Origin of the sequence: Hominisplanchenecus murintestinalis (genome assembly GCF_943193015.1) — a bacterium.
Lineage (GTDB): Bacteria > Bacillota > Clostridia > Lachnospirales > Lachnospiraceae > Hominisplanchenecus_A > Hominisplanchenecus_A murintestinalis.
Map to the genome: position 1 here is coordinate 57,672 of NZ_CALPCM010000002.1, position 57,671 is coordinate 115,342.

A 57,671-nucleotide genomic window follows, 5' to 3' on the forward strand; every position below is an offset into this window, starting at 1 on the left:
CAGAAAACAGCCAGACCGGATTTCATATAATGCAATTGCTCCGCGTTCGGTGTCGCGCCCCAGGCTTCCGGGGCTTCCACTTCCACATTCTGAAGATCCCCGTCTCTTACCATCCTGACGCCGGCTGCTTCTGCTTTCTGCAGATTGCCCATGCCGGAAACTGCCAACATTGCAGATAATGCCAGCGCCGCATACCGCCTTGCTCCTTTCTTCATAAATGTCCTCCTTCTTTTTATATAGTGCGGCAGACCGATACCTTTCCCTTGGACAGCCTGCCGCATTATTTATTTTACTATTTCACTTTAAGAGTCTTTGCTTTGGAAGCTTTTCCATACACAAATGTTTTTCCGTTTTTGATAAATGCTTTTACCTGGAAGCTGTATTTTTTGCCCTTTTTCAGCTTTTTCACAACGAATGTTGTTTTCTTTGTTACGCCAACCCTCTTATAGCTGCCTTTCCCTGCCTTGCAGAAAACCGCATAGCCTTTGGCTTTCTTTACTTTTTTAAACGTCACTTTCGCTTTCTTTGGCTGCGTCTGCTTAACAGTAGTAATCTTTGTTTTCTTAGGACATGTCCCTGTCTTGACAAGCGCTGAATCCGCTCCCTGTCCCGCTTTATTTACAGCCGCTACTTTAACAGAATACGGCGTCAGCTTTTTCAGCTTACTGATTTTCAGGCTGTTTCCGGTAACCGGATAACTCTTTAAAAGCTTTTTCCCCTGATAAACCGTCACAATATAACTATCAGCCTTCTCCACTTTATTCCATGAAACTTTAATAGACGAAATATCCGGCGCTGTCTTAACTCCTGTAACTGCCCCCGGCTTTCCGTTCTGGTCTTTTCCCGGATTACCGCTATTTCCCGGCGGGTTCTTACCCGGCTCATCCGAGGCGTTCAATTTTACAGTAACCTTACACCTCGCCTGCTTTCTATCATAGACGGCCGTTGCCGTAATGACAGCCTCCCCGTCTGACACCGCCGTTACCAGTCCGTTCTCATCTACAGATGCTACAGATGGGTTTGAACTTTCGAAGCTTACATCCTTATACATTGCATCTGAAGGAGTAATTACTGCCTTTAGCTGAAGCTTTGGATTTTGTTTCGTAAGCGTAGCCTCTTTCACATTCAGTGCAAGTTCCGTTACCTCTTTCCAACGGACGCCTTTTACCGTCAACGGAATCTGTACTTTCTGTAAACCGTCCTCTGTTCTCACGGTTATTACCACACTCCCGTCTGCAGATGCCGTTACCAGCCCATCTTCCGTAACTTCAGCCACTGCCGGATCTGAACTTTCAAAAATAATTTTTCCGGTCGCATTATATGGCTCTAACTGCGGAACCAGCAACAGATATGGCATATCGGCCGTCAGTTCTGTTTCCTGCATTCCTTCAAAGGAAATTCCCGTCACCGGTATCTCTTCAACCGTTTTATCTACACATTCAAATTGAAATTTATCCATCGTGGGTCCTTCCGGATTTGTACCGGAATCCGGTACCGTGAGTACCAGTCTGCCCGCTCCTTCCTGCATTACCTCAATATTAAATTCTTCTGTTTTGTATGTGTCTGCATTTGGCCCAAAAACTTCCACCGTTCCGGTATTTACATTTGTTCCTCCCCAACTAAGCGCATTTTTATTGTCCTGTGCCCTTCCGCTCTGATACGTCATTGTTACCTTATATATTCCTGCCTTAGGCGCATCAAATGGCAAAATAACCTCATTTCCGCGCGCAAACCAACTTACCTTTTTCCCATTGCTCGCTGTTGTATCATCCGTAATACGTATATGCTTCCCAGATGGTGCATTGGAAGCGTCCAAAATCCACGCCTCTGCTTCCGCTGTCTTCACCTCTTCACCTGTCGGAAGAATAAAAGGTTCTTCCTCTGTATAGGCTTCCCGCATGATCAGCTTTGCCCTTGCCTCTTCTAGCCGGTTCGCCGTCTCAACAACAGCATGGACGGGAACTTTATCTCCTGCGTTTATATATGCCTTCAATCTCTGGATAATCTTCTGCACTTCCTCTATGATATCCTGTGTGCTCTCCTGTTCAACTGCACTGACATACTGTCCATAATCGGTTCCCAAAGCCTCTTCCAGAATATCTTTTGCTTTTTCCAGTCTTTGCGGATCATCTGCATCATGAATAGTAATTTTCATAGATGTATTAAACCCTAATGCCGCACCCTCTGTTTCCGTCAGGTCTACCGTAAAATAAAGGTCTCCCGTAACACTTTTATCACGTGTAGTCCTTACAGGAAATGATTTTTCTTTTTCTCCGTCTGCAAAAACGAGTGTTCCGCTTATGCCATTGACATCATAATGACCTTGAACTGCAGAACCCGGATTGTTCTCATAAACCACCGAAACCGTTCCCCGGCTTCCCCCGATACGTTTTACAACAATATCTGTAACCGTATCTTCTTCCACCTCATATGTTCTCGTCTCAAACTGCAGCATTCCCTTTCCGCCGTTATTCAGCACTACCGCCGCATCCAGTCCGACTGTGCCTGTATTGGTAATCTTGAGCGTATGGGAACCATCTTCTAAATCCTCAGACTCGTAAATCATCTGACCTGTTGACCTGCTGCCTGCTGCCGTATTCATAACAGCTACCTGTTCTCCGTCAATTTCAATATTTGCAGCGCCGTGTCCGGAATCCTTTGTTCCATACAGCCACACCTTACTCCCGGTAAAGTTCAGGGTCGCCTCCTTTCCCGCGCCCGCATACATGCTGTTTCCACCAAGAAAATGGCTTCCTGTCTCTGCCGTCCAGCCTGAATAAGTAAATCCTGCTCCATCGCTTATATCTGTATCCGTAACACTAATCACATCCAGTTCATCCGGAATCCCTGTCCCTAATGCAAACGCTTCCGACGCCTGGTAAATGCCTACTTCGCTAATCAGAGGCACCGCCTCAGCAGCTGCAGTTCCCGTAATGTTTATCCTGATTTTATTTGCTTTTACTTCCCGGTTCCTGCAGATTCTCTTCGCCCCAATAGTAGTTCCGGATGCAAATTCCTGCCATTCACTGCTGCCTTCTGTCTGGTATTCCACCGTAAAACTGTTGATTCTCTGGCCAAGCTGAATAGCTTCTTCAATCGTTACCAGATCAAACCGCTTTGTTCCTCCCAAATCCAACGTCAGGCTTCCCGTGGTGCTTCCGTCATTCATAGTCCAGTAAGTATCATCATCTCCATCTATGACGTTTGCTGGGGAAAATTTAACATCATTTCCTCTGACCTCTGTTGCCGTTACCGCAGCTCCCTCCGCCAGATTATTATCAAAGCTCTCTTTAATATTCTCTCCAAACTCTGCCACCCTGTCAAGAATCGCCTGATCAACTTTTCCTTCCGGATTTGGAGGGATATTTAACAGCAGCGTTGCATTGTGCCCTACCGAATTAAAATACATGTTCGAAAGTTCACTGAGGGATTTCGGGGTCTTTTTATTATCTCCCCAGAACCATCCGCTTGTAATACGTGCATCTGCCTCCGGTACAGTCCACTGGTTTCCATCTGAAAAGCCTTTTGTATAGCCGCCGCTTGAACCGTTGTCTATCGTTCCTCCGGTGCTGTTAGCATTTTTATCTGCACGGGATTTTGACCAGGTTTCTTCATTTGCCAGCCCTAATTCATTACCAATCCAACGTACTGTCGTATATGCCTGTGCACCAAATAAAAGACAATCGTCCTCATAACCTGCCGCCTTGCCCTGGCACTCCTGAATTGTGGTAAACCACTTTACGAAATCATATTCCTGATACTTGGATCTGTCTCCTTTCGCTCCGTCCATCCAGACTTCCACAAAACGTCCATTATTTCCATACTTAGGGTTGCTGAGGATTTCCCGAAGCTGATTATCATAATATACATTATAGTCTTCCGCGTCAGCTGCCTCCATCTCCTCCCAGCTCATTCCGTTCTTCGGTGTTCCTTTTCCACTTCCATTCCAATCACAAAGGCTGTTTCCATCTGCATCAAAATATCCATAACTCGGCGACGCCACATCCCACGGAGAGAGGTACAGTCCCATATTCATATCGTATTTTGTACATGCCGCCGAAATCTCAGCCAAAATGTCCCCTTCTCCATCTTTATAGTTTGTGCTTGCCATATCATAATCTGTCCACTGGCTGTTCCAGATACAGAATCCGTCATGGTGCTTTGCCGTCACAATCAGCTTCTTAAATCCTGCCTCCTGCAGCGTTTTTACCAGCGTTTCCGCATCAAAGTCATTTTCCAGCGGCAGAAGTTCCGCGGGTTCAATTCCTTCATACAGCCACGTCTGCGTTCCCTGATTAAACCCCCACTCATACCCTGAATACGTATTCGGGCCAAAATGGCAAAATGCCGCCAGTTCTTCTTTCTGGTACTCATACTGGTTCTGGCTAGGCAGCGCTCCCCAGGGCTCCGGTGCAGCCGTATTTCCATCCACCAGTTCTGCTGTCCCTGTGTCTGCCGACTGGACTGCCAAAAGTTCTCCTTTTGTCCCGAACATGACGGAAGCCGCCAGCAAAAGAATTCCTGCTTTCTTTAATCTTACCTTCATAAAATCCTCCTTTATCCCTCAATATTAAGGTTGCATAAAAAGTACGTCAAAATTTTGCATATCTATTATAACTTTATCACAAACTTTTATTTTAGTAAATACTGCTTTCTGTGTTTTTACACAATCTTTTGTCAGTTTCTTGGGGTTTTTCACGAAGTTCCTCCATAATAAACTTTTAACCAGGCCGATTCCAAATAACTGCGCATCTGTCATATAACAAAAAAGTGATGGAACATCATTACTGAATGTCCCATCACTTTTTTGTTTGGATTTCTACTGTGTCCATTGGACTGAGCCTCCTTTTATTTACTATTTATATCTTCAACAAAACTTTTCCTTAATTTTTTCTTTTCCAAAAGATTTCTCGTCTCTTTTGAGTGATATTTACTTTTTAAGTACTTGTTTTGTTGTTGTACTTATCATATCACCCCTGCCCTTGTTTGTCAATACTATTTTTATATTTTTTCAAAAATATTTTTATATCAATATTTTATCTTTTGTATTAATCGCTTAATTTTACATTCTATTCATACTTTTTCAACAATTTACTTTTTCCCCGCTATCCTCTATACTTATCCTATGACAAAAAATTGTAAAAGGAAATCTTCCCTGGAAAGGAACTCCTATGAACCGTATTATTTTTCATGTTGATGTGAACAGCGCTTATCTCAGCTGGACTTCTGTTGAAAACCTGCGGACAGGCTCAGGCTCTGACCTGCGGGATATTCCCGCCGTCATCGGCGGGGATGAACGCTGCCGCCGCGGAGTTGTTCTCGCAAAGTCTATTCCCGCAAAGGCTTTCGGCATACGCACTGGAGAGCCTGTCATGTCCGCCCGCAAAAAATGCCCGGAGCTTACCATAGTCCCTCCAAACCATCAATTGTATTCAGAGTACAGCCGCCGGCTTATGGACTTCCTGCACTCCCTGACTCCTGATATTGAGCAGGTCAGTATTGACGAATGCTATCTGGACTTTACAGGAATTTCCCACCTCTATCCCTCCCCCGCAGCTGCCGCAGAAGAATTTAAGAACGAAATATACCGGCGCCTTGGCTTTACTGTGAACATCGGCATATCCTCCAATAAACTTCTCGCAAAAATGGCCTCTGACTTTGAAAAACCCAACAAAGCACATACGCTCTTTCCGGAAGAAATCTCCCGAAAAATGTGGCCGCTTCCTGTAGACGAGCTGTTTATGGCCGGGCGCTCCTCTGTAGACACGCTGCATAAGCTGGGCATACGCACCATCGGCGAACTGGCAGCTGCCGACGTCCTGCTGCTGGAGTCCCATCTGAAAAGCCACGGACGCATTCTCTGGGAATATGCTAACGGTTTAGATGAAACCCCTGTAAATCCTCTTCCAGCCGAAGCAAAAGGCATAGGAAACTCTACCACTCTTCCTCAGGATGCCGTCACTGCCGCAGAAGCCTACGCTGTACTTCTGGAACTGTCCGAAAGTGTCTCCTCACGCCTGCGCAAAGCCAGACAGCTCGCCGGAAATATATGTGTAGAAATCAAATACAGCACGTTCCAGAGAGTCTCCCACCAGATGCCCGCTGATTCCCCCATAAACACCTGCGAAGGCATTTACCGTATCTCCCGCCGCCTGTTTGACAGCCTCTGGGACGGCGCCCCCATCCGGCTGCTTGGAATCCGCGCGTCAAAATTAATTCCCGACGACACGCCCATACAGCTTTCCATTTTTGATTTAGAAAACCCGAAAACAGAAAAAGAAAAACGGCTGGACGCCGCTCTTGACTCCATCCGGCAAAAATTCGGCAAGGACGCAGTGATGCGGGGAAGCTCCCTGAAGCCTCCCCGCACCTGATATATTCTTTCCTGCCTTACGCATACCTTTCCCGCAGGGCAGACCGTCACCTCCGGGACTTGCGGCTATTTTTCTTCACCGAATAGCCAAATGTCCCTATCTTTTTCCCAAGTTCCAGATATTCCCCATGAGAATACGCCATCAGCCCCGTCCGGTTCAGCCCAAACTTGCCTTTCTCATCCATATACGAAGAATCCACATGCACACACAGCACCTCCGCCAGAAACATATGATGAGAGCCGAGTTCTTTCACTTCTGTCACACGGCACTCGATATTTACCGGGCTTTCCCCAATCAGCGGGGCTGCCAGGTGTTCTGCAGGCGCCGGGGTCAGATGCATCTCCTGAAATTTATCCACATCCCTTCCGGAACGGACGCCGCAATAGTCGGCAGCCCTCGCCAGCTTCCCGGTCGTCAGGTTTATCACAAACTCCCCCGTCTCTCGGATAATATCATAAGAATATCTCTCCGGGCGCACGGAAATATACACCATAGCAGGATTCGTACACACCGTACCCGTCCATGCTACAGTCAGGATATTGGGACGCTCCCCCCGCCTGCCGCAGCTTACCATTACCGCCGGAAGCGGATAAACCATATTTCCTGCCTTCCAGGTTTCCTTCTTCATTGTTAACCTCCTGTTATCTTTCCGCGGATACGCTGCCTTTTACTGCTGGAGCACATCCATAAACGCCGGAATCAGCTGTTTCTTCCTGGACACTACTCCCGGCAGCGTCACCGAGCCGTTCACAGGCTCTCTTCCAAATGCTTCCCTCACAAGTTTCTCACTGTCCCCTCCATAGCATAAAAGTTCCGTGCTTTCATGAATGATATCCGTCAGCATAAAGAACAGCATAGACTCGCCGTGCCTTCCCAGAGTTTTCTCCATAAAGGCAAGAAGCTGCGTCTTAATCTCCGCCAGTTCCCCCGGACTCATTGAGGTAATCTGTCCTACCCCAAAATCCGCATCATGCAAATCAAACCTTTTAAAGTCCCTGTAAAAAATTTCTTCCGGCTGCTTTCCTTTCAGTTTGCTTCCCGCCGCAAACATCTCTGCCGCAAATTCTTCACAGTTAATTCCGGCAATCTCTGCCAGCCTCTCTGCCGCATTCTTATCCACCGCTGTACAGGTTGGCGATCGGAACATCAGTGTATCAGAAATAATCGCCGCGCATAAAAGCCCTGCGATATTCGGTGGGATTTCCAGCCCTTTTTCCTGATAAATCTGATATATGATGGTTGCCGTACATCCCACCGGCTGATTCCTGAAATACACCGGAGCCATAGTTTCCAGAGAACCCAGCCTGTGGTGGTCGATAATCTCCAGAATGTCCGCGCTCTCAATATTGTCCACTGCCTGGGACACCTCATTATGGTCAACCAGTATAATCTCCCGGCGCTTGATTCCCAGCAAATTCCGGCGGGATACCATGCCCACATATTTCCCATTCTCATCCAGAATCGGGAAATCCCTGTTTCTTTTCTTCGCCATAACCTCTTTGATAACATCGGTGTAATCATCCAGTTCAAAAAAGGACAAATCTTTCCGTTTCATAAAATATTTTACAGGCATACTCTGGTTCACCAGCCTTGCCGCCGTATACGTATCGTGAGGCGTGCTGATAATCGTACATCCCTTATCGCCTGCCAGTCTCCGGATAGTTTTCGATACGGGAGCGCCCTCACATACAATGATGCATGCCGCCTGCATTTCTATCGCACAGAGCTGAGACTCGTAGCGGTTTCCCAAAATCACCAAATCATCCTGCTCAATGTAATTCTCCATCAAATCCGGGTTCGCCGCTGCCACCAACACCTTCCCTTTCAAAAAATATGCATGTTCATTCCCGGTCACCAGGCTTCCGTCCAGCGTTTCTATAATATTTTTATACTGTGTCTTAGCCGTAGACAGAATGGAACTGTCATACACATCCATGTAAGATTCCGCAATCGTGCTGATTGTAATCAAACCTTCCAGGCTGTCGTCCTCTGTAGTAATCGGCAGCGTATTCACATTCTCATTCCGCATCAGCGTCCACGCTTTTTTCAGGGAAATATTTCCGTCTACCCCCTGTATCCGGCGGATATCCATGTCGCTCACTCTGGAGCCCACATTCGCTACATATCCGGGAACCTCCATTCCAAAGCGATTCAGTACGTACTGCGTCTCGTCGCTGATGACTCCCGCGCGCTTCGCCACGAACATCCTCTCCTCCGTCCGGTTCTTAAAGTCTGCATAGGCAATCGCGGAACAGATAGAATCTGTATCGGGATTTTTATGCCCCATCACATAAATCTTTTTGTCCTGCATATAAACTTCCTTCCTGCTTTTATCAAAATCTCGCAATCTTTTCTTTTTCCACCCTCGCAAAAATCAATGGTTCCCGTTCCGGTTTCTGCCCGGAAAATTCCAACGCCCCCATAAATACTTTTTCTGACTCGCCAAACAGTGTCTTCTCCGATGCCAAAAGTACTGCCAGCGCTTCGCCCTCCCGGACATAATCCCCTGTCTTTTTCTTCAATATGATACCCGCGCTGTAATCAACACTATCCTCTTTCGCTGTACGCCCCGCTCCCAGAAGCGCAGACGAAATCCCCACCACCTCTGTATCCATACGCGTAATCCAGCCCTCGCATGAAGCGCGTACCTGATACTCATAAGGCGCCCGGGGGAAAAGAGAGGTATCGCGAATTACACGGCCGTCTCCTCCCTGTGCTTCTGCCATCTCCACCAGCTTCTCCAGAGCAGAACCATCCCGGAGCGCCGCCTGTACCTGCGCCATGCACTCTCCCATACTTCCCCTTCCTGCCAGATAAAGCATATTTGCCGCCAGGCTCAGGCACACTTCCGTCAAGTCCTCCGGCCCCTTTCCCTTCAGTGTTTCCGCCGCTTCAATAACTTCCAGGGAATTTCCGATATAATTCCCCAACGGGATATCCATATTCGTGATAAGCGCGGCCGTCTTTCTCCCTGCGTGCTCGCCGATGGCTACCATTTTTTCCGCCAGGGCTATGGAATCTTCCAGGCTCTTCATAAAAGCGCCGCTCCCCGTTTTTACATCCAGCAGGATACAGTCGCTGCCCGCCGCCAGTTTTTTACTCATAATGGACGACGCAATCAGGGGAATGCTGTCCACTGTCGCCGTCACATCCCGCAGCGCGTACAGCTTTTTATCAGCAGGCGCCAAGTTTCCCGACTGCCCAGCCACGCAAATGCCCGTCCGGTTCACGATATCAAAAAATTCCTGCTGCCCAAATGCCGTGCGCAGCCCGGGAATCGACTCCAGCTTATCTACAGTCCCCCCGGTATGCCCCAGCCCCCGGCCCGACATCTTTGCTACCTTCACCCCGCAGGCTGCCGCCAGAGGAGCCACCACCAGAGTCGTCTTATCCCCCACGCCCCCGGTAGAATGCTTATCCACTTTAACGCCCTCAATCGGCGACAAATCCACCATATCCCCCGACTTCGCCATAGCGTCCGTCAAAACAGCCGTTTCCGTATCATTCATTCCCTGAAACCAGACAGCCATCAGCAATGCGGAAATCTGGTAATCCGGAATTTCCCCAGACACATATCCGTTCACTGCAAAGCGCAGCTCCTCTTCCGTCAAGACACCGCCATTGCGTTTTTTCATGATAATATCATACATTCTCATAAACCTGCAGCCCCCTACTGTCAAATACCCTTTTTCTTATTGTAATAAACACTTCCCTTTAAAGTCAAGCCTTTCTCATATACCCCTGACCCTCAGGACTTATCATCCATACAATCAAGAAAGAATTTCCTGAACCATTTGGGGAAGTTCTTCACGGGTCGTCCAAATCGGAATAATATTGTAACGCTCCCAGTATAGATACTGCGCATATAACTTTTTAACAATCAACATTCTTTCATAAATCATACTCTCGTCATGCAATATTTCCCTTAACGTATTATCATACTCTTTTTTCTCAATATGGCTTAAAAATTCTTCACGTTCCTTTTCTGTTCTTGCTGTATCTCCAAGAAGTTTTTTGTTAACCACATCATGAAACATCTTTTTTACAAATGACTGTATCGACAAAAACAAATAGTGCTTAATATCCTGCCGTTCGCCATCCCTCTCCATATTTTTAATAATACGCCTGAAATTATAGTCTTCACCTGAAAAGCCTAAAAAAACACATGACTTATCATGAAGTACTTTTGCCTGTATGGAATTTTCCCAAAGATATGCTTTTTGTTCCAAACGCTCATAGTTACTTTCGGCCAGCACAAGCTTTTGTGATTCCTCTGACAACGAATTCGGAATTACCGAAACTGTTCCGTGTGGATGATAAATATGTACTCCCTTTTTCCCTTCCAGAACATTCTTTGTTCCGGGATTCTTAATATGACATTTTTCTTGTTCTAATCCCACTCTTTCTAAAGCAAACTCCAAAAGATCGTCAAAATTATAGCTAATAACGGTAACTTCCCTATTCTTTTTTATCTGCCCCATAAAATAAGCCGCCAAAACCCCCAAAACCTGATCCTTCATTTTTTCCCAAATTTCATCGGGAGTTTTATCAATCTTCAAAGAATCTTTTACTAAACCGGCAAAAGCCAAATCCTGTAAATACTCTTTCCCATGATTTCCCCAACTAATTGTTTCTGCCACAAAGTTTTGAATATACTCTGCCGCTTCCAACGTACTAACTCCCGTTAATATCTGATTACTACTTGTCCCTATAATCGTTTGATTAATTTTTTCAAGAAATATTTCCGGATGTTTCATCTCTTTTTTTATCTCTTCTAAAGTGCTCCGAAACTCTTTTCCTATGGACGGATCACTGTCAAAATTTCTTTCCAGAAACAAGGTTCTTGCCCACATCCGCAACAGACACTCTCCCCAAAGCGGAACCCCTGCGCTTTTACTAATTCCAGCGCCTAACACCCAGTTGACTTTATCAAAACCAACCCGTTCTTTCAGTTTTTCTAAATTCTCTTTATTCATCTCAGCAATCTTTTTTCCAAAAATCTCTTCTGTCTTAAGCATATCTCCCCCTATGATTCTTTCGCATAAGCAGTCCAGTTATCGGCAGTATAATGCAAAAAATCGTATATATTCTCCGGCGTTTCCATATTAGAATAGGTATTTAACCGTTTCAGCTCCTGAAGATTTTCCATTACACCAATTTCGTCCCATTTTACTCTGCACTCCTCCAAATACTCCAGAACCGGATTTACAAGTGCAAATATCCGTTCCTCTTTTCCTTTTATATTAATAATTTTTTGCATCCAATCAACCGTTTTATTAATTTCAATATAGCCCTCTCTCTGCATTGCTGATTTCTTAGCATATAAATCTAACCGCTGTCTTACACACTCCGGTATACTGTTTTCAATAGCATATAAATACTTAAAATCTATTATCATGCGCAAACTGTTTAAAGTGCCCGTCGGAAAAGCATCTCTTTCATTTCGCGCTTCTGTCAGGAAACTAAATATAAATTGCTCCTCTGGCGCAGACAAGATTTTCCCCGACATACAGTCAGCATAGCATTCTTTAAAAAGGTAACGCAAAACTTCCAACAAGTCGCTGAGATTAATATTCTCATCTTCTTCATCAATAAAAATTCCACTTCCTGCATTTCGAACATCTCTGCCAAAATATAAATTAATGACAGAACGAACCATACCCATATCCAGATCTACATTGAAGCCTCTTTCTTTCTGAATCTTCGTTCCATCTTCTTTTGCCTCTCTAACAATAAGTTTAACATTTGAATACAAAATATTATATTTTCTCAACAAACAATGTATCTCTTCCACCAATTCTGACCTATAGTCAACAAAGTACGCATAAATATCATACTCTAACCTTTCTTTCTTCACCTCAGGATAAAATATCTCTTTCTCTAAAATCTCATATAAATTTGCATAAACATTTCTCCCATAATAAAAGGCATAATTGTCACTTTTATTTTTCAGGCATTCATATATACGCTTCTGTATCAATCTCTGTAATTTCTCTTTTAGGCCATTTGTTTTGATACTAAAAACAGTCGACAATTCTCTCGCTAACACTTCTCGTGTTTTTAAATTCATATATGGCTTTAGACCAGACAAGATACAATTAAAAAACATTATTTGATTACGTTCAAAAAAGTCGCCAAAAGCAACTGCTGTATATTCACAAACGGCTTTGACAACAAATTGAAATCGTTTTTCCCTTTCACGTTCTCCGCAAAAATGTAATGTCTCATGCAATACATTAAATAAGCTGCTCTTTACATCATACAGGCTGGACTCTGGCACTGTCATCAATATAACAAAATGTGTATTTTCAACCGTTGGATCCAAGTGCGAAAACAAATCTATCGCCTGCGTCTGATCCGTTCCTCCACTTGTAACTACAAAACTATATTTATCTGTTTCTAATGGACATAAATACTCTTTTACCCTATCTATAAAACCATTATAAAAAAACAGCAATTTTGTTGCCGAACCTATAGATGGGTGCGAAAGAGAGCGCCCTTCCAAAAACAGGCTGTCCGATCTCTGCATATCTGCCAAATAATCGCCAATCTTTTCCCTGAACATGTTCATTGCTTCGAGCATTTCCTGTATATTGGAATGTTTCTCATCGTCATCCAATATATTAATTTCGCCTATATTCTGCTCTATACATTTTTCAAAATTTCTAAAAGCCCTTCCAACAATACTTTCCATGTCGAAGCAATGTCTTGATTGTATGAGCTGTAAAAAACGCTTCATAATAATCTGAAGGCTATAGACAATTCTGCCCGGGATTCGGTTTTCCAACATAAAATAACTAAGTTCATCTACGAGTTTAAGGAACTCTTCTCTATATTCCTCAATGTTCTTATCTTCTCTGCCTTTATACAGAGCATCGTCATCTAAATATCCACTGGGGACATGGGCTCGTATCTCTGACTGCATACTGCGGATATAATATTTAAAAATATCATGAGACGGGTGAAATACCCCCGGTTCCTCATCATCAAAATATAACGGTAATGCCTGTTTAAGCTCCATATTAGACACAATCATAAAATCTGCGTCACCTAATACTCCATAGTTTTTCTCCACTTTATCTTTCATGAGCGATTCAAAATATGCATTAAAATATTTACAGGAAACCCCATCCTTCAATCCGAAACGAATAGCAAGCTTAATTCCGCCAACTGCTTCTTCTGTCAGCTTTTCCATTCCCCTGTTACGAAATCCAATCATAGTGTATGCATTTGAAAGGCACGGAATCTTCCCAACCTTTTTCTGCTTCAATATCTCAATAATATCCAATACCGCATTCAATTCTGCTGTTTTGAACATCAAAACAAAATCTGAAAAACCAATTGTAGGAAAAAAAGCACAATGCATATCACTCCATCGGTTTTCAAGATTTCCTTCTTCCACACATTCCAAAATAAGCCTTGAAAATGCATTACAGATACGTTCTTCATTTTTCATAATATTTCTGGCATACTCATCTGAAATATTGATCACAGATGTCACAACAAAAGGATAGTCCTTATTATGGGGATTCCAGACTTCATAGTCAAACCCCTGACTCTGATATGCGTTCCTTTTTGCAAATTCCGGAAAATACGCTTTTATGTTATATTTATCCACATATTCATCTTTTAAAGAAATTGTTTCTGTATGGTAAGGCGCCCATTTTAACCATGTATCAATGTACTTAAGCGTCATCTCATCAAAATGCCCCCATACCAAATACTGCTCATCAAGAGCATCTGACAAATGGCTTAAATCCCCTTTATTAATACTTAATTTCCTTTTCTTCAGCGTGATTGTCAACCCTTTAAACGTATTTTCTTTTCCGCCCATACGAACATCCTCCTCAAAATAGCACTGAAAAAGCCGAAAAGATTCTGCATATACTATATCGTATACGCAGAATCTCTTTTATCTCGCAAACCTGTCATCCCACTAACATGTCAAACAACGAACTCCTAAATTTTGTCTTTTCACTACATTTATTTAATGAAAGTTTTAAGTCTCTTTTCGGGTCAATTAAATTTGCCACATTACAAGCCTTTACTTTCCTATTTTTAATCGCTGGCTCTTTTTTTGCCATCGTACACCTCCTATATTTCTGCCCCTAATTATTATATAAAAAAAAGCTGTCCTTATACTCTGATAGCTCAGTAAATCTATTTCTGTTTTTCAGTATAGCACAACCCTTCTTTTCTTACAACGATAAACGTCAAAATTTTACACAAAATTTCAATAAGAGTCATCTCCCTTATCAAAAAAATATAAAAGTATTAGAGCCAGAAAGTACTGTTATAAGGCAAAAAGGGGGTGCTTACCGATTTCACGGTTATACGCATCCCCATTTTCCTCATGAATTACATAAACTTCGCCGTATTTAATTTGATGCCAGGTCCCATTGTCGGAGCGATAGTCACGCTCTTCAGATACTGGCCTTTCAAAGCGCTCGGCTTAGCCTTTACGATAGCGCCCATAAGCGTCTGGAAGTTGTCCGCTAACTGCTCCTCTGTGAAAGAAGCTTTTCCGATTGGCACGTGAATGATATTTGTTTTGTCCAAACGATACTCAATCTTACCGGCTTTGATATCCTGAACTGCCTTTGTCACATCCATAGTAACCGTTCCGGCTTTCGGGTTCGGCATTAAACCTTTCGGTCCGAGTACACGTCCCAGACGTCCTACAACACCCATCATATCCGGTGTAGCTACTACAACGTCAAACTCAAACCAGTTTTCGTTCTGAATCTTCGGAATCAGTTCCTCTCCGCCTACGTACTCTGCGCCTGCTGCAAGAGCCTCGTCAGCCTTTGCATTCTTTGCGAATACCAGGACGCGGACTTTTTTACCTGTTCCGTGCGGAAGCACTACCGCACCACGAATCTGCTGGTCTGCGTGACGTCCGTCACAGCCTGTTCTGATATGAGCTTCGATTGTCTCATCAAATTTCGCTACTGCTACCTTCTTCGCTAAAGCAATAGCTTCTGCTGGATCATAGAGCGCTGTGCGGTCAATCGCTTTTGCAGCCTCTACATATTTCTTTCCTCTTTTCATATTAAATAACCTCCTGGTGGTGTTTGCGGGAATGACCCTCCCACTTTATCTCCGTTTACTCTTCAACAACGATACCCATGCTTCTTGCAGTACCTGCAATCATGCTCATAGCCGCTTCAACGCTTCCAGCGTTCAAATCCGGCATCTTCATTTCAGCGATTTCTCTAATCTTGTCTTTCGAAATCGTAGCTACTTTTGTCTTATTCGGAACGCCTGAACCTGATTTCAGGTTGCACGCCTTCTTCAGCAGGACTGCTGCAGGCGGAGTCTTTGTGATAAAGCTGAAGCTCCTGTCTGCGTAAACAGTAATAACTACCGGGATAATCAAATCGCCCTTATCAGCGGTTCTTGCATTGAACTCCTTGGTAAACTGGACGATATTCACACCATGCTGTCCAAGAGCCGGACCAACTGGCGGAGCTGGTGTAGCCTTACCAGCAGGAATCTGTAATTTAATATAACCTGTTACTTTTTTTGCCATTTTAGGCACCTCCTATGTGGTATTGTCGGGGGTTTCCCTCCCACGCTCCGATAAGCCGCGAATTCACTTACCGGAATTTAAATAGTTACATCTTTTTAACTTCCGTGAATCCGATTTCCACCGGGGTTTCACGACCAAACAGCTCCACATTAATCGTAACGATCTGCTTGCTGTCATTCATAGCACAAATGACGCCTACCGTGTCTTTCCAGACACCTCCGGTAATCATCACAGTGTCGCCCTCTGCGAAATCCACATGCAGTTCTGCATCCTGGATACCGAGGGGCTTCATTTCCTCTTCGGTAAGTGGCACCGGCTTAGATCCAGGTCCAACAAATCCGGTAACGCCTCTGGTATTCCTTACGACGTACCAGGTGTCGTCATTCATAATCATATTTAGAAGCACGTAACCCGGAAACATTTTCTTCTGAACCTGCTTCTTGGCGCCGTTTTTCACTTCTATGACTTCCTGCATCGGAACCCTGACTTCCAGAATCTGATCTTCCAGATGCCTGTTCTCAATGGTCTTCTCAATGTTGGCCTTCACCTTGTTCTCATACCCTGAATAGGTATGGACAACATACCAGTTTGCTTCTGACATATAATCACCCTTGCCCTTACTTAACAATGAAATCTACACCATACTGTACCAGAAAATCCACAATCGTGATAATGACGCCAAGTACAACTGAAAGCACAACTACGGATACTGTCTGCTTTCCAAGTGATTTCTGATCCGGCCATACAATTTTGTCGAACTCGGCCTTGAGGCCTTCGGACCAGCTTTTCTTAGGGGCTTTGTCTGTCTTTACAGTCTCTCCCATCTCGTCACTTTCCTTTCCGTCGACTTATTTCGTCTCCTTGTGCATTGTGTGTTTCCTGCAGAATCTGCAATATTTCTTAGTTTCCATTCTGTCCGGATGATTCTTCTTATCCTTCGTCGTGTTGTAATTACGCTGTTTACATTCCGTACATGCCAATGTGATTCTAGTGCGCACAACTTCCACCTCTCTCTCGTTGTATTTTGCCGGCGGCCTGGCAGGCCGTCGATTTTAGGCATAAAAAAAAGACCTACTTCCATTCGCCTTCTCAGTGTACCATAGGCAAACAGGGGAAGTCAAGCCTTTTTTCCGCAGTTTCCCGGCGTTTTGTAACAGTTCAGCCTTCGGCTTCACCGTTACGTAATCCAGCCCATTTAAAGTTTGCTGTTCGCAAAGGGCCGGATTCTCTGGCTGAATTTACGCATTCTCACGGACTTTGCATCAAGCGCAAAGTCCTGGGCTGAACTGTTACGGCGCTTTCACCTCACCTGCGCAGCTACATACCCATGCAGTTTCCGGTAGAGCGTATCGGTATAGTGTAACCCATCAATAGTCCCGTATCCTCCCGGCTGTTCCCGCAGGTATCCTTTCTCCAAAAGCCAGTGGTAACTGTCTATGTAACGCCCTCCAAAAACCTGCTCCATTCTCTGATTAAACCCTTCTATCACGGCATTCTCTCTCTGGCTAAAGCCGCTTTCATGGAGAAACCCCTCCTCCACCGGGTTCACCGACATAAAATAAAACCTTGCCTTCGGATACTGCCGTATCAGCCTTTCATATATACCCACGTACAGCTCTGCGTTTTTTAAATCATTCACACCCAGGTTAAAAATAACGGCTGAATAGGGGCTTTTATCCAATACTCTTTGTAACTTCCGTACTCCGGCGTCCGCGAACCACTCATAACCTTTTCCCCACTGTGCGATATAAGTATCTCTGTTATTCACTGCGTCCCGCATACCGGCAGTACGGGAATCGCCTACAAATATCCTCTTCGCGTCCCGGCAGCGTCCCCCGGCGTCCACATACCGGCTGCCAACCCAGGTATTTTTCTGAAGGATTCCTTTCTCGGAAAAATAATATTTATTTTTGCCTATTTCCTTCCAGCCTGTCAGCATCGCTCCTGTTTTCCTGGAAAAATAGTATTTTTCCCCGCCAATCCTCTGCCATCCCAGAGCCAGGTATCCCCTGGCATCCAGATAATAGGTTTTCTGCCTGTATTTTTTAAACCCTGTCGCACGAAAGCCTGCCCGATCCACAAAAGAAATTTTTGTGCCTGTTCTTATCCAGGTATTTTTAGCATATTTTTTCGATACGGTATAGCGGAATCGGTATCCTGACCCGGCTTTCACCCATCTGCCCGCAGGAGCAGGCTGCTCCATAACAGTCTTTATCAAGTTAAATCCCCCTGCCTGCGCCCTCGCTCCGGCTCCTGCCAGAAGAAAAAGCGCCAGCAGAAGAAAAATCCTTCGTATGCGTTTATTCATTACACACTCCTATCTTATCTTCCACCCTGCTCTTCGAGCCGATTCTCCAGCCGTCTCTTCCAGACGCCAATCAGCATCAGGATGATAAAGTCTGAGACTCCCTGATATATCAGGACAACGCCGATAAACATAACCGTAACCTGAGCCGCCGCAAAAGGATTTAAAAACATTACCAGTCCCAGCAGGATCATCAGCGCCGCTACAACCATCGCCGCCCACCAGCGTGAAAACTCCAGCTCCTTCATCTCAAAGGAGCGGCGTACGTTCACCCCGCCGTCTATCACAATATAAATTCCCAAAATCATAGGAATCACCATCGTTACGATTTCCGGCTGAATCAGCATAAAAGTTCCTACGGCGCAAAGTATAATACCGGCCGCCAGCTCATACCTCAGGAAAAATTCTCCCTCCTGCCTGGTAAAGTAGCGCACCAGGTCAAGCATCCCGTGAAACAAAAGCACAGCGCCCACGCCATAACACAGTACTGTACTGGTCGTATCCGGGTAAAGGAGCAGCACTACACCCAACGCTACAGTAATAATAGACGAAAACACCCAGCTCCTTCTCATAGTTTCCACAAAGCGTCTCATAAATCCCATTCCTCCTTCATACCAAGGCTGCACAGCATCCCAAAAGCCCCGCAGCTCCCAGCCTGTACTAAAATCCCAAAATATCCTGTAGGAAACGGACAAAATCATCCTTCGCTTCTGTCAATTCCCTGTCATTATCATAACAGTAATCATAGGCATATTTTTCTACATTATCGTCGGATGCGTTACCCCAGCTCTGCTGCGCGCTTCCCCGCCGTATCAGCAGCGTGATGCATGGAATATCCACATGCCGCTTGAATTTGTCTATCTCTTCTCCCTCCCTGATGTGCACAAACAAAAGCTGTGCATCGCTCTCCAGAAATTTCCGGTATTCTTCTTCCAGATATCTGCATGGCAAATCATTGTACTCACTAAACACCCTCTTTAAATCTGCCAGAAATCTCCTCGACCTGGAATCCTTCTCACCCCGCCATCCATACCTGGAGGCAATCTCTTTAATCGGGGTAACCGAAGAAATATTTTGTGTCCGGTAAGCCGCGCCTGCAAATTCGCACAACGTATCTTTGCCTACCCCTCCGTTTCCGTTAATGATTATTACTGCTTTCCGCATGGCTCCCCCCTTTTATCAATATTTACCGCATCTCTCCTGCTGTCATCTGGATTATAACACAAGAAACGGCATCTCCGCTACCCCGGAGATGCTATTCCTTCACAAACCGTTTTCACCAGCCATCGTGAAACCAACAAATCTGCGCCCAGATTGGCATTGGTAAAACAAAAGCTCTATATATAGAAAAGAATACATGAGGCAAAATCACCTCATGTATCCTTTCGATACTTTCTTCTTTTCTGCTTCAAATATCAATCATTCAGAATCATACCCATTTTTACGGTAGACAACTTGAAAAATTCCCATAGCCAGCAAGATTTCCCCCACCAGGATAACAAGACTGCTCACCGATACAGGATTCCTGCTTCCATCTACAATATTCTCTACCGTGTGCATCATGATTCCCGTAAAAAGGAAATCGGTGATCGTCCCCAGCATTTCATTTAACCGGGAAAACATCGGAACCATCATAAGCACCATAATAATCGGCGTCGTCACAGTGCTGGCAGTCACCTGATTTTTCGCAAAAATGCCAAAAATCATACCTATCACCGCCCCTGCAATAGCTGCCAGGAGAGAAATACCCAGATATATCGCCCAGCCCGCCGCATCCATAGTAACACCTGCGAGCGGCACCAGCAGCGCATTTACTGCTTCCACCATCAAGATTACAGGAATCAGGCTTCCCAAGAAGAATTCCGTCCCATTTACGGAAGATGTCATCAGTACACGGAGCGTATGCTTCTCCTTCTCCTCTGCCAGCGCCGCGCTTACACAGTAAACTCCGGTCATACAAATATTCATCAGCGCTCCATATGCCAGTGCATAAGCCTTCCCAAATATACCCGCTTCCCCTTCCAGCACAGTACCGTAAACCAGTTTCATCACAAACGTAAGCCCGATTGCAAAAACCGGCATAATGATAAAGTTTTTGGAGAACAGCGCCTTCAGCTTCATTTCCGTCACAGCTGCCAGTTTATTTCCATGTATCGCTTTCATCGTAATTCCCTCCCTGTCACTGTCAAAAATACATTTTCCAGGGTCGGCTCGCAGGAATGGACTGCCGCCGCCTGGTTCCCCAGCAGCCACCCAGACAGCCGCTCAATATCCTCCGCTGTCTGCTTTAGCACATGTTCTTCGCCATTTTCCAACAGCACTTTATAGCACTTTTCTTTGTTGTAACGCAGACACAGCTCACGGGGCGTACCATACTCCACAATCTCTCCGTCATTCAAAAGCGCTACATGGTCACAAAGCTTTTCTGCCTCCTCCATATTATGGGTAGTCAGAAATATTGCCATCCCCTCTTCCTTCATCTCCACCAACAGCCGATGGATATCTAAAGCTGTGGAAGGATCCAGCCCACTGGTCGGCTCATCCAAAAAAAGCACACGCGGTTTGTGCAGCACTGCCCGTGCCAGTACCAGACGCTGTGCCTGGCCTTTCGAGAGTTTGCCTGCCGGCTTTTTCTTATGCTTCTCCAGCCCTACCCGTTCCAGCAATTCATCAATCCGTTTTCCGTCAGCTTTTAAAATCCGGGCAAAATATTTCATATTCTCATATATGGTCATCCGTTCATAAATTCCTGACTGGTCTGTAACAATCCCAATCTGTTCATAGATTGTCTCATCAATATTTTTCACATGAATGCCCAGCACATATGCTTCGCCCGACGTAGGCTTTAACTGCCCGGTGAGAATCTTAATCGTAGTAGTCTTTCCCGCGCCGCTCGGCCCTAAAAAGCCTAAAATTTCCCCTTTCTGTAAAACAGCGTTCAAATCCTTCAGCACCGGGGTTTTGTCATATCTTTTGCAGATATGTTCCATTCGGATATACTCTTTATCCATCCCTTATCAGCTCCTTTCGCAGCTATCTTAATCCCGAAAAGAACTGAAAATCAACAATTTTTCCTAAACGGCACGATTTTCTTCCCAAATGGCCATATTAATATACAAAATCCTCTTATGCCTTTACATTTTCACCCTCTCCATCAACGCCGACTTCATTTTCCGCGAAACCAGACATTCCTGTTTTCCAGCCTTCACCTTATTATGCTTCAAGTCAATCTCTGTAATCTTTTCCACTGCCACCAGATACGATCGGTGGGTACGGATAAACCTCTCCCCCATCTGTCCCTCTATCTCATTTAAGTTTCCCACAAAATCCATCCTGCTGCACTCTGTATGCAGGATTACATGATGGCCTTTCTGGGAAGTTTCAAAAAACAAGATATCCTGTACCGGGACATTCTTAAAAGTATCCCCCACTTTCACAGAATAAATTTCGTCCACATCCTTTTGCGCCTCCTGTTTCAGCCGCAGATGCAGCGCCTCCAAACAGCGGTCAATGGACTCCCTCTGGCCTCCGCCGCATTTCACAATATAATCAAACGCTTCCAGGTGATACTGAAACGTCCTGTATGCAAGATTCTGGAAGCTGGTAATATACACCAGCATACCGCGGGGGTCCAGCATGCGGATTTCTTTTCCCAACAGGAACCCATCGTATTTTGTATCATGAAGTTCCACATCCAGAAAGTACACATTCCGCTTCTGGAGTGCGCCCCGCACCGTCTCCAGAAAGCTGCGCGGTTCACCCCCGTCAAAAACCACCCGCATATCATAATCTTCAATCAGCAGCTTCTTCTCTATCTCTTCCCGAATCTGCTTTCTTGCCGTCTCATTATCGTCACATATGTAAATTTCTATCATAATCCGCTCTCCCATCGTCCTGCTCTGGCAGGCTGCTTTACCTGCCGCGCCCCTGTCCCCACATTGTAACCGGAACCTCTGCTGACAGCATTTACAGGGTAAGCTCCTGCACAAATGTCTTGTTTTCACAGCTTGTAACCAGCACGGCTCCCGGATACTTCTCCAAAATCTTTCGGCAGCTCGAAAGCCCCAGTCCCCGCTCTCCGCCTTTCGTGGAGTATCCCTCTTCCCAAATACGGGTTATATCTATCTCGCCTTCCCACGGATTTGCCACACGGACTGTCAGGAAACCTCCCTGGCTCATCAGAAGCAGTTCCACACCGGGCTGTCCGCTTTCCTGCGCCGCTTCTATGGCATTGTCCAGTAAAATCCCCAGACAGCGGTTAAAATCCCAGATATCCATCCCTATTTCCACAATTGGATAAAACGCCTCCAGCCTGCATGGAATCCCCAGTTCATTCATTTTTACCAGCTTGGACATCACCAGCCCTTTCACTTCCGGTATCCGGATATTTCCCATCTGCGTAGTAGCATAAATCTTCTCTCCAATTTTCTGGTCAAAATCCATTTCCAGCTTTTCCAGGGTTTTCTGTATTTTCCCTACTTCCCCTTCCTGCGCATAGAGATACATCCCGGACAGCATATTTTTATAATCATGCCGGAAAATGCGCATTTCCCGCTGCATCTCTTCCAAGTTTTCCACATACATCTGCTGCTGCAGAATCATAGATTCCTGCAGCTGGATTTTCCGGGTACTCTCCTCCCGCCGAGCCAGATACATAATCAGGCAGAGCAGCAAAAGCGTCAGGATAATAACGGCCGCATTATAAGTAAACAGCAGCTTATTATTTAACATCATACGCTGTGTAAAAAATACTTCCACCGTAATCTCAAGAAGAAGTACAACAACTGCCGTCCGGCGGATATGCCGCCCATCCTCCAATAAGTACTGGATAGGCCGTCCAAAATGAAGTTTCTTCAGCAGACTGCTGATCCCCCAGGCTGTCAGAGGATACAGTAAAAACATCTGCTGTGCAAAAAGCAAAAAGTCTGCCAGCTGCTCCAGCGTAATGCTCTGCACAATGGATCCGACAACTGCAGCATTCGATACCTGAAGAATCGCACTAATCCCAACCAGGCAGAATGCCCTCCATAAATCCCGGTTCCACAGCCGGGATACCACAAACGTCGCTATAGAAAAAACAATCACTGTAGAAAGCACATAAAAAAGCAGCACCTGCCCCGGCATAAAGAGTCCACCCAAGCCTCCAAAGATTCCCGGAAAGCTTCCTGCAAGCAGAACAAATTTTCCCATCTTCTTCCAGCACAGCTTCTCGTCCAGCACAGCAAAAAGATAAAATCCCAGTACCATATGGGAACAAAGGGAATCCATCATATACAATGCACACACCCATAACATCTGTGACATAGAATACCCCATAGCATTTCCCTCCATCCGCTAAGTCAAATCCCCCGCAGTAAGCTACGGGGCGTGACCCAGCTTGTTCTTTCCGCCCCAAGGGGCGGGGTATTTGACCCTCGCGGCATTCGCCAAATATCCACGCAAGCACGGCTGCTTGGCTCATTGCTCTCGGGAATAAAAATTTTATGCATTATGCCGCTATCTTTTATATCTTATCACTTATCCTGATACTTTGCAAAAAAAGCTGTGTCATGTATACTATTTAAGAAACACGATGATATGAAAGATTGACTATAGAAAGGACTTTCCTACACATGAATATATATGGATTTAACACCCTGACACTTCTGGATTACCCTGGAAAAGTGGGCGCTTCCCTTTTCCTGGGCGGCTGCAACTTCCGCTGCCCCTTCTGCCAGAACGGAAATCTGGTTCTCCATCCCGAACAGGAATCCGCCATTCCCGAGGCAGAAGTGCTCGCATACCTGACAAAGCGGCGGGGGGTTCTGGACGGGGTATGTATCAGCGGCGGGGAGCCTACGCTCCATGCTGAGCTGCCCGCACTCATCCAAAAAATAAAAGACCTGGGATATCTTGTAAAATTAGATACCAACGGCACCCGCCCGCAGGTTGTCCGGTATCTTTATGAAAATCACCTGATTGATTATGTAGCTATGGACATCAAAACTTCCCGCGCCCGCTATCCGGAAGCTGCCGGAATCAGCCGGGTAGACCTCTCTCTTATTGAAGAATCCGTGGAATATCTGAAATCTCATGTTTCCGATTATGAATTCCGCACGACCGTGACTCGTGAACTGCATACCTCCAAAGATTTTGAGGATATCGCCGATTGGCTGGAAGGATGCCGCGCCTATTACCTCCAGGCTTACCGGGAATCTGCCAGCGTCATCCACCCTGTTTTCTCCAGTTATACGAAGGAAGAACTCGAAGGCTTCTGTGCCATCCTGCGCAAAAAAATCCCCCTGGCCGAAGTCAGGGGAATTGATTAATATAGACCGCGGGCGGCTCCCATATTCCCGAACTACGGCAGGCGGCGGCACCAGTACCCGAATCTCCCGCCCTGATTCTGCGATACTGCTTCTTTAAATATGGGAAAACCAAACATATTTGCCATATACTGTTCCTGGCTTTCAAACACTCCCGGAATTCCCAAAATGTATCCTCCGTCCCGGCATTTACCGAACAGCAGATGCCTGTAATGACAGAACCCATGCATCAGGAAACTATTGTTTCCGGCACGGAAATTTCCCTGCTGGATAACGCGCAACTCCCTCGGGGTAATCTGGATACAATCAGCCACTTCATCATCCGCAAAAGGCTGAAAATGCGGGCATCTGCCGCCCATGCACTGCCATTTGCGATCCAGCCCCTGAAGCTGGGGCGGACGGCTTCCTCCGCCTGAAGGAGAAACCGGGCGGACGCCGCCGTTGGCAGCATGATCCTGCTGCGGGGTTCCCATATCCTCCTCAAGCCGGAGCGCTGCTTCCTGGGCATGGACATGTCTCGGACTCTCCTTATGTATTTCCTGTTCCGAAACCTCCGGCTCTCCTTCTGCTTCAAACTGTTCCGGCGTTTCTTCTCCAAAAACTAAATTTCCTGATGTTTTTCCTTTCTCCGGTTCTTCCTTCTGCTCTAATCCTTCCGTCAGGATTTCCGGCTCGCTTTCACCGTCTCTCCCTTCAGATACTTCCTCCGGGACTTCTTCTGTCTCTACTTTTTCAGAGAGTTCTTCCGTTTCTGTCTCCGCGATGGACTCTTCCAAAACCTCCTCACTCTCTGCTTCTGCAACAGGTTCTTCCAAAATCTCTTCACTCTCTGCTTCTACAAGAAACTCTTCCTCAGTTTCCCTGTTTTCTGTTTCTTGAATGGATTCCCCCGGGGCTTGCCTTTCCTTTTCTCCTGCCCGATACTCCTTTAGTTCCTTCTCCTGCTCCTTTACCTGGTTTTTCCTCCAGTTCTCTATCTGCTCTATCGCCTCTTTATCCCGCTGTTCCGTCTCCCGTCTGTCCGTCTGCCCCCCGATTGGCTGCACTTCCTCAACTTCTGCCTTTCCCGGAAGTGACGTTACCAGACGTCCCGTATCTATCCCCTCGTCATCAAATACGGTCAGATATTTTTGTCCCTGGCTTCCTTCTATCCAGATTCCTGCAATCTGCCGCAGTGCATACGCGCTTCCTCCGATATTCTGGGACGGCGTTTGTATACGGGCGTCCCCGCATGCGCCCTGTATGCATATTTTTCCAAGAGAAATCCCCAGGAGCCAGCCGCCCTCGCGAACAAATCCATAAATGTTCAGGGCTTCTTTCTCCTGGGGAACCTTCTGCAGATGTACCTGCATCCGGCAAATCCCATTTCGGGATTCCACCTTGGCAAAACCTGTATTTTTATTTTTCTTTCCGTTCGTATATTCATAGATATAAGCAACAAAACGTCGATATTCTGACAAAGCTTTCGCTCCCTGCTTTTCTTAACGCTAATATATGCTTATTATCTGATTTTCATTCCAACATAGCAGAGTTCAGCGAATCCAAAAAGACTGCCCCGGCGCCGTGATATCACAGATTCTGTTCCTGTATGGCGCTGACTCCGGCAGGTTCTTATACCTTGAAATAATGCTGTAGTCATCCCAGCAATGCATAGGAAAGACAGCTGCTGCCTCCACATGCTGCAAAAACCAGGTAATTCCTTTGGCAAACTCCATCTCCTGCCTTGGATCAAGCACTACAAACGCCGCATGGAGCCGCTTCCTGGCAAGCTTCGCAATCTCTTTCCGATAGTTCTTCCTCATCCACGCATTCGTGTCCTCCGGCTCATTCACCCAGCTCCAGTCATTGAGGTCGCCTGCATGGTAAATCGCTTTCCCGTCAATCTCTATCAAAAACGCCACGCCGTCGTCCGTAGACTGCAGCGTTTCAATCATCAGCGAGGAATCCCCTATCCGCTCATCCGGTCCTATAAAAATCGTCCGTTCCAATAACTCTTCCGGAACCCGTTTCTCCCAGATATCTTTCGACATGAAATAATACACATACGGATACTTTTTCGCCAGATTGAAAATGCTGGCTGAAAAATGATCCCCATGCCCATGACTCACAAATACATACAACGGCTTATAGGGAGACAGCTCAGGCAAATCCCCTTTAAAATAGTCAAACAGCAGATAACCGGACATCGTCTCTACCAGGAATGAACTATGATAAATGTAAGTTACGTTCATACTTATACCTCGTTTTAAACGCGTTATTTACTGCCCGCTTCCTTCACAGTAACCGCGCAAGTCCTGTTATCTTATATTTTCCAGAACTTTCAGTAAATATTTCCACATCCGTTCCGTGGAAGAAATCGAAAGCGTTTCTTCTGTCGTGTGTATACCGGACATCGACGGCCCGAAAGACACACAGTCCAGATTCGGAATCTTTTCATAAAAAATACCGCATTCCAATCCCGCATGGATTGCTTTAATTTCCGGCCTTTCCCCAAACATGTCCTCATACGTATCGGCCATAATTTCCCGCAGCGCCGAATCCTTCCTGTATTCCCACGCCGGATACGCGCCCTCCGGCGTATAGCTTCCGCCCAGGAATTCAGTAAGATACTGTATCTGCATGGACAAAGCCTTTTTCGCACTGCCCACAGAGCTGCGCAGGCTCGCCGTCATCCGGCACGCATTCCCATCCATGCACAAAATTCCCGGATTGACGGAGGTTTCTACCAGCCCCGCAATTTCTCCGCTCATTTTCTGGACGCCATACGGAAACTGCATAAGGAAAAATAAAACCTTCTGCTGCGCAGACATTGTCAAAGCGCTTCCCTCCGTCTCACCCTCCGTCCGCACGTTTACAGAAATCCCATCATCTGTGCCGCTGTACTCGGCTCTTAAGTTTTTCCCGAACTCTGCCGCAGCCTCTGCAATCTCTTTCTCTGCACAGGCATCCGCCAGAAAAACCGCCCGGGCGCTTCTCGGAATCGCATTGTCCTTTTGCCCTCCGGCAAGCTCTGTAAGAAAAAATTCCACCTGCCCCGAAAGTTCAAACAAAAAGCGTCCTAACAGCTTAATGGCATTCGCACGGATTTTATCAATTTCAGCTCCTGAATGCCCTCCGGCAAGCCCCTCTATCATTACCTCGTATCTCACGCCCTGCGTTTCCCTGTACTCCACCGGAATCTCACAGACAGCTGAAAGCCCTCCGGCACAGCTAATCCAAAGTTTCCCCTCTTCCTCGGAGTCTATGTTCAGCATGTAAGTCCCTTTCAAATCCGAGGTATCAAGCGCCATAGCCCCCAGCATCCCCACTTCCTCATCTGTGGTAATCACAACTTCCAGTGACGGATGTTTCAGGGAATCATCCTCGAGAACAGCCAGCGCATATGCCACAGCGATTCCGTCGTCTCCTCCCAGCGTAGTGCCCCTGGCGCTAAGCAAATCCCCTTCTACTGCCAGCTCCAGGCCGTCTTTCTCAAAATCATGGGCATATCCGGGCTTTTTCTCACACACCATATCACAGTGCCCCTGCAGAATAACCGCAGGGGCGTCCTCATAGCCCTTCGACGCCGTTTTCTTTATTACCACATTTCCGCTCTCATCCTGCCGATACTCCAGACCGTGTACTTTGGCAAATTCCACCAGGTAACTACTGATTTTTTCCGTATGGAAAGAACCACGGGGAATTTTACAGATTTCTTCAAAATAGTAAAAGACTCTCTCCGGTTTCAGACCGCTTAACACTGACATACTGCTGCCTCCAGGTTTCTTTTATATTCAGGGTAGTTTATGCCTCGGCAATACATTCAATCTCCACCAGCCCGCCAAGCGGCAGCTTTGCCACCTGTACACAGGAACGAGCAGGAAATTCTCCGTCAAAATAAGATTTATAGACCTCATTCACCACTGCAAAATCATCCATATCCGCCAGGAAAATCGAAGTCTTTATCACCTTGCCGTAACTGCTCCCCGCTTCCTTCAAAACCGCTCCCAGATTTTTCAGCGACTGATGCGCCTGCGCTTCTACACCTTCGCAAAGCTTACCATTCTCCGGGTTCAGCCCCAGCTGCCCGGAGCAATAAATAACGCCGCCCGTTTTTACTGCCTGCACATAAGGCCCTACCGCCTTGGGTGCATCATCTGTATGAATAATCTCTTTTGCCATAGCATTTACCCTCTTTCTTAACTTTTTCCAATCTAAATATTAATATCTTCTTAATTATACCACAGATTTTCTATTCATTCCAGCCTTTACATACATCAATCCACTGACTGCTGCCCGAATATTTCTCCAAATCCGCCATCGTCATCTGAATCGCGCTGTTTCCGCTCCCTGCCGCCGGGTACACCGACTCAAAACGCCTGAGGGATTCGTCCAGATAAACTTCCACTCCTTCATTTACCGCAAACGGGCAGACTCCGCCCACCGCATGTCCAATCAGAGCCGTCACCTCATCCTTCCCCAGCATCTTTGCCTTTGTGCGGAACTGCGCTTTATATTTGGGATTGTCCACCTTAGCGTCGCCCGCCGCTACGATAAGAATCGGTGTCTCCCCCACTTTGAACGACAGCGTTTTTGCAATCCGCGCAGGCTCGCAGCCTACAGCCTCTGCCGCCAGCTCCACCGTGGCGCTCGACATCTCGAATTCCATAATCTTATCTTCCATGCCATACTGTCTGAAATATTCTTTCACCCGTTCAATTGACATCACTCATCTTCCTTTCCATTTACCTAACATATAATGTAACCACTTTTTGTCAAATTGTCAACGCAAAGAAAACAGCAGCATCCATCTAAACTCCCTGTAAACACAAGAAAAAACACCGCCCCCGACGCTTTCCGTCAAAAACAGTGCTTTGATGCGCGATCAGGGGTTCGAACCCTGGACACCCTGATTAAGAGTCAGGTGCTCTGCCAGCTGAGCTAATCGCGCTCTTCTTATTCAGTTATTTCTCTTTGACACGAGAGATATTATATAACAGGTTTTTGCAAAATGCAAGGGTTTTTTTCATTTTTTTATTTTTTCTCCTGTTCCTGGCATCAAGCCATGCAAAACCACTTCGTGGTGGCTTGATGTCCATCAACGGAAACGCTATTTCACGGACTTTGCAGCAAGTGCAACGTCCTGAGCTGAACTGTTACGGATAAGTTTCAGATATAGTGGCAAAGCGCCCACCAGGTTAGTTGTTGCTCTTGTTGTCACTGTCTAACCATTTGATGATGTAGTGACAGGCTACACCAGCCGAAACAGCAACTAAAAAAGAAATCACAACTTCCATGCAAACACCTCCTGTTGCGGGTATCGGTGAGCAACACCTGGATTATGGCACACTATCCGATATTCTCGTACCGTTTTCTCGAAACTTTTTTCTTGAGATTGTGGCTATCGCAATCCGATGCTCGCCTATTTCTGTAGATGCCTCAATAGAACGGCTCTTTTAACAATTTTACTTTGAATGTATTTTTTACCTTCGGAAAAGGAAATCTATATTTTGAAGATTACTTTTTCAATGGTTACGCAGGTCTGCAGAGGAGTTTGTCTTCAGTGGGCAAAATAAAACGCACATTTGAGTTTTGTCCTACTCTATGTTATCATTTGATTCTTATTGTGATAACTGCCTTCCTATTGCTTCCATCTGTTGCTTCTGCAGTGATGCGGACGCTCTTATTTTTGCCTTCTTTTCTGGTTTTAACCACTCCTTTTGAATTTACGACTGCATATTTGGGATTAGAACTTGTCCATACCAGCTTTTTGTTTGCTTTCTTACCCGTTGTCTTAACGATTGGTTTTATCGTTAATTTCTTTCCGGCTTTTACGGTTTTCTTTGCTTTAAGCTGAATCTTTACCACTGCATGCTTCATGATTTTAAGCTTATAAACAGCCCTTTCCCCACTTCCATCTACCGCTGTGGCTATGATTGTAACTGTTTTTCCACCGCCTGCTTTCTTTACAGTAACCTTTCCGTTCTGATTTACTGATGCATACCGTTCGTTAGAAACTTCCCACCTCACTGTCTTATTGGCAGCATTTCCAGGAACCACATTTGCTGTAAGCTGAACGTTCTTGCCAGACGCAATCTTGTCTGAGAGAGCCAATGTATTTATAGAAATCTTTTTTACTTTTACAGGTTCTTTTTTACGGATTACAAGCGCTTTTTTTGCAGCCTCAATTTTCTTAATTGCTGCCTGGCACGCTGCATCAGTTGCTTCCTTATCCATTACCAGCTTTCTAGCCTCTTCGATTGCCGTCTCGTATGCTTTCCAGCTGTCTGCTGTATAATCTGCTTTATTAAGTTTCGATACTTTTTCCAGTTCGCTGCTTAGCTTACTTCTATCATCCGGCGCCAATGTCCTAATTAAGTTTTCTCTTGCTTCCTTTACCTCCTGCAGCACGCACTGACATGCCGTATCTGTTGCAATTGCCGCCTTATCTGCTAACAAATCTGCTGCCTTTTTAATTGCCGTAGTATATGCTGCCCAGCTGCCAGCCGTATAATCCCCTTCCTGAAATTCCTTTTTCTCTTCTATCACTCCACGAAGCGCACTTTTCGTCCCTTCTGCAACAGCATCTCCTTCAATACTAATAAGCTGCGTTACAGATGCCCACTCTCCAGATATCTGTGGAATTGTAGATACTTTTACTCTCCACTGAAGGGTCTCCTTATATCCAGAAGTAGCTGGTAACGTTATCTCAAAGGTTCTTTCAAGGAGCGTCCCAACCGTCTTGACCCGTGTCGGATTCACTGCCATTGACTCATTCATCACTTTTATACTGTCAATAGAATAATTCAAATCTTCTGGAAGTGATGTTCCCCTTACAGTAATAACCACCTTACCTCCATCTTTACTTACATATGCCTTTTCTGCTGATATACTGTGAATCTCTGGCTCAGCAAAATTTTTCTTTTTAACAGTTATCCTATATGTTTTCTCTATATTCTCTATCTTAGCAGTGACCGTACATTCGCCGGTTTTTATTCCCTCTAATTTACCGTCATTACTGATTGATACTATGCTGCTGTCACTGGAGACCCAGTCAATTTCAGAAACTTCCGGTGTAATTATTACAGGGATTTTAATGCTGCTTCCTTCCGTAATAACATACTCTTCCTTTGAAAAATCTATGTTGATGTCTTCCTCACATACACTGCATTCATATCTTTCATTTCCAGCTTCAGTTTCTTCGGTTAACCTATAAGTATGCTGATCCACTTCAAACTGAATCGCTCTTGTATCAACGCCTCCATAATGATTGTATACACTAAAATAAGCGCTATAGCTGCCCTTTCCAAGACTACTTGCCCCAATTGTATATGGAGACGCAGTGTCTCCTGTATAAATTCTGCCCACACCCTCTTTATTTATGCCAATAACCTGTCCATGTGCACAAACTGTACTTACAGAAATCGAAACAGTATCCTCTAAATTATAATGTCTCTTGCTGACAGAAACATCTGAATATCCGGCCCCTGCTACAACTGAAAAATTTGCCCACGGCGTATCTACACTTCCCGATGAATTCGAACATGATGCATAAATTGAATATTCTCCAACGCCAAACTGCGTTGCAGGAAACTCCAAAATACCATTCGTAATATGGCCTTCCCAGATTCTCACTCCATCTTTATACATTGCGCCATAATAATTAACTGCTCCGTTGGCGCTAACTCTAACGTACACATTATCCGCTAAATCGAACCAGTTCTGGCCTAACGCAATTTGCGGATTAGAAGGCGGAACAGCGGCAGGATATATAAATCCCAATAATCTTTTTCCCGGATCCCACGGCCTTGCTCCGCCAACTGCATTTGTAAGTGTATATCCATAAGACACTCCATGACTGCTCGTATGATCTAAATCAGTTCTTCCACCTTCATTTACTGTAAAAGTATTGCCAGATCCCGACACCACATAGGCAACATGACCATATGTATCTCCTGACCACACAGCTATCGAGCCAGCTCTTGGTTCACTACCGGTTGCATATCCAGCATTTATAGCCGACTGCCACCAATTGACAGCATTCCCCCAGCCCGGCAGAGCTACTCCCAAGTTTTCATACACCTGCTGCCATGCAAAACGGGTGCAAGGAATTTCATAATTGCCATCTCCATCTATATCCTGTGTTGCCGGATAAGGATTTGACGCGGCATATACAGTATTTACATTTACGACCAGAAACATTAGACTGACAATAAACAAGCAAAATATATGTCTAGTCACTTTTTTTATAGAAAACAAAAAGTTCATATTTTTATCCTTCCTAATAATGTCAAGCCCTAAATCATTGATTACACTGGCTAGATCGACTACTCAGTTCTTTGTAATCCGTACCTTCTTCCCCTGCCCCTTCTTTTTCAGCAGCTTCTTATAGGCTTTCAGCTTCGCCTTCGGCGCTTTGATAACCGCTTTTGCATGAATGCCTTTGAAAGCGTTTTTCCCGACTTTTTTCAGTTTCGTAGATTTGATGGTGATTTTCTTCAATGATTTACATCCGCTGAAAGCCTTTGCTCCGATAGCGGTCACATTTTTTCCGACCACAACGCTTTTCAGGTTCTTGTAGTTCTGGAACGCCCCTTTGCCTACTGACGTGACTTTATAAGCCTTTCCGTTCAGGGTTACTTTATCTGGTATCTTCACGGAGGCCGCTTTCTTGTTTGAGATTTTTGAATATTCGGCTGTATCTTTCCCTGTTACTTTGTACACGGCTTTTTTTGATTTGTCCGTAAGTTCTGAGCCGACGGATGGGTTTTCAGGAAAACCTGGCGTAATGGGAAACTTTATTTCCGGAATTTCGGGATTTGTCTGTTTTGGTATTTCTACGTTTGTCCCATCAGAACACACCGTCCCCGCGTAAGCATAGAGATTCGAGGATAAAAGATTAAGGTTCAAAGCCGGACAAATACCGCTGCTGTTCTCGCTGATGTAGTCGCCAAAATCGTAGACCCGACCACCGCTGTGAACGTCCGCGCCTAAAGAACCAATGCCCGGCGAGCGCAGCCACCACCAGCTGTTCCCGACATACTCTATACTGGTATAGCTCCACGTGCCCATCGCCTTTGCCCATGTGCTGCTCTTACGGCGACGGGCTTCGTCATAGGTATCCTTACTCTTTACAAACCCATAAGATTCCGCCTTACCCGTATTCCACACATCCGACTCTGAAAGCAGAAAGACCTTGTCTGTGGTATCTCTTCCACCGCCTGTTCCATATTCAATGTTATCGGTATTCTCCAGGGATGAACTTACAATTGCCGCCTGTTCGGAAATGGTAAACGCACTGCCGATAAAGTTTTTCTGGCTATAGTCTACAGACTGTTTGTTACTCCCGGATCCATAACCGTTCAGCCATCTCCGTACCGTGCTGGTCTCCCAAGTGACGTCTTCATATACTGTATGGTACCTCTGACCGTCCAGCACCACATCAGACTGCAGCAACGCCCTATTTCCGTCCGTGTGGAGCACCCGCCATTTGATTGGTTCGTATTTGAAGTAGTGGTAGTCTGTGCTGCTGCTCCATTGATAGTAACTGCTATTGCTGCCGGTATCTGTGTATGACGCGTCCCCTTCTTTCATCCTCCGGTACTTTGCCCCGTTCAGAGTGATATCGTTGTTAGCGTCCCACCCGGACGCGCTCTGAAGGGCGGCGTACACACTGTCCGAAACAAGGACGTCCCCATCCTGCCGCAGACTGGCATCCAGCGCTGTGTATTCCACACCGCTCGGTATCACCTCCGCCTGCGGGTAACTGCCAAACCATATGCAGTCCCAGGTTACTTTCTGCCCCGCTTTCATACCGGCATCCGGCACGATGCGGGGATTTTTCAGCGTAACGTCCGCCGCCTGTGCCGGAATCGTCAGGCTCTTCCCCTGGAGCCCCCCCACTGCAAACATAAGTACGCATCCTAAAACTCCAATTATTTTTTTCGTTATTTTCATTTTTTTCTCCTTGTAATATATTTATCTTTAAAGGTCTGACAGCCTATCAGACCTTTGCCTGATTTTTTACCTTTTGTATCAATGCATTACTTCCATTTTATAGAGTACTGAACGGACGATTTCTTATAATCATTACGCTTAAATACCTTCATGTAATACGTTCCTTTTTCTAACGAGCACTTTTTGGACATACTATGCTTCACAGACCCGCCAAATCTTATAGGGGCAGTGACCGCAGAGACAGGTTTTGAACTTCCTTTCTTATAAATGTATACGCTATAGTCGTTAATATCCCCTACGGAAACTTTTGTACTGACTGTCACTTTTTTTGTTTTCGGAAGCACTATTTTATACCAGCGGCCATTCTTCTCACCTTCTCCCGCTGCCAGTATTCCTTTGACCGTTTTTCCTCTTTTGACGCTCACGGCTTTTGACTGCTTCACATTTTTTGAAGTTTTCATCTTTGTGAAGCGGTAACGGAACTGGAACAATCCGCTGTCAGTTACTTTGATATACCAAGTGCCTTTTCTTACACAATATTTTGCGCGGTCATCTTCGTTGCTGTACGATTCATCGCTCACTGCTTGGCATTTGCTGTTCAACAGCATAGTTTTCACCAACGCTCCCCCGCTGCTGCGGTTCACATCTGTCCCCGGCTCTATCTCAATCACACCGTCAGACGGGGCTTTAATTTTATATAGATATTCTCCATTCCCCTCTTTATAGCCCTTCGCCCACTCTCCTGCTTTAAGAGAAACTTTCCCGGGCGGCGTAACCTCGTACCGGTACAGTGTTACAGAAATCGTATAATTTTTCCCACTATCCGCGGCATTTTTCAGGATTAATAGTTTCTGCTCGTTCCCTCCGCTCTGGCGGCAGGTAACAAAAAATTCACCATTGCTGCTCTGTACCATAGCTTCTCCCACTTTAGCAAAGATATTTCCTGAAAATCCCTGCACAGCTACCTTCAAAAATACCTCCGGGCTGCTTCCCAGATAAATCGGCGCTGAAAAAACAGACATCTCGCCGCCAAACGTATAAGTTTTCAGCACGCTCGCCTGTTCCCCCGGCCGAACTACCACAGGGCTTATCGTCTCCTCCGCCTGGGTTGGCAGCTTCTCTATCCGTTTCCATATAGCCTCAACATCCTCCGTTATAGATGCCTGTACAGCCCCCATGTTTCCAACAAAAATCCCCGCCAGCAACATAAATATTCCTGCCCAGACCTTAATCATCTTCTTCGTCATTTTCATTCCTCCGTCATCCTCTCTTTATAGAGTCGGACATTCCATACATGTTCAGGCCGCCGCCCCAAAATCTGCTGTTCATTCTCTTTATCAAAAAATCATCCTGTTTGCCCTTACCGGATATACCTGTTAATATTCGCCCAGCTTGTCCTGTGCATCGGCAGCCGAACATAGCTTTTATTCCAGCTGTTCTTTTTTCTCCGGTAACTCTTTGCGGAAATTCGTCTCCCTTTATAGGAATAGCTGTAAACAGGCCTTCCGTTTACCACTCTTTCTTCTATCTTGGAAAGATACACTCTCCTCGCCTCTCCGCCTTTAAACGTAAGATACCAGTCCTGCACGCTTCCGCTTCCTCCCCAGCGTCCATGAATACGTTTCGTCTTTTTGCTGTAAACCAGCCCAAATGTCGTGCTGTCCTCCCCTATCCGCTGAACATATCCCCGGCGGTATTTATGTATAGTAATACGCTCCGGTCTCTGTTCATATCCAAGCACCAGTTCCTTCATTCCGTCTTTGTCCACATCCAATGTGCAGAACCAGGTAGAATCGACTCCATCCATAAACTCCCGATACGCCGCCGCTGCTTTCCTCTTCGTCCTGGACGACACTTTTGCCGATACCTCCGCCGGGCATCCCGCCCCCGGAAGTTCCGGCGCGAAAAGCCACCCCAGCAGCAGCAGCCCCGCGCAAAACATGAACATGCTCTTTTTCATTTTCTTAACCATCTTTTCCATCTTTCTTTCCCTCCTGTTTTTAGTTTTATGATATCATCCGCTTTTGCAAATTTGTTTCTGCTATCTGCCCATGCAGTCCACAAAAGCAGCTTAATCATCCGAATAGTCAATATAGTTCACTCTGCTGTTGTCTTTCACCGTCAGCCAGAATGTCTTTTTCAGCTTTTTATATTTTTTAGACTGCACGGTAATCCGGGCTTTTCCTTCTCTTAACGACGTCACAACGCCTTTCTGGTTTATTTTCAGGACTCTCCGATTCGAACTTTTAAACGTGAAAAAGCTGTTCGGAAGAACGCCTGCCGGTTCATCCCCGACACACCGGATAGATATTTTCAGCGTCTTTTTTTCTTTAGAGCTCATCGTCCCCACATTCCCAAGGGTAATATTGGAGGCCGATAAGTATTTCTCCGCTATCTTGATTTTAAACGTTTTTGTCCTGCGTCCCGCCAGTTTCACGCTCCTTGCAGTATCCGTTCCAAAGAGGTTTACCCAATACATACGCCCTCTGTACTCCAGACAGCAGATTCCTGCTGATTTCATATTTGCACGGGTCATATTCTGGTAATGCATGGGAGAGTTGACCCATGCTATAAAGACTGCTCCCGCGCTGTTCTGCCCAACAGCGATGTTCTCCGCCCCAATTTTTTCCGACAATGTCCCTGGCATCCCACCGCCCGGGCGTTCGTGGGAATAGCGGACTGTCAGCTCCGCGGATCTGATTTCCGCCGCCCTCTGGAGCGACTTGTCTATCTGTAGTTCAGACAGCCCCTTCTTTCTTCTTAAATCATTTAACTTTTTCAGAAATCTGCTGCTTTCCGTGTGATTGACCTTTGCGCTGACCGAAACAGAAGGGCTGGCCGCACGCCCGAAAAGAGGGATGAAAAGAACAAGAAACACCACGAACAGCCCTGCGGCATACCGTCTTATTTTCCTTTCCATAAACCATCACCCCGCCTGTGAATAATCTGAACTGTACATTTTTCTGTAAGTGACAGTCTGCTCTTTTCCGGTCTTTTTATTTTTGAATTTCACGCGGATGCCGTCATACGGCCATTTTGTCGTAATCGTTGTCGAATACGACGTTTTATTTCTTACTTTTGCAGTCCTGCCTTTCATGTTTTTTACATTCCTAACTTCTGTGATAACCCAGCCTTTTTTTGCCTTGATTGTCACTTTTTTGTTCTCCAGCGTCTGGCTGGTGACGAAAACATTTTTCTTCTTCAGGGTAGAAAGTACGCTCTTTCCGTCTACTTTAAACGACGACACAGGGCAAACATATTTTACTGTGAACTTATGGGAAAGCTTCACGCCGTTGACTACGCAGGAAATCATTGTGCTGCCTGTCCGCAGTCCATAGGAAATGGCCACTCCGCTGCTGCCAGCTTTTACAGTCGCTACTTTCTTATTTGAGGACTTCAGCTTCTTCACTTTCGCCCCTTCCTCCACCGCGTCAATATACATATACATCTCTCCGGTATAATTGTCGTCAGGCACTGGCGAAACTACCCATGAGATGTTGGACTCATCATTAAACTTCACCTCTGTCTCTGCATACGCGGTGCTGGCACACAGCGGATTTACGGTAGCTGCGCTGCACCCCACAACCACACTCAAAGCTCCCACTGCAATTTTTCTGGATATTGTCATATTTCTCTTCATAGACTCCTCCTCCATTTTTATTTTTTCTTTAATTTTATCATGTGCATTTTGCAAATTTGTTTTTGGGACAATGAAAAACCACCTCCCATATTGGGAAGTGGTTCCTGTTCACTTCTAAATTTTCTTTTCCTATCTTCTTACCGGGGTCTCACCAGAATCCCCGCCTTCTCCAGCAGCGGCCGCAGCACACGATACAACAGCGCCACCAGAATCACCGACACGACCGCATTTACAAACGTAGTCGCCGTACTCCATTTTGCCAGCACGCTCGCCATTTCCTGGGGCTGTCCCAGGATGTACATTTTGTAAAAATATCCTACCAGCGGATCAAATACTACATTAAACGCCAGGCCGCACACAGACGCGAGAATGCTCCATTTGAAAATATATTTCTGGTCGCGGCTTTCCCCGATTTTTGCAATCCGATGCGCTACCAGCCCGGTAATCAGCCCGATTCCCAGCTTCAGCACAAAGGTTTTCGGCGCGCTCACCAGGTAAACCGGATCAAGCAAATCTGCAATCGTCATCCCCACAGCCCCGGCAAGCCCGCCATAGCCGCCGCCCAAAAGCAGAGCCGCCAGGACGCAGAACGCATTTCCGATATGGAGAGACGTCGCGTCCCCTCCCGGCATGGGAATCTTAATCTGCAGAAACGTAAAAGATACAAAGCATAGCGCCGCCAAAAGCGCTGTCTGCGTCCATTTTAATAAATTCTCTCTTCTCTTATCCATATGAATGTCCCCTTTTCCAAACGCCCCATATCATCAGGCGTTTTCCTTTTGGAACATCATAACACTCTTGTGTCTTGTTCAAAATATCCAGTTATTGCTTTTTTAACCAGTCCACTTTTCCACTTACTTGTGATTTGCCGGTTCAATATTGATTTCTTTCCCTTTTATCTTCGCATGATCCATCGCGTGGAGCACATCCATTGCCCTATCCTTGGGAACTTCTACAAAGGTATATTTGTCATACATGTCAATGCAGCCCACCAGCTTTCCGGGCATTCCCGACTCTCCGGCCACCGCGCCCAGGATATCGCCGGGACGCACATTCTGCTTCTTTCCGATATTGATAAACAGGCGCACCATGCCTTCTTCCGCGCCCGTGTCCCCAAAGTCATAGGGCTTCTCCCCATCCGCTTCAGTCGTACCCATCGCCTGCTTCAGAAATGCCGCCGCGATATCCATCGCCGTGTAATCCTCTTCATTCAGGCGCTGTTCGATTATCTCTACCATGCTCCTCAAATCCTCATTTTGGATGAGTGATGTAATATTGTTCAGAATCTTATCTGCTTTGATAGCGCTCACATCATTCAGAGACGGAATTGGCTGCGCATAAATTTTGGTCTTACAATACCGCTGGATATCTTTCAGCTTATACACTTCCTTGCCTACGATAAACGTAAACGCTTTTCCTACACGCCCCGCGCGCCCGGTACGCCCTATCCTGTGCACATAATACTCATCATCCTGAGGCAAATCATAATTAAATACTGCCTCCACATCATCCACGTCAATCCCCCTTGCCGCCACATCCGTAGCAATCAGGATTTCCGTTTTTCCGTTCCGGAAACCATTCATCACGCGGTCACGCTGTGACTGCTTCATATCACCGTGCAGCCCTTCCGCAAAATATCCCCTTCCCTGCAGCGCGCTCGTCAGCTCATCCACCCGCCGTTTGGTATTGCAGAATACCAAGGAAAGTTTGGGATTGTACATATCAAGAAGCCTTGACAGCACTTCTTCCTTATTTTTTGCTTTCACTTCATAATAATACTGGTCGATGTTCTGTACGGTCAGCTCTTTTTTTACCACCTTTACCAGCTCAGCGTTTTTCTGGTAGTTCTTCGTAATCTCCAGAATCGGCTTCGGCATCGTAGCAGAGAACAGGATCGTCTGCCTCTCCTCAGGCACTTCCTTTAAGATATCCTCTATGTCCTCCCGAAATCCCATATTCAGCATTTCGTCTGCTTCATCCAGTACCACGGTATGCAAATTCTCAAGTTTCAGGGTATGGCGGCGCATATGATCCATCACACGCCCCGGCGTCCCGATAATAAGCTGGATCCCTCCCTTCAGGGAACGAATCTGCTTTCCTATATCCTGCCCCCCGTAAATCGGCAGCACCTTAATCCCATGCATAAACCGGCACAGGCGGCGGATTTCATCTGCCACCTGTATGGCAAGCTCCCTGGTCGGACACAGCACCAGAGCCTGCAGCTTCTTACTTTTGGGGTCAATCTTCTCCAGAAGGGGAATGCCAAACGCCGCCGTCTTTCCGGTTCCGGTCTGCGCCTGTCCGATTACATCCCTTCCCTCCATTATAATAGGCATCGCCCGAGCCTGTATCGGTGTCGCCGCCTCAAATCCCATCTCCATTACTGCGCGCAATATCTGTGGGCGCAGCCCTAAATCTTCAAATCTTACTGTCTCCATCCTTCTTTCATCCTCCCTATATTAATAAATATCCCATAAATCGCAAAATAAGCCCTGTACTTTATCATAATGTACAGGGCTCTATTCAAAATTTCTATTTTACAATTTTTGTCCAGACAAGTACAACGGCACTAATCATAGCATAGTTCCCGGCTGCATGTCAATAGATTTAATTCGCCATACACGGCAAACCCACATTCACTCATGCGTTTACCGTGGAGGTTCTGTCTCACTTTATTTCGTCCGCACTTTCACCTTTTTACTGAATGTGCCGTACACTCTTTTTCCGTTTACCTGCCTGTACGCCTGTATCCTCACGTAATACTTCTTTTTCTCCTTAAGCCCGGAAACGGTTTTCTTTGCAGATTTTCCACCGCGTACCGTTACTGTTTTGGCGATTTTCTTAAAGTTCGCCTGCAGGGATAACTGTATCCGATAGCCGTCGCAGCTCTGCTTTTTCCAGCTCACGCGTACTTTACGGGGCGACGACGCTTTCACGGAAAGCTTCTTTACTTTCGCCGGGGCTTTCACGGAAGCGGGTTTCGGCTTGGAATCCATACCAGAGCCAGACGTATTCCCCGACGGCTGGTTCCCTCTGGGCGGATCCACATTTTCTCCAGGTCGGCTTCCGCCGGGCTGAGGCTCGTTTCCGCCGGGGTTCGTTTCTGAACCTCCCGGTTGATTTCCATCTTCCCCCAGATTCGTTCCGTCTCCTCCTGAATCACTTTCATCTCCTCCCGGGCTTCCGTCTTCTCCAGGTTTATTCCCGCCTTCTCCTGGGTTTCCGTCTTCCCCAGGTTTATTCTCATCCCCGCCCGGATTCGTTTCACCATCTCCGGGCTGTTCTCCTTCTTCCGATTCCGTGATCTGATAGGTTCCTACTGCCGTTCCCTCATAATCTCCTATCCCGCTCACGGCAAACGCCGCCGTGCCGATACCGCCCAATGGATAAGACCAGGTAAGCTTATAGTCCCTGTTTTCCTCCAGCGTCAGCCCGTCCATTTTCACGGTAACTGACGGATACTGCTCCTCCCCATTATAAGGAAAACCAGTCTGGGACAGTGTGATTTCTGCTTTCTCCATACTATGAGCCGCATCAATCCTGCTCTCATAAACCGCGCGTGTCTCTGTATGTGCCACTTCAGCAGTCTGGTAATACAGCGCATCCCCCGTCAGCTTCATGCCATAGACATAGCCCTGCGAAGTATCCGCCGCCAGGAACTGTTTCTGTCCATTCCCGTCAAATCCACAGGTGAAAATCCCCGCAGGCATGGAATAATAAAGCTTCTGCCCCCTCGCCGCCAGTTTCACATAGTTCCCTTTATAAAAAACATTCTCATTACCGACTACGCCCCACCTTCCGCCGATTTCAGCCACAAGAGTTCCCGGCTCTGTAATCTCATCTTCAGCAAAGTCATGTCTGTACAGCTTCCCGTCATTTCTTATAAAGTACATCCCGCCTTCATGATACACCATCTGCGCATCCGTATCATTCCAGAAGCCCTCATTATAGAAAGCGTCGTCACATGCCTCAAGCCCGGACGTCTCCCATGCATGCGTCTGCTGGAAATATGCGGCGTCCTTTAAGAAATATTCATGGCCCGCATAGCCATAATCATCCCACACCGCGTCATCCCAGGTCAAATCCACCAGATACCACTTCCCGTCCAGCTCAACCTGGTTCCACGCATGATCGCTCTGCGCCGTTCCCGTAACCATCCGGCAGGGAATCCCCAGAAGCTGCATGTAGTATGTAAACGCATTAGAATATCCGTCGCACACTGCCCTCTTGTCAATGACCGCTCCTTTCAATGTATGGGCGTCGTCAGACAATGTGCCATTTTGAAGTTCCGCATATGCGTACTCTACATCCAGGCACAAATAATCATGTACAACGATAATCTTCTCAAGGTCTGTCATATCCTCGTCTATCATCGCCAGAAGCTTTGCCGTCTCCTCCTGGAGTTTCGCCTGGTTCTGCGCCCGTTCTTCCGGCGTTTTTTCCAGATATCTCACTGTCAGGATTGTCACATTCCCGTTCACAGGATTATACGAATAGCTCAGGCGTGTGCTCACAAAGTACAGTTCCGGATGCCGGTAAAGCATCGTATAGAACACATCCGACATGGCGTCCACCGTTATTCCATAGGAAGAAACATTAATCTGCGCCTGCCTCTGGTACAGCCGGCTCACCAGATAATCCTCAAAACTCTCTTCTGCCCTTGCTGCGTACGCAAATTTTTTCTGCGTCCTGTTTTCCAGAAGTTTTTCCGCCCCTTCTGCGGGCGCTTCCAGACGCACTCCGCTTTCAAATACGGGGATTTCCTCTGACAGTCCCGCCTCTGCCGTCCCAAAGGGCATAAACGTCAGGGTTCCCGCAAAAACAGCCCCCAGAGCCGCTATTATTTTGCGTTTCCATGTTTTATTTACGTCCATATAGTTATCGTCCTTTCAAAATTTTGTAATGCTGCCAGTCAAGTCCTGGGATGAACTGTTACAATGCTCGTAACAGTTCATCCTGCGGCTTCACTATTACGGAATCCAGCCCATTTAAAGTTTGCTGTTCGCAAAGTGCTGGATTCTCTGGCTGAATTTACGCATTCTCACGGACTTTGCAGCAAGTGCAAAGTCCTGATAAGCTCATCAAAGACATTCAGCAGAGTCCGTTTAAAGGGCTTGGCCATCCTGAGCCATTATCTGAAAATCTGGCTGGATGGTGGAGCCGACGTATTGATGAGAAAAACCGAATTGTCTATAAAACCATAGAAAACAATTCTATTATCCTTTCATGCAAAGATCATTACACTGACAAATAACCGATACCCCGGACACTGCTCTGGGGTATTTCTTTTTCCTGCGCAAAATACCCGCCAATCTCTTCCTCCGCCGCTCGGACTGCTTCCTTTCCCCGCAAAATCTGCTCTTCTGTCTTCCCTGCCTTCTCCAGACGCTTGATCTCATCCCACTTCCTCACCAATTCCCCGTTCTCGTCCACAAACCCGCAGCCAAATACATGGGGATGGCGGCGTATCATCTTGCGGCTGATTCCCTCTATCACATCTTCTAGGGAAAACAGACCCTTTTCTTCTGCGATACGGCTCTCCAGGAGTATCACCATCAGCAAATCCCCCAGCTCTTCGCAGAGGTTCTCCGCATCCCCTGTTTTTTCATAGAGATGAACGCCCGCCGCTGTCTCGGCCATTTCATCAAAAAGACAAGGCAGCAGGCTCGAAAGAGTCTGCGCCCTGTCCCACGGACATTCCTGCCGCAGCTTTGCTATGATTTCTCTAAAATCAGCAAAGCTGTGGCTTTCGTCCATATTAAAGCATTTCATTGATCATATCCAGAACCTTCTGTCCCAGTGCGGCTGATTTCGCATCCGCATCCTCCAGGGAGGTTCCCTTGATTCCGTAGTAGAACTTAACCTTCGGCTCTGTTCCGGACGGCCTTACGCACAGCCATGCGTCGTCTTCCAAATCAAAATACAAAACGTTAGAACTTGGAAGCCCTGTTGCCGTCACCTCTCCCGTCTCCAGATTTTTGACTGTATCCTTCTTGTAATCTCTAAAAGAAGTCACTTTGTAGGCCCCAATCTGTGTCGGCGGCTCGTTCCGGAGTGTTTCAAGTATCTGCTGGATTTTCTCAAGCCCTTCGATTCCTTTCAGGGTAATCGCTTTCACATCATCCTTGAAATAGCCGTATTTCTCATACATATCAATCAGCGCGTCCCACAAAGTCTTTCCCTGGGTTTTGTAGTAAGCTGCCGCCTCGCACAGCGCCATCGTTGCCACGATAGCATCCTTATCGCGCGCGTGGGTTCCTATCAGGCAGCCGTAGCTCTCCTCAAACCCGAACAGATATGTGCCTTTCCCGCTCTTCTCAAACCCTAAAATCTGCTGTCCGATAAACTTAAACCCTGTGAGCACTTCGATGAAACGCAGGCCGTATGCGCGTGCAATCACGCCCGCCATATTCGAAGACACGATCGTACTTACTACGGCGCCGTCCTCCGGAAGCCCTGCCGCAGCCTTCCTCTGGCTCAGCTCGTACTCTTCCAGAAGGCAGCCGGACATATTTCCTGTCATGCTCCGGTATTCTCCGCTTTTTGTATCTTTCACGTAAACGCCCAGACGGTCTGCATCAGGGTCTGTCGCCAGCACCAGGTCTGCATCCACTTCCTTTGCCAGAGCAAGCCCCAGCGCAAACGCTTCCTCAGCCTCCGGGTTCGGATAACTTACCGTTGGAAATTCTCCGTCCGGAAGTTCCTGTTCCTTTACTACATAGACATTCTCAAATCCAAGCTCTTTCAGCACACGCCTTGCAGGGATATTTCCCGTACCGTGCAGCGGAGAATATACAATCTTTAAGTCTTTCCCAACTTCCTTAATCGCATCCCAGTGAATCACCTGGCTCTTCAATGCTTCCATATAGCTGTCGTCGATTTCCTGTCCGATCACAACATAAAGACCTGCCGCTTTTGCAGCCTCTTTTTCCATCGTCTTTACTGCGGCATAGTCCGTCACCTTGCGGACTTCTGCCATGATTCCGGTGTCATGAGGCGGGGTAATCTGCGCGCCGTCTTCCCAGTACACCTTGTATCCGTTATATTCAGGCGGATTATGACTGGCAGTGATGTTGATTCCTGCCGTACACTTTAAAGTACGTACTGCGAATGAAAGTTCCGGCGTAGGACGCAGGGATTCAAATACATACGCTTTAATTCCGTTTGCTGCCAGGCAAAGAGCCGCCTCATCGGCAAATTCCGGGGACATACGCCTGGAGTCATACGCAATGGCCACTCCCTTGTCCTTTGCGCCCACAGACATAATATAATTTGCCAATCCCTGGGTAGCTTTCCGAACCGTATACATATTCATACGGTTTGTGCCCGCCCCAATAATCCCGCGAAGCCCCGCCGTACCGAACTCCAGGTCTGCGTAAAAACGTTCCTTGATTTCCTTTTCATCATCTGCGATATTTCTCAGCTCTTCTTTCGTCGCATTGTCAAAATATGGATTTGCAAGCCACTCTTCATACACTTTTTTATAGTCCGTCATAATAACCTCCTCATTATTATAGTCGGGATTATTATAACATCCTGTATTTCAGAAATCCAGTGTTTTCAGAAATGCATTCATTTTTTGCTGTTGGGAAATGAGCATCCTCAGCTTTTCTACACTTTTTCCAGGTATCCAGGCTTTATTATGGTTATAATAATGGTTCGCCAGCTTCCAGAATTTCTCCGGATATGCCAGGCGTATTCTCAGATACTCCCTTTCCCGGCGTCCCAGGGCGACCATTTTATCGTACTCCTCTACCATTGCCATGCCAAGCTTTATATCCCAATCCTGCTTCTCCAGAATTTTACGCAGAAATTGGTATAAATCTCCAGTCTGCACATCGTAACGGCACTTTCCAAAATTTGTGGTCGCCGTCCCCTTTTTTGTATTCAAAACCTGATGCTGGTTGTAATCCCCATGACAGAGCCTCCCCTGTTTCATCGCCTCCTCATACATTTCCCCATACGCTGAATCCGTAAGCTCTCTCTGCGCTTCCTGCGCCTGTTCAAAAAACATGGAATAGCTGTTCAAAAAGCAGCTTTCAAACTCACTTTTCCGCCTCCGTCCGCGCATATAGTTCCAGGCTCTCTTAATCTCCCGGTTCCGCGCCGCGTACTCTTCATCCAGCCGATCTCCCGCATAAGTTTCCGCATCCTCTTCCTGCGGAAGCCAGAGCAGCCTGTGGAGATTCGCCAGATTCCGCACAGCAGCAAGGATGTCTCCTTCATTCTTCGTGTCACATTCTTTTCCCTCGAACCAGTCCTTTACAATATATACCGTCTCGTCCCGATCCTTCGTCACCAATTCTCCCTCAGCATTTTCCACCGTGCGGTCTACCAGGGCATACCCCTGTTCTCTGAGATAATCCAGAGCCCTGTTCTGAAAACGCAGGCGCTTTGCAGAACCATAAAACTCTGCTATCAGCTTCAGCCCCCGGTCTGTCTCGCAGATAAAGGAGCCTCGTCCCCGCCTGGTGCCCAACACCTTCAAATCGTACTGTTCAAGTACCTTCAATCCCCGTTCATTCACTCCAATCCCTCCACTCGACGGTTGTTAGCGTTCAGCCTAAACTATGATGCATCTAAACGCTAACCGACTATTCCCTCTATCCTATGTCCACACCAAAGGGTTTAGAACCTGTATGAAAGTAAGCTGCCGTTCATGGTGAGAATGCGTAAATTCAGCCAGAAAATCCAGCCCTTTGCGATCAGCAAACTTTAAATGGGCTGGATTCCATAACAGTGAAGCCGTAGGCTGAACTGTTACCAACTTACAAAAAAAGCCGTGAAAATACTTGACATTTTCCCATACAACGGCTATACTCAAAAAGTATTAGGATTAATTGGATGTAAAATGATTCACTAGTTATTAGAGATTATACTCCACATCTGTAATCTGTAATAACTGGTGGATTTTTTTATGTAATTCCAAATATCAAAAAAAATGGAGGTACCGGTATGAATAAGGGTACGGTAAAATGGTTTAATGCAGAAAAAGGTTATGGTTTTATCACAGGTGAGGATGGAGCAGACGTATTTGTACATTTCTCAGCTATCCAGGGTGAAGGCTTCAAGTCTCTTGACGAAGGTCAGGCAGTTACCTATGATTTAACAGAGGGTGCACGCGGAATGCAGGCAGCTAATGTTGTAAAGCTTTAATTGATACACCTGAAAAGCAAGCTGCCAGGTCAGACTGCTCATATAGGAGTATCAATCAAAATGAAGGTGTCTGTTGCGCAGCACACTGAAAAAGACAGGTAAGGGACGTTAAAAGATTTGTTTCCTGCCTGTCTTTTTGTATTTCATAAAGTGTTTGCACAGAGTTGACAAATACCATTCGAAAACCTAGACTATTAGAGAAAAACAAGGAGTGAAAAAATGAAAAAGAAATTTTTATGCCTGTTGCTGGCCTTCAGCCTGTGTGCAAATTCCGTTCCGGTTATGGGAGCCGGGACAAAACAGAGCACCTCCCTATGTACCTCTGTTTATACGGGCAGCAATGCGGAAGCACAAAGCTACCTTAGAGCCGCTTCCCCCATTAAGTCCTACCTGTCTCCATGTACAGATAGCTCTATAATGCGCGTACAATACGCCCCTTCTATAAAAGGGCTTCTTGTAGAATACTACGACTCTGCTTATCATCTGAAAAACTCCAGGATCATCCCCGAAGAACTTCCCCTTTTTGGCGGATTTTATGAGACAGATACCGGCTACTTTGTAGTAACCGGCCAGGAAAACCCGAAAGAGGATGACGCCCTGGAAGTATTCCGCATCACAAAGTATGACAAACAATGGAATAAAATAAAGTCCGCGAGCCTTTCCTCCTGCAATACCACGATTCCTTTCCGTTCCGGTTCGCTCCGCATGGACGCCTGCGGAAAATATCTCCTAATCCGAACCAGCCACCAGATGTACGCCGACCCGGACGGCCGGAATCACCAGGCAAATGCAACGATAGAACTGGATATGGAAACGATGACTGTTACCGACTCTTATATGGACGTCATGAACTCCAGCGTCGGCTATGTCAGCCATTCCTTTAACCAATTTATCAAAGTAGAGGATAACCATATCGTCGCGGTTGACCACGGAGATGCGTACCCCCGCTCCATCACGCTGATAAAATACGCGACAGATGCCTCCACAGGGTCATTTACCCCTGACTCTTTCCTTACCCCCTGTACAGTAACACGGGTTATGGACTTCCCCGGCGAGATCGGAAACAACTATACAGGCGCCGCAGTCGGCGGCTTTGAAATCTCCGGCTCGTCCTATCTGATTGCCGGAAATTCCGTCATCCAGGACGAAAAAAACCTCGAGCGGGGCACGCGGAATGTCTTTGTAGCGGCTGTAGATAAAGAGACTTCCGAAGTAACTGTCACCTGGCTGACCTCTTATACGGAAGGCGACAGCACTACCCGCACCCCCCACCTTGTAAAGACAAAAGACGGGCGCTATTATGTGCTCTGGTCAAGAAGCGGAAAAGTATATTATACAGAAATTGACGGAGACGGACGCCAGAAAAGCCCGCTCTATGTTTATAACGGAAACCTGTCAGACTGCGCGCCCACTGAAATCAACGGCAAACTTATATGGTATGTCTGGCACGAACAGACCCTTGTATTTTACGATATTAACCTGGAAAATCCCTCTCAGATGAACACAAATGCATTTACCAGGGTTCCCCCTTCCGACAGCAAACCGGCAGAAGTGAAAGCGGGGCAGACCAGACGGATATCCGGCATAGATTACCGCGTTACCAAATCCGGAACCGATAAACAGGCAGAAGTACAGGCAAAACGGGTTGTCTCCAAAAAGAAAAGTATCCAGATAGCAGATACCGTAAAAATCGCCGGGGTAACATGCAAAGTCACCTCCATCGCCGCGAAAGCCTGCGAAAAAAATCAGACGATCACTTCCGTAAGCATCGGGAAAAACGTGCGGACGATTGGAAAAAATGCGTTCTACCGATGTAAAAAGCTCAAAAAAATCACGGTAAAATCCAAAGTTTTAAAGAAAGTAAAAGAAAAAGCGATTCAAGGAATCCACAAAAAAGCTGTCATTAAAGCGCCCAAAAAGCAGCTGAAAAAATACAAAAAGCTGTTTTCAAAGAAAGCCGGATTCCGCAAGGGTATGAAAGTAAAAAAATAAGTATATGCAGACTGCAGTAAAAAACACCGGGCAGCAAAAGCCCGGTGTCTTTTATGAAAATAAAATAAAAAACGCCAAAACCACAATTCCCAGGACAATCCGATACCATCCGAAAACTTTGAAATCATGCCTGCGGATATACCCCATCAAAAAGCGTATCACCACAAGGGAAGTCACAAAGGCCACCGTCATTCCGACCAGCAAAATCATCAATTCGGGCACGGAAAAAGCAAACCCGAATTTTACGATTTTCAGTAGGCTAGCCCCAAACATCACAGGGACAGCCAGGAAAAACGTATACTCCGCCGCCACCGTACGGGAAAGCCCCAGCATGATGCCTCCCAGTATCGTAGCCCCCGAGCGGGACGTACCGGGAAATACCGCCGCGATTAGCTGGAACATCCCTATCCAGAAAGCCGTCTGCCAGGTAATTTCTCCGACAGAATTTACGCCGGCCGGCTTCCCGTCGTTACGGTTTTCAATCCATAGAAATGCCACGCCAAAAAGAATCAGCATCACTGCCACAGTCTGGTAATTATAAAACCACGCGTCAAGCTGCTCTTCAAATAGAATCCCCACCACCGCCGCAGGCAGACAGGAAACCACGATTTTCAGCCACATCTGAAAAATATCTATTTTTACAAAAGGTTTTTCTTTCAGCGAAAAGGGAAAAAGACGTTCCCAGTAAAGCAGCACTACCGCCAGAATCGCCCCCAGCTGGATAACTACCAGAAACATGGATAAAAATTCTGCCGGCACATCCAGCTTAATCAACTCATCCAGTATAATCATATGCCCCGTGCTGCTGATTGGGAGCCACTCCGTTACCCCCTCCACGATACCAAACAGAACTGCTTTTAAAAACTCTATGATGTCCATACGTACATGCCCCTTTCTTTGTATCCATCTTATGCATTGGAGGTGCATTTCAGCACTGCTAAATGCACCTCCGCCCTGTTCTATTTTTTTATTACCTTCACTTTTTTGTCCAGCTTCGCTTTTTTCAGATATTTCTTATATGCCGCCAGCTTTTTCTTCGGCGCTTTTATCTTTGCTTTCTCCGGAATGTTTTTGAATGCGTTCTTCCCCACACTCTTCAATTTAGAAGAATTTATGATAATATTCTTTAATTTCCTGCATCCGCTGAAGCTTTCTTTTCCAATCTTTACAATATTCTTTTCTATTATGACTTTCTTAAGCTTTTTATTGCCCCGGAACGCCTTATCTGCAATAGCCGTTACTTTAAAGATATAACCGTCTATTTTCACTTCCTCTGGAATCACTATGGATGTATGTATCTTTTTCAGGGGCTTCATTACCATAACGGTTCCTGTACTGCCCGCTGTCGCCGTTACCTTATAGGCCAGTTTGGCGTCCTTATGAATTCTCCCTTTGACTGGCAGCGGAACTGGCTTTTGCGGCTGAGGCTGAGGGTGCGGCTGAGGCTGAGGGTGCGGCTGAGGCTGAGGGTGCGGCTGAGGTTTTTCATCCTGCTGGCCATCTCCCGGCTGCGGTATGGGTGGCGGTACCGGGCGCAGAATCAGTCCCCCTTCCGCACGCACAAGCTCTGCACATACCGCGTCTATTTTTTCCTGGGATATCCCCTCCCTGGCAAGGATACTTTTAGCATTCGCAAATGCCCTCTGAAACGCCTGCCAGGAGTCCGGGGTATAGTGCGTATTCCCTTCGTCGATTTTAATTCGGCAGGTTTCAAAAACCCTCTGCAGTTCCGCTTTATCCCCGTTCTCCACGGGCACAGTCATGCCAAACCCTATTTCCGCGGCAGACGCCCATCCATTCTTGCCTTCTTCTGCCGTAAATTTCAAATAGCGCGCCCGAACCGGGGAAAATACAGCTTTTTTCTGTAAACTGTCAGCTTCCCATTCGCCGGAAATGATAATGTCCGGATATGTTTCCCCATCTGTCCCCATAGAAAGAGTATACCTTGAAATATTCCCATTTCCTTCGCCGGCGTCCTGCCTTGGAAGATAAACCAGACTGTTAATCTCGTACTCCGCTCCCATATCGATCATGATAGAAGCTGGAAGCTCTTTCTTCGACGGTGTGTGCTGAGAGTGCCAGCGCGTTCCCGGATTTCCGTCAAATGCAAGACTGGCTGGGCCTTCCGTTCCATTTCCGGTCAAAGCATTTTCATTATCGGATGCAATTACAAAATTGTCTGTCGGAACCAGCGTTTCAACATTCTCCACATCGGCAACCCGGACGTTATCAATCAGCCCCTTCACCGCATTTGTTCCGGAGCCAATCCGCTGCAGCGGCAGCGCCAGGGAAGAATAGCCAATATTTTCTTTCTTTACCTGTCCATTGTAGATATATTTTCCTTTTGCATTTGCTGTAAATTCACCGTCCACATAAAGAGAAGTATGCTGCGCCCCCGTCTCAATCCTTATTTCCTTCTTCCCCGGTGTGAGCACGTAGTCAAACTCATAGCTATACAGTTCCCTCGTGAATCCCAGTTTCTTATTTTCTGTAATGCGGATATCGTGCGTTCCATACGCCGCATCCGCCTCAAACAGAATCTGCCCCGGCTTTACTTCCTCCAAATCTATGGTGAAAGACAAACTTTTCGCGTTTGTGCTTCCCAGGGTTGTCAATGGCGTCTGCGCATAGCTTTCACCACCGCTCAGCTTCAGCGCCGTATTTCCATCTGTCTGCACAGCAGCGGCATTTTTCAGCTCTGTCAAATCTCTTCCCATAAGGGTATTGTCCAGCTCCGGGCACGTATCAAAATCATACTCTGCATAAATCCCATCATCTGATTCCTGCTCCCCATAGGGGTTCGTGTTCGGCGCGATAGAAAGCCTTTTGGCCAGCCCGTCAATCGCCTCCACGCTTCCTTTTTCCTGCCCGTTTGCCCACGTCTTTTCCGCATAAAACGGCAATGCGTCAAAAAAGCGCGCGAATAAATCTTCCTCACTCAATCCCGTCGCGTGAGTATCAAGCTGCTCGTCCTGCCAGAGCGCGAACGCGCCGCCCAGAATCTGCTTATCTCCCGCCGGAAGCGCCACATCGGAGCCATTTGCCCGGCGCACTACATTAGGCGCAAAGCTGTTGTAAACCAGATTTTTATTAATATAGTCCTGATACGCCCCTCTGCCTGTCCCCCCGCTTGGCACCATGTATCCGTAAGTGTCCAGGGTGTTAATCAAATCAAAGCCCAGATTGTACATCTCCAGCCCGTCAGCCCAGTCCTTAGACCAGAGATTAATCTGGCTTCCTTTGACTGCCTCCGGCAAAATTTCTGTCTTATTATCCACAATCCTCGTCAGCCCGCCCCACAGACGCACAGGATTCGTCTGCTTAATATGGCACAGAATCTCGTTCATAAATTCCCGGTATGCCGTGGCGTCCGCCATAAACTCATCCGCTCCTACATGGATTACCGTATTCTCATCAAATGTCCTGTCCTCAATATACTCATCAAAAATCGTTTTGATAAACGCTACAACCTCCGGCCTCGTCACATCCAGATGATCTACCAGGGAACGCCGTGAATTGTTCGGCGTCCAGCCATTCACCGCATATTCCCGGAATATGCCCGTAATCGCCATAGCATGTGCCGGAACGTCAATTTCCGGTACGATATTCATCCCCATTTTGCGGCATTCCTGTATAAAGCTGCCAAACTCCTCTTTTGTATAATGATAATCTGCCGACGCAATAGATGTTCCGTCCTTTGCCACATCCGACTCCAGACGGTATCCTGAATACGCCGCAAATGCATCTGTCGGATCGGGATCGTCCTCGTCATAATAATCTTCCAGGAAAATCAGGTTATCATTCAAATGCACCTGCAAGTCATTCATCTTATACCATGCCATGTTTTTTGCCACATCTTTCAGCATATCCATAGAAACTGCCTTACGCGCCACATCAAATACAAAACTGCGCACAGCATATTTAGGATAATCCCTTATCTGTCCCTGCGGCATGGAAATCCCATCCTCACTCAGCTTTATCATCTGAAGGATGCTCCTTGTCGCCCAGTATACCCCCGCCGTGTGAATTCCTTCTGTAACGGCTGCTCCGCCAATTTCCATAGCGTAGCCTTCTTCCCCGAGCATCGTGTCCCCACTGCCAAGAGTAAAGAAGAAATCGCCCGCTTTCGCCGAATCCTCCGTTCCCTGAACCACGGAAAGCTTTTTCCCGGTAATATCCTCCAAATCCTTCCGAAACTCCTCTCCTATATCGCGCAGTTCTTCCGAGCCAAGCACAATTTTCGAAGATTCATTCATCCGGAATTTCCCGTTACTGTCACTGTACCACTCTGCAATCTCCGGGATAACCTGCGGCTTTTCATTTCCTCTTCCTGCTTCATGCAGCCCCGGAATCGTCAATGCTTTCTCCATAGGATTCCCGTCCGCATCTTTGAATGCCAGCTTCACTTCCTTCGCTGTCAAGGGCTGATGCACTGACAAATCGTCCGCCACCACCTGTTCGAAATCCGCGCCGCTAAAAACAACCCCCTCCGGCGCTTCTACAACTACTTTGTTTGACTCTGCATGATAACTCACGCTCACTGTCGATACATCAGCCGCGGCCGCCCCGGGAAGCGTTATCCCTGAAAATGCCATAACTGCACACAGTGCTGCTGTCCCTGCCCTCTTTCTTATTCCCATACTCTTCTCCTTTCTCTCTATACAGCGAAAGCCCCTGACGGGGCAACTCGCTTTTCCGTGATACGCTGCTTAGTGCCGCCGGCTTGCGTCCACGTATTTTTTAATATTCGAAGCATTTACGTATTTCTTCGCCTGGTGTCCGTCTACTACTACCAGAGTCGGCGCCTGCATGATTCCATATTTCATGGCCAGCTCCTGATTTTCCTCCGCGTCGATCACCCGGCACGGCTCGCCTTTCAGCATTTCCTTTGCTATCTGGCAGTTGGGGCATGTCTTCGTGGTAAACAGATACTTCTTACTCTCTACCGGCTCAATCTTCACATCTTCCTTCGATACCGTGACAATGCTGCTGTGTACTTTTTTCAGGCATGAATTTCCGATATCATAGAGCTGGCGGTTGTTATACTCCTGAGCCTTACCGTCATTCCAGTTCTGAACCGGACGGTAATACCCCGTGATACGGCTGTAAACTTCCGCCGTCTCCCCGCAGGTCGGGCAGGTAAAATGCTCTCCCGTGATATAGCCGTGCTTCTTACACACAGAATACGTCGGTGACAGCGTATAATACGGCAGTTTATAATTCTCCGCAATCTTCCTGACCAGATTTGCCGCCGCCTTCCAGTCGGGAAGTTTCTCGCCTAAAAACGCATGGAACACAGTTCCCGACGTATACAGCGTCTGCAGTTCATCCTGAATATCCAGCGCGTCAAAAATATCGGACGTAAATTCTACCGGGAGATGGGAACTGTTCGTATAATACGGGGTATCCCCTTCCCTGCCTGCTGTCCGGATATCAGCCCACCTCTGCCTGTCATGCTTCGCCAGGCGGTATGTGGTGGACTCTGCCGGAGTCGCCTCAAGGTTGTAGAGATCTCCGTACTCCTCCTGATACATAACCAGACGCTCCCTCATATGGTTGAGCACTTCCTTAGCAAAAGTCTGCGTCTCCGCATGTGTCAAGTCTTTCCTGAGCCACACGGCATTCAGCCCCACTTCATTCATGCCAATCAGCCCAATCGTGGAAAAATGACTGTCAAAACTTCCCAGATAACGTTTCGTATACGGATACAGTCCTTCGTCCAGAAGCTTGCTGACAACATCCCTCTTAATTTTCAGGGAACGTGCGGAAATATCCATCATATGGTCAAGCCGCTTATAAAACTCCTTCTCATTCTTGGAAAGATAGGCAATCCTCGGCAGGTTAACCGTAACCACGCCCACGCTCCCGGTGCTCTCCCCGGAACCAAAGAATCCCCCTGTTTTTTTGCGCAGTTCCCGCAAATCCAGGCGCAGGCGGCAGCACATGCTCCGCACGTCGCTTGGCTCCATATCGCTGTTGATATAGTTTGAAAAATAAGGCGTTCCATATTTTGACGTCATCTCAAAGAGCAAGCGGTTATTTTCCGTATCTGACCAGTCAAAATCCTGCGTGATGGAATAAGTCGGAATCGGATACTGAAACCCCCTTCCGTTCGCATCCCCCTCAATCATCGTTTCGATAAAAGCGCGGTTTACCATATCCATCTCTTTCTTGCAGTCTTTATAGCAGAAGTCCATCGGCTTTCCGCCCACGATTGCCGGAAGCTCCGCCAGATCATCCGGCACCGTCCAGTCAAGCGTAATATTCGAAAACGGCGCCTGCGTCCCCCACCGGCTCGGTGTGTTTACCCCATAGATAAAAGACTCGATGCACTTCTTCACTTCCTGATACGAAAGATTGTCTGCCTTTACAAAAGGCGCCAGATAGGTGTCAAAGGAAGAAAACGCCTGTGCCCCCGCCCACTCATTCTGCATAATTCCGAGGAAATTCACCATCTGGTTGCAGAGCACGGAAAGATGTTTGGCGGGCGCTGAAGTAATTTTCCCCTCAATGCCTCCCAGCCCTTCTGTAATCAGCTGCTTTAACGACCAGCCCGCGCAATACCCGGTAAGCATGGACAAGTCGTGGATATGGATATCCGCATTCCTGTGGGCGTCTGCAATCTCTTCATCATAAATTTCTGAAAGCCAGTAGTTGGCGGTCACCGCGCCGGAATTGCTCAGAATCAGCCCTCCCACGGAATAAGTCACGGTAGAATTTTCCTTAACACGCCAGTCCTCTACCTTTACATAGCTGTTTACAATCTCCTTATAATCCAGAATTGTAGACTTCATATTCCTGATTTTTTCTCTCTGTTTCCGGTACAGGATATATGCCTTGGCTACATCAGCGTATCCGGTCTGAACCAGCACCTCCTCTACGCTGTCCTGGATGCTCTCCACGTCAATCAGCTCATTCTTAATCTTCGGCTGGAAATCCGCCGTCACCCGCAGAGCAAGAAGCCCCGTCATATCTCCGTTATACTGCTTCTCCGTGGCGTCAAATGCCTTGGCAATTGCATCGGAAATCTTCTCCAGATTAAATTCCGCGACTTCTCCGTCTCTTTTTACTACTTTGAACATACCGCTTCTCCTTCCATGCGAAACATATCGTATGCGCCCCAAATGCGCGCTTAATATTTTCTTCATTTGTCACAGCCGTCCAGCCCGGCTGAATCGGCACGTTCTATTCTAACAGAGATATATTACAGCGTCAACACAAAAAGCACTACATATATGACAATTTTGTTTCGCCATTACAAAATGTAGTGTTTTTATGAATAAATGAGACATATTATGAATACCACGCCGCATCCTTACAGCGCCACAGTTCCATAAATCTCCACAGGCACGTACGCTTTCACATAGATGCCCTCGGGGCGGTATTCCTCCTCCAGAAGCTGCCCGTGCTTTCTTATAAGCTGGATAAGCCCTGCCTGCCCGTAAGGATAAAGCCGTTCAATCAGGATACTGCGCTCCCGGAGAAGCTTTTCCAGAAGAGACTTCATCTCCTCCAGCCCCTCCCCTGTTTTTGCGGAAATCTTCAGACAGTAATCTGCTTTAAAGTCTCGCAGGTTTTCCTTTTCCGCTATTCTGTCTTGTTTGTTAAACAGCGTCACCATCGTCTTGTCCTTCACGCCCAGATTCGCCAGCGTCTGATAGACCACATACATCTGCTTTTCCATCTGCGGGTTCGATGCGTCCACCACATGAAGAATAATATCGGCATACTTCGCTTCTTCCAGGGTACTGCGGAACGCCTCTATCAAATGATGAGGCAGTTTGCGTATAAATCCTACCGTATCCGTAAGCAGAATCTGCGCTCCCCCTTCCATCTCCAGCATCCGCGTTGTGGGATCCAGAGTTGCAAACAGTTTATCCTCCTGCAGAACTCCCGCCCCTGTCAGAGTATTTAAAAGAGTCGACTTTCCTGCATTGGTATAACCCACGATAGCCGCCACCGGAGCCTTATTCTTACTCCGCTTTGCCCTTGTTACTTCCCGGTGGCGCTTCACGTCAGCCAGCTCCCGGTTCAGCTGGGCAATACGATCCTTAATCAGACGTCTGTCCATTTCCAGTTTCTTCTCACCCGGTCCTCTCGTCCCGATGCCGCCCCCCAGCCTGGAAAGGGAATCCCGCAGCCCTACCAGACGCGCCTGACGGTACTTCAGCTGAGCAAGCTCCACCTGTATTTTTCCTTCATTGGTGCTCGCCCGCGCCGCAAAAATATCCAGGATAATCAGCGTCCTGTCCATAACCTTCATATCCAGCTCCTGCTCCAGATTCCGAAGCTGCGCCGGGGACAATTCATCATCACACACGATTCCCGTGGCGTCCAGCATATCTGCCATCGCCCGCAGCTCCTCGATTTTTCCTTTGCCGATATAGGTTCCCGGATGAATGGCCTCTCTGTTCTGAATCAGGCTTCCCAC

46 protein-coding genes and 1 tRNA gene (2 of these 47 cut by a window edge) are annotated in these 57,671 nt (G+C 46.7%); 5 read left to right on the forward strand and 42 right to left on the reverse strand.

Annotated features, from left to right (window positions below; all coding sequences use genetic code 11):
- Both NFR99_RS01410 and NFR99_RS01415 read right to left on the reverse strand, forming a co-directional pair.
- A protein-coding gene (locus NFR99_RS01410; protein WP_251352344.1) for an alpha-L-fucosidase crosses the window boundary here: on the reverse strand, positions 1-215 show its 5' portion. The gene continues 3,670 nt to the left of window position 1, outside the view; the window shows 215 of its 3,885 coding nt (coding positions 1-215); the start codon lies at positions 213-215; its stop codon lies beyond the left edge, outside the window.
- A gap of 77 nt (positions 216-292) precedes the next feature.
- Positions 293-4,546: an alpha-L-fucosidase gene (locus NFR99_RS01415; RefSeq protein ID WP_251352346.1), complete on the reverse strand. Its 4,254-nt coding sequence runs from the start codon at positions 4,544-4,546 to the stop codon at positions 293-295.
- Positions 4,547-5,171: 625 nt separating this feature from the next.
- Here NFR99_RS01415 and NFR99_RS01420 point away from each other — a divergent pair.
- Positions 5,172-6,374, forward strand: coding sequence for a DNA polymerase Y family protein (locus tag NFR99_RS01420; protein ID WP_120480858.1), 1,203 nt, complete (start codon positions 5,172-5,174; stop codon positions 6,372-6,374).
- 46 nt (positions 6,375-6,420) lie between these two features.
- Here NFR99_RS01420 and NFR99_RS01425 read toward each other — a convergent pair whose 3' ends face one another.
- From NFR99_RS01425 to NFR99_RS01510, 18 genes are all read right to left on the reverse strand, one after another.
- Positions 6,421-7,002, reverse strand: coding sequence for a flavin reductase family protein (locus tag NFR99_RS01425; protein WP_120480859.1), 582 nt, complete (start codon positions 7,000-7,002; stop codon positions 6,421-6,423).
- A 39-nt stretch (positions 7,003-7,041) separates the two neighbouring features.
- Positions 7,042-8,685, reverse strand: coding sequence for a putative manganese-dependent inorganic diphosphatase (locus tag NFR99_RS01430; protein ID WP_120480860.1), 1,644 nt, complete (start codon positions 8,683-8,685; stop codon positions 7,042-7,044).
- A gap of 22 nt (positions 8,686-8,707) precedes the next feature.
- Positions 8,708-10,030 (reverse strand): pyrimidine-nucleoside phosphorylase, encoded by a 1,323-nt coding sequence (locus NFR99_RS01435; protein WP_251352348.1) that lies wholly within the window; start codon positions 10,028-10,030, stop codon positions 8,708-8,710.
- A 114-nt stretch (positions 10,031-10,144) separates the two neighbouring features.
- Complete coding sequence (locus tag NFR99_RS01440; RefSeq protein ID WP_251352349.1) at positions 10,145-11,392, reverse strand: SIR2 family protein; 1,248 nt, start codon at positions 11,390-11,392, stop codon at positions 10,145-10,147.
- 8 nt (positions 11,393-11,400) lie between these two features.
- A complete protein-coding gene (locus NFR99_RS01445) occupies positions 11,401-14,208 on the reverse strand; it encodes a hypothetical protein (protein WP_251352351.1) in 2,808 nt (935 codons plus the stop codon).
- 94 nt (positions 14,209-14,302) lie between these two features.
- The gene (locus NFR99_RS01450) at positions 14,303-14,458 is read right to left on the reverse strand and encodes a hypothetical protein (protein ID WP_251352354.1); all 156 of its coding nucleotides are present in this window, start codon (positions 14,456-14,458) and stop codon (positions 14,303-14,305) included.
- A 274-nt stretch (positions 14,459-14,732) separates the two neighbouring features.
- Positions 14,733-15,425: a 50S ribosomal protein L1 gene (rplA, locus tag NFR99_RS01455; RefSeq protein WP_120480862.1), complete on the reverse strand. Its 693-nt coding sequence runs from the start codon at positions 15,423-15,425 to the stop codon at positions 14,733-14,735.
- Positions 15,426-15,480: 55 nt separating this feature from the next.
- Positions 15,481-15,906, reverse strand: a complete 426-nt coding sequence (gene rplK / locus NFR99_RS01460; RefSeq protein WP_135975458.1) for a 50S ribosomal protein L11 — start codon at positions 15,904-15,906, stop codon at positions 15,481-15,483.
- A gap of 85 nt (positions 15,907-15,991) precedes the next feature.
- Positions 15,992-16,507, reverse strand: coding sequence for a transcription termination/antitermination protein NusG (gene nusG, locus NFR99_RS01465; RefSeq protein ID WP_120480864.1), 516 nt, complete (start codon positions 16,505-16,507; stop codon positions 15,992-15,994).
- A gap of 16 nt (positions 16,508-16,523) precedes the next feature.
- Positions 16,524-16,730, reverse strand: a complete 207-nt coding sequence (gene secE, locus NFR99_RS01470; RefSeq protein ID WP_120480865.1) for a preprotein translocase subunit SecE — start codon at positions 16,728-16,730, stop codon at positions 16,524-16,526.
- A 24-nt stretch (positions 16,731-16,754) separates the two neighbouring features.
- Positions 16,755-16,904 carry a 50S ribosomal protein L33 gene (gene rpmG, locus NFR99_RS01475; RefSeq protein WP_120480866.1) on the reverse strand — a complete coding sequence of 50 codons (150 nt, stop codon included), beginning with the start codon at positions 16,902-16,904 and terminating at the stop codon, positions 16,755-16,757.
- A 302-nt stretch (positions 16,905-17,206) separates the two neighbouring features.
- Positions 17,207-18,214, reverse strand: a complete 1,008-nt coding sequence (locus NFR99_RS01480; RefSeq protein WP_251352356.1) for an SGNH/GDSL hydrolase family protein — start codon at positions 18,212-18,214, stop codon at positions 17,207-17,209.
- A gap of 14 nt (positions 18,215-18,228) precedes the next feature.
- Positions 18,229-18,804: an HdeD family acid-resistance protein gene (locus NFR99_RS01485; RefSeq protein WP_158604755.1), complete on the reverse strand. Its 576-nt coding sequence runs from the start codon at positions 18,802-18,804 to the stop codon at positions 18,229-18,231.
- A gap of 67 nt (positions 18,805-18,871) precedes the next feature.
- On the reverse strand, positions 18,872-19,375 hold the full coding sequence (locus NFR99_RS01490; protein ID WP_120480869.1) for a hypothetical protein: 504 nt from the start codon (positions 19,373-19,375) through the stop codon (positions 18,872-18,874).
- Between the two features lie 255 nt (positions 19,376-19,630).
- The gene (locus tag NFR99_RS01495; RefSeq protein ID WP_243126489.1) at positions 19,631-20,374 is read right to left on the reverse strand and encodes an ABC transporter permease; all 744 of its coding nucleotides are present in this window, start codon (positions 20,372-20,374) and stop codon (positions 19,631-19,633) included.
- Positions 20,371-21,222 (reverse strand): ABC transporter ATP-binding protein, encoded by an 852-nt coding sequence (locus NFR99_RS01500; protein WP_251352358.1) that lies wholly within the window; start codon positions 21,220-21,222, stop codon positions 20,371-20,373. Before NFR99_RS01500 ends, NFR99_RS01495 begins: the two co-directional genes overlap by 4 nt.
- Before the next feature lie 123 nt (positions 21,223-21,345).
- Entirely contained in the window at positions 21,346-22,086 is a 741-nt protein-coding gene (locus tag NFR99_RS01505) for a LytR/AlgR family response regulator transcription factor (protein ID WP_120480871.1), read from the reverse strand.
- Between the two features lie 91 nt (positions 22,087-22,177).
- Positions 22,178-23,527 (reverse strand): sensor histidine kinase, encoded by a 1,350-nt coding sequence (locus tag NFR99_RS01510; protein ID WP_158604756.1) that lies wholly within the window; start codon positions 23,525-23,527, stop codon positions 22,178-22,180.
- Between the two features lie 296 nt (positions 23,528-23,823).
- Between NFR99_RS01510 and NFR99_RS01515 the strand changes: the two genes are divergently transcribed.
- Positions 23,824-24,519, forward strand: a complete 696-nt coding sequence (locus NFR99_RS01515) for an anaerobic ribonucleoside-triphosphate reductase activating protein (RefSeq protein WP_120480873.1) — start codon at positions 23,824-23,826, stop codon at positions 24,517-24,519.
- A gap of 32 nt (positions 24,520-24,551) precedes the next feature.
- Here the strand turns inward: NFR99_RS01515 and NFR99_RS01520 are convergent, their stop codons facing one another.
- The 15 genes from NFR99_RS01520 to NFR99_RS01590 all read right to left on the reverse strand — a co-directional run bounded on the left by NFR99_RS01520 (position 24,552) and on the right by NFR99_RS01590 (position 42,966).
- Entirely contained in the window at positions 24,552-25,976 is a 1,425-nt protein-coding gene (locus NFR99_RS01520; protein ID WP_120480874.1) for a hypothetical protein, read from the reverse strand.
- A 72-nt stretch (positions 25,977-26,048) separates the two neighbouring features.
- A complete protein-coding gene (locus tag NFR99_RS01525; protein WP_120480875.1) occupies positions 26,049-26,747 on the reverse strand; it encodes an MBL fold metallo-hydrolase in 699 nt (232 codons plus the stop codon).
- A 66-nt stretch (positions 26,748-26,813) separates the two neighbouring features.
- Positions 26,814-28,262 (reverse strand): aminoacyl-histidine dipeptidase, encoded by a 1,449-nt coding sequence (locus tag NFR99_RS01530; protein WP_251352360.1) that lies wholly within the window; start codon positions 28,260-28,262, stop codon positions 26,814-26,816.
- 37 nt (positions 28,263-28,299) lie between these two features.
- Positions 28,300-28,677: a RidA family protein gene (locus NFR99_RS01535; RefSeq protein WP_120480877.1), complete on the reverse strand. Its 378-nt coding sequence runs from the start codon at positions 28,675-28,677 to the stop codon at positions 28,300-28,302.
- A gap of 70 nt (positions 28,678-28,747) precedes the next feature.
- On the reverse strand, positions 28,748-29,221 hold the full coding sequence (locus tag NFR99_RS01540; RefSeq protein ID WP_120480878.1) for a YbaK/EbsC family protein: 474 nt from the start codon (positions 29,219-29,221) through the stop codon (positions 28,748-28,750).
- 152 nt (positions 29,222-29,373) lie between these two features.
- Positions 29,374-29,446 (reverse strand) — tRNA-Lys (locus NFR99_RS01545).
- 659 nt (positions 29,447-30,105) lie between these two features.
- On the reverse strand, positions 30,106-32,763 hold the full coding sequence (locus NFR99_RS01550) for an Ig-like domain-containing protein (protein WP_251352367.1): 2,658 nt from the start codon (positions 32,761-32,763) through the stop codon (positions 30,106-30,108).
- Between the two features lie 63 nt (positions 32,764-32,826).
- Entirely contained in the window at positions 32,827-34,452 is a 1,626-nt protein-coding gene (locus NFR99_RS01555; protein WP_251352369.1) for a DUF6273 domain-containing protein, read from the reverse strand.
- 86 nt (positions 34,453-34,538) lie between these two features.
- Positions 34,539-35,705, reverse strand: coding sequence for a hypothetical protein (locus tag NFR99_RS01560; protein ID WP_251352371.1), 1,167 nt, complete (start codon positions 35,703-35,705; stop codon positions 34,539-34,541).
- A gap of 107 nt (positions 35,706-35,812) precedes the next feature.
- Positions 35,813-36,433 carry a hypothetical protein gene (locus NFR99_RS01565; RefSeq protein ID WP_251352373.1) on the reverse strand — a complete coding sequence of 207 codons (621 nt, stop codon included), beginning with the start codon at positions 36,431-36,433 and terminating at the stop codon, positions 35,813-35,815.
- Between the two features lie 90 nt (positions 36,434-36,523).
- Entirely contained in the window at positions 36,524-37,372 is an 849-nt protein-coding gene (locus NFR99_RS01570; RefSeq protein ID WP_251352375.1) for a CAP domain-containing protein, read from the reverse strand.
- 6 nt (positions 37,373-37,378) lie between these two features.
- Positions 37,379-38,092, reverse strand: a complete 714-nt coding sequence (locus tag NFR99_RS01575) for a hypothetical protein (RefSeq protein WP_251352377.1) — start codon at positions 38,090-38,092, stop codon at positions 37,379-37,381.
- Positions 38,093-38,229: 137 nt separating this feature from the next.
- Positions 38,230-38,823, reverse strand: a complete 594-nt coding sequence (locus NFR99_RS01580) for an ECF transporter S component (protein WP_120480884.1) — start codon at positions 38,821-38,823, stop codon at positions 38,230-38,232.
- A 123-nt stretch (positions 38,824-38,946) separates the two neighbouring features.
- Complete coding sequence (locus NFR99_RS01585; protein WP_120480885.1) at positions 38,947-40,530, reverse strand: DEAD/DEAH box helicase; 1,584 nt, start codon at positions 40,528-40,530, stop codon at positions 38,947-38,949.
- A 234-nt stretch (positions 40,531-40,764) separates the two neighbouring features.
- Complete coding sequence (locus NFR99_RS01590; protein WP_251352379.1) at positions 40,765-42,966, reverse strand: transglutaminase domain-containing protein; 2,202 nt, start codon at positions 42,964-42,966, stop codon at positions 40,765-40,767.
- A 185-nt stretch (positions 42,967-43,151) separates the two neighbouring features.
- Between NFR99_RS01590 and NFR99_RS01595 the strand changes: the two genes are divergently transcribed.
- Entirely contained in the window at positions 43,152-43,346 is a 195-nt protein-coding gene (locus NFR99_RS01595) for a Txe/YoeB family addiction module toxin (RefSeq protein ID WP_243126491.1), read from the forward strand.
- On the opposite strand, the gene NFR99_RS01600 is transcribed toward NFR99_RS01595, so the two are convergent.
- Genes NFR99_RS01600 through NFR99_RS01610 form a run of 3 tightly spaced genes read right to left on the reverse strand, consistent with a single transcriptional unit; the run spans position 43,331 to position 46,619 of the window.
- Positions 43,331-43,864, reverse strand: a complete 534-nt coding sequence (locus NFR99_RS01600; RefSeq protein WP_251352381.1) for a MazG nucleotide pyrophosphohydrolase domain-containing protein — start codon at positions 43,862-43,864, stop codon at positions 43,331-43,333. The genes NFR99_RS01595 and NFR99_RS01600 overlap by 16 nt on opposite strands.
- Positions 43,851-45,587, reverse strand: a complete 1,737-nt coding sequence (locus NFR99_RS01605; RefSeq protein WP_251352384.1) for a phospho-sugar mutase — start codon at positions 45,585-45,587, stop codon at positions 43,851-43,853. The genes NFR99_RS01600 and NFR99_RS01605 overlap by 14 nt, the downstream gene beginning before the upstream one ends.
- 48 nt (positions 45,588-45,635) lie before the next feature.
- On the reverse strand, positions 45,636-46,619 hold the full coding sequence (locus tag NFR99_RS01610; protein ID WP_251352386.1) for a CotS family spore coat protein: 984 nt from the start codon (positions 46,617-46,619) through the stop codon (positions 45,636-45,638).
- Positions 46,620-47,047: 428 nt separating this feature from the next.
- Between NFR99_RS01610 and NFR99_RS01615 the strand changes: the two genes are divergently transcribed.
- Both NFR99_RS01615 and NFR99_RS01620 read left to right on the forward strand, forming a co-directional pair.
- Positions 47,048-47,248, forward strand: coding sequence for a cold-shock protein (locus NFR99_RS01615; protein ID WP_022171257.1), 201 nt, complete (start codon positions 47,048-47,050; stop codon positions 47,246-47,248).
- A 219-nt stretch (positions 47,249-47,467) separates the two neighbouring features.
- Complete coding sequence (locus tag NFR99_RS01620; protein ID WP_120480891.1) at positions 47,468-49,240, forward strand: leucine-rich repeat protein; 1,773 nt, start codon at positions 47,468-47,470, stop codon at positions 49,238-49,240.
- A gap of 51 nt (positions 49,241-49,291) precedes the next feature.
- Here the strand turns inward: NFR99_RS01620 and NFR99_RS01625 are convergent, their stop codons facing one another.
- The 4 genes from NFR99_RS01625 to hflX form a co-directional block, all read right to left on the reverse strand.
- Positions 49,292-50,119, reverse strand: a complete 828-nt coding sequence (locus NFR99_RS01625) for an undecaprenyl-diphosphate phosphatase (protein ID WP_251352388.1) — start codon at positions 50,117-50,119, stop codon at positions 49,292-49,294.
- Positions 50,120-50,199: 80 nt separating this feature from the next.
- Positions 50,200-53,880 carry a discoidin domain-containing protein gene (locus tag NFR99_RS01630; RefSeq protein WP_251352390.1) on the reverse strand — a complete coding sequence of 1,227 codons (3,681 nt, stop codon included), beginning with the start codon at positions 53,878-53,880 and terminating at the stop codon, positions 50,200-50,202.
- A gap of 69 nt (positions 53,881-53,949) precedes the next feature.
- Entirely contained in the window at positions 53,950-56,322 is a 2,373-nt protein-coding gene (locus NFR99_RS01635; protein WP_251352392.1) for a ribonucleoside triphosphate reductase, read from the reverse strand.
- Positions 56,323-56,555: 233 nt separating this feature from the next.
- On the reverse strand, positions 56,556-57,671 hold the 3' portion of the coding sequence (gene hflX / locus NFR99_RS01640) for a GTPase HflX (RefSeq protein WP_120480895.1). Its footprint extends 132 nt past the window's final position; only the last 1,116 of its 1,248 coding nucleotides appear in the window; the start codon falls outside the window, past its right edge — the gene reads right to left on this strand; the stop codon is at positions 56,556-56,558.

Bases quoted from the DNA above. Each gene is read 5' to 3' on its own strand.
- NFR99_RS01415 (WP_251352346.1), bottom strand. From the start codon at position 4,546: ATGAAGGTAAGATTAAAGAAAGCAGGAATTCTTTTGCTGGCGGCTTCC.
- NFR99_RS01420 (WP_120480858.1), top strand. From the start codon at position 5,172: ATGAACCGTATTATTTTTCATGTTGATGTGAACAGCGCTTATCTCAGC.
- NFR99_RS01425 (WP_120480859.1), bottom strand. From the start codon at position 7,002: ATGAAGAAGGAAACCTGGAAGGCAGGAAATATGGTTTATCCGCTTCCG.
- NFR99_RS01430 (WP_120480860.1), bottom strand. From the start codon at position 8,685: ATGCAGGACAAAAAGATTTATGTGATGGGGCATAAAAATCCCGATACA.
- NFR99_RS01435 (WP_251352348.1), bottom strand. From the start codon at position 10,030: ATGAGAATGTATGATATTATCATGAAAAAACGCAATGGCGGTGTCTTG.
- NFR99_RS01440 (WP_251352349.1), bottom strand. From the start codon at position 11,392: ATGCTTAAGACAGAAGAGATTTTTGGAAAAAAGATTGCTGAGATGAAT.
- NFR99_RS01445 (WP_251352351.1), bottom strand. From the start codon at position 14,208: ATGGGCGGAAAAGAAAATACGTTTAAAGGGTTGACAATCACGCTGAAG.
- NFR99_RS01450 (WP_251352354.1), bottom strand. From the start codon at position 14,458: ATGGCAAAAAAAGAGCCAGCGATTAAAAATAGGAAAGTAAAGGCTTGT.
- rplA (WP_120480862.1), bottom strand. From the start codon at position 15,425: ATGAAAAGAGGAAAGAAATATGTAGAGGCTGCAAAAGCGATTGACCGC.
- rplK (WP_135975458.1), bottom strand. From the start codon at position 15,906: ATGGCAAAAAAAGTAACAGGTTATATTAAATTACAGATTCCTGCTGGT.
- nusG (WP_120480864.1), bottom strand. From the start codon at position 16,507: ATGTCAGAAGCAAACTGGTATGTTGTCCATACCTATTCAGGGTATGAG.
- secE (WP_120480865.1), bottom strand. From the start codon at position 16,730: ATGGGAGAGACTGTAAAGACAGACAAAGCCCCTAAGAAAAGCTGGTCC.
- NFR99_RS01480 (WP_251352356.1), bottom strand. From the start codon at position 18,214: ATGAATAAACGCATACGAAGGATTTTTCTTCTGCTGGCGCTTTTTCTT.
- NFR99_RS01485 (WP_158604755.1), bottom strand. From the start codon at position 18,804: ATGAGACGCTTTGTGGAAACTATGAGAAGGAGCTGGGTGTTTTCGTCT.
- NFR99_RS01490 (WP_120480869.1), bottom strand. From the start codon at position 19,375: ATGCGGAAAGCAGTAATAATCATTAACGGAAACGGAGGGGTAGGCAAA.
- NFR99_RS01495 (WP_243126489.1), bottom strand. From the start codon at position 20,374: ATGAAAGCGATACATGGAAATAAACTGGCAGCTGTGACGGAAATGAAG.
- NFR99_RS01500 (WP_251352358.1), bottom strand. From the start codon at position 21,222: ATGGATAAAGAGTATATCCGAATGGAACATATCTGCAAAAGATATGAC.
- NFR99_RS01505 (WP_120480871.1), bottom strand. From the start codon at position 22,086: ATGATAGAAATTTACATATGTGACGATAATGAGACGGCAAGAAAGCAG.
- NFR99_RS01510 (WP_158604756.1), bottom strand. From the start codon at position 23,527: ATGGGGTATTCTATGTCACAGATGTTATGGGTGTGTGCATTGTATATG.
- NFR99_RS01515 (WP_120480873.1), top strand. From the start codon at position 23,824: ATGAATATATATGGATTTAACACCCTGACACTTCTGGATTACCCTGGA.
- NFR99_RS01525 (WP_120480875.1), bottom strand. From the start codon at position 26,747: ATGAACGTAACTTACATTTATCATAGTTCATTCCTGGTAGAGACGATG.
- NFR99_RS01530 (WP_251352360.1), bottom strand. From the start codon at position 28,262: ATGTCAGTGTTAAGCGGTCTGAAACCGGAGAGAGTCTTTTACTATTTT.
- NFR99_RS01535 (WP_120480877.1), bottom strand. From the start codon at position 28,677: ATGGCAAAAGAGATTATTCATACAGATGATGCACCCAAGGCGGTAGGG.
- NFR99_RS01540 (WP_120480878.1), bottom strand. From the start codon at position 29,221: ATGTCAATTGAACGGGTGAAAGAATATTTCAGACAGTATGGCATGGAA.
- NFR99_RS01550 (WP_251352367.1), bottom strand. From the start codon at position 32,763: ATGAACTTTTTGTTTTCTATAAAAAAAGTGACTAGACATATATTTTGC.
- NFR99_RS01555 (WP_251352369.1), bottom strand. From the start codon at position 34,452: ATGAAAATAACGAAAAAAATAATTGGAGTTTTAGGATGCGTACTTATG.
- NFR99_RS01560 (WP_251352371.1), bottom strand. From the start codon at position 35,705: ATGAAAATGACGAAGAAGATGATTAAGGTCTGGGCAGGAATATTTATG.
- NFR99_RS01565 (WP_251352373.1), bottom strand. From the start codon at position 36,433: ATGGAAAAGATGGTTAAGAAAATGAAAAAGAGCATGTTCATGTTTTGC.
- NFR99_RS01570 (WP_251352375.1), bottom strand. From the start codon at position 37,372: ATGGAAAGGAAAATAAGACGGTATGCCGCAGGGCTGTTCGTGGTGTTT.
- NFR99_RS01575 (WP_251352377.1), bottom strand. From the start codon at position 38,092: ATGAAGAGAAATATGACAATATCCAGAAAAATTGCAGTGGGAGCTTTG.
- NFR99_RS01580 (WP_120480884.1), bottom strand. From the start codon at position 38,823: ATGGATAAGAGAAGAGAGAATTTATTAAAATGGACGCAGACAGCGCTT.
- NFR99_RS01585 (WP_120480885.1), bottom strand. From the start codon at position 40,530: ATGGAGACAGTAAGATTTGAAGATTTAGGGCTGCGCCCACAGATATTG.
- NFR99_RS01590 (WP_251352379.1), bottom strand. From the start codon at position 42,966: ATGGACGTAAATAAAACATGGAAACGCAAAATAATAGCGGCTCTGGGG.
- NFR99_RS01600 (WP_251352381.1), bottom strand. From the start codon at position 43,864: ATGAAATGCTTTAATATGGACGAAAGCCACAGCTTTGCTGATTTTAGA.
- NFR99_RS01605 (WP_251352384.1), bottom strand. From the start codon at position 45,587: ATGACGGACTATAAAAAAGTGTATGAAGAGTGGCTTGCAAATCCATAT.
- NFR99_RS01615 (WP_022171257.1), top strand. From the start codon at position 47,048: ATGAATAAGGGTACGGTAAAATGGTTTAATGCAGAAAAAGGTTATGGT.
- NFR99_RS01620 (WP_120480891.1), top strand. From the start codon at position 47,468: ATGAAAAAGAAATTTTTATGCCTGTTGCTGGCCTTCAGCCTGTGTGCA.
- NFR99_RS01625 (WP_251352388.1), bottom strand. From the start codon at position 50,119: ATGGACATCATAGAGTTTTTAAAAGCAGTTCTGTTTGGTATCGTGGAG.
- NFR99_RS01630 (WP_251352390.1), bottom strand. From the start codon at position 53,880: ATGGGAATAAGAAAGAGGGCAGGGACAGCAGCACTGTGTGCAGTTATG.
- NFR99_RS01635 (WP_251352392.1), bottom strand. From the start codon at position 56,322: ATGTTCAAAGTAGTAAAAAGAGACGGAGAAGTCGCGGAATTTAATCTG.